Annotated in this window: 40 protein-coding genes, 2 tRNA genes, 2 rRNA genes and 1 pseudogene (2 of these 45 only partly in view); 21 read left to right on the top strand and 24 right to left on the bottom strand. The window is 62.8% G+C overall.

The features are described from left to right. The 4 genes from K3148_RS08605 to K3148_RS08620 form a co-directional block, all read left to right on the top strand. Positions 1-2,601: ribosomal RNA gene (locus K3148_RS08605) — 23S ribosomal RNA — on the top strand (it extends 189 nt beyond the left edge of the window). Positions 2,602-2,718: 117 nt separating this feature from the next. Beyond that, positions 2,719-2,833 (top strand): 5S ribosomal RNA (gene rrf, locus K3148_RS08610). A 249-nt stretch (positions 2,834-3,082) separates the two neighbouring features. Beyond that, positions 3,083-3,159: transfer RNA gene (locus K3148_RS08615), tRNA-Met, on the top strand. Positions 3,160-3,284: 125 nt separating this feature from the next. Next, positions 3,285-4,178: an HpcH/HpaI aldolase/citrate lyase family protein gene (locus K3148_RS08620; RefSeq protein ID WP_282099563.1), complete on the top strand. Its 894-nt coding sequence runs from the start codon at positions 3,285-3,287 to the stop codon at positions 4,176-4,178. Here the strand turns inward: K3148_RS08620 and K3148_RS08625 are convergent. The 6 genes from K3148_RS08625 to K3148_RS08650 form a co-directional block, all read right to left on the bottom strand. Continuing rightward, positions 4,175-4,909: a 3'(2'),5'-bisphosphate nucleotidase CysQ gene (locus tag K3148_RS08625; RefSeq protein ID WP_221424423.1), complete on the bottom strand. Its 735-nt coding sequence runs from the start codon at positions 4,907-4,909 to the stop codon at positions 4,175-4,177. The two genes, K3148_RS08620 and K3148_RS08625, sit on opposite strands and share 4 nt — an antisense overlap. A 93-nt stretch (positions 4,910-5,002) precedes the next feature. After that, positions 5,003-6,424, bottom strand: a complete 1,422-nt coding sequence (locus tag K3148_RS08630; protein WP_221424424.1) for a sugar MFS transporter — start codon at positions 6,422-6,424, stop codon at positions 5,003-5,005. Positions 6,425-6,531: 107 nt separating this feature from the next. Continuing rightward, positions 6,532-8,907, bottom strand: a complete 2,376-nt coding sequence (locus K3148_RS08635; RefSeq protein WP_221424425.1) for a glycoside hydrolase family 3 protein — start codon at positions 8,905-8,907, stop codon at positions 6,532-6,534. 84 nt (positions 8,908-8,991) lie between these two features. Continuing rightward, positions 8,992-10,203 (bottom strand): MFS transporter, encoded by a 1,212-nt coding sequence (locus K3148_RS08640; RefSeq protein WP_221424426.1) that lies wholly within the window; start codon positions 10,201-10,203, stop codon positions 8,992-8,994. After that, positions 10,190-11,251, bottom strand: coding sequence for a LacI family DNA-binding transcriptional regulator (locus tag K3148_RS08645; RefSeq protein ID WP_221424427.1), 1,062 nt, complete (start codon positions 11,249-11,251; stop codon positions 10,190-10,192). Before K3148_RS08645 ends, K3148_RS08640 begins: the two co-directional genes overlap by 14 nt. A gap of 161 nt (positions 11,252-11,412) precedes the next feature. After that, positions 11,413-14,757, bottom strand: a complete 3,345-nt coding sequence (locus K3148_RS08650; RefSeq protein ID WP_221424428.1) for a TonB-dependent receptor — start codon at positions 14,755-14,757, stop codon at positions 11,413-11,415. Positions 14,758-14,905: 148 nt separating this feature from the next. On the opposite strand from K3148_RS08650, the gene K3148_RS08655 reads away from it, so the two are divergent. From K3148_RS08655 to K3148_RS08680, 6 genes are all read left to right on the top strand, one after another. Beyond that, positions 14,906-16,423 (top strand): tryptophan halogenase family protein, encoded by a 1,518-nt coding sequence (locus K3148_RS08655; RefSeq protein ID WP_221424429.1) that lies wholly within the window; start codon positions 14,906-14,908, stop codon positions 16,421-16,423. 41 nt (positions 16,424-16,464) lie between these two features. Then, positions 16,465-17,055 carry a flavin reductase family protein gene (locus K3148_RS08660; protein ID WP_221424430.1) on the top strand — a complete coding sequence of 197 codons (591 nt, stop codon included), beginning with the start codon at positions 16,465-16,467 and terminating at the stop codon, positions 17,053-17,055. A 57-nt stretch (positions 17,056-17,112) separates the two neighbouring features. Next, positions 17,113-18,090, top strand: coding sequence for an NAD(P)H-dependent flavin oxidoreductase (locus K3148_RS08665; protein ID WP_282099565.1), 978 nt, complete (start codon positions 17,113-17,115; stop codon positions 18,088-18,090). Then, entirely contained in the window at positions 18,087-18,818 is a 732-nt protein-coding gene (locus K3148_RS08670; RefSeq protein WP_221424432.1) for an SDR family NAD(P)-dependent oxidoreductase, read from the top strand. The genes K3148_RS08665 and K3148_RS08670 overlap by 4 nt, the downstream gene beginning before the upstream one ends. A gap of 6 nt (positions 18,819-18,824) precedes the next feature. Beyond that, entirely contained in the window at positions 18,825-19,847 is a 1,023-nt protein-coding gene (locus tag K3148_RS08675; RefSeq protein ID WP_221424433.1) for an aldo/keto reductase, read from the top strand. A gap of 96 nt (positions 19,848-19,943) precedes the next feature. Further along, positions 19,944-20,618, top strand: a complete 675-nt coding sequence (locus tag K3148_RS08680) for a response regulator transcription factor (protein ID WP_221424434.1) — start codon at positions 19,944-19,946, stop codon at positions 20,616-20,618. A gap of 74 nt (positions 20,619-20,692) precedes the next feature. Here K3148_RS08680 and K3148_RS08685 read toward each other — a convergent pair whose 3' ends face one another. Together K3148_RS08685 and K3148_RS08690 are read right to left on the bottom strand one after the other, a co-directional pair. Next, positions 20,693-23,443, bottom strand: a complete 2,751-nt coding sequence (locus K3148_RS08685) for a TonB-dependent receptor domain-containing protein (protein WP_221424435.1) — start codon at positions 23,441-23,443, stop codon at positions 20,693-20,695. Positions 23,444-23,539: 96 nt separating this feature from the next. Next, positions 23,540-25,108, bottom strand: coding sequence for a hypothetical protein (locus tag K3148_RS08690; RefSeq protein WP_221424436.1), 1,569 nt, complete (start codon positions 25,106-25,108; stop codon positions 23,540-23,542). 241 nt (positions 25,109-25,349) lie between these two features. Here K3148_RS08690 and K3148_RS08695 point away from each other — a divergent pair, with 241 nt between their 5' ends. The 10 genes from K3148_RS08695 to K3148_RS08740 all read left to right on the top strand — a co-directional run bounded on the left by K3148_RS08695 (position 25,350) and on the right by K3148_RS08740 (position 36,803). Then, entirely contained in the window at positions 25,350-25,733 is a 384-nt protein-coding gene (locus K3148_RS08695) for a hypothetical protein (RefSeq protein ID WP_221424437.1), read from the top strand. A gap of 140 nt (positions 25,734-25,873) precedes the next feature. After that, positions 25,874-26,506, top strand: a complete 633-nt coding sequence (locus tag K3148_RS08700; protein ID WP_221424438.1) for a lytic transglycosylase domain-containing protein — start codon at positions 25,874-25,876, stop codon at positions 26,504-26,506. Positions 26,507-26,512: 6 nt separating this feature from the next. Then, complete coding sequence (locus K3148_RS08705; protein WP_221424439.1) at positions 26,513-26,818, top strand: TrbC/VirB2 family protein; 306 nt, start codon at positions 26,513-26,515, stop codon at positions 26,816-26,818. Between the two features lies 1 nt (position 26,819). Further along, entirely contained in the window at positions 26,820-27,104 is a 285-nt protein-coding gene (locus K3148_RS08710) for a VirB3 family type IV secretion system protein (protein ID WP_221424440.1), read from the top strand. Continuing rightward, entirely contained in the window at positions 27,094-29,526 is a 2,433-nt protein-coding gene (locus K3148_RS08715; protein WP_221424441.1) for a VirB4 family type IV secretion/conjugal transfer ATPase, read from the top strand. Before K3148_RS08710 ends, K3148_RS08715 begins: the two co-directional genes overlap by 11 nt. Continuing rightward, positions 29,523-30,692, top strand: coding sequence for a TrbL/VirB6 family protein (locus K3148_RS08720; RefSeq protein ID WP_221424442.1), 1,170 nt, complete (start codon positions 29,523-29,525; stop codon positions 30,690-30,692). The genes K3148_RS08715 and K3148_RS08720 overlap by 4 nt, the downstream gene beginning before the upstream one ends. Continuing rightward, positions 30,689-31,456 carry a TrbG/VirB9 family P-type conjugative transfer protein gene (locus K3148_RS08725; protein ID WP_221424443.1) on the top strand — a complete coding sequence of 256 codons (768 nt, stop codon included), beginning with the start codon at positions 30,689-30,691 and terminating at the stop codon, positions 31,454-31,456. Before K3148_RS08720 ends, K3148_RS08725 begins: the two co-directional genes overlap by 4 nt. Then, complete coding sequence (locus K3148_RS08730; RefSeq protein ID WP_221424444.1) at positions 31,456-32,568, top strand: TrbI/VirB10 family protein; 1,113 nt, start codon at positions 31,456-31,458, stop codon at positions 32,566-32,568. The genes K3148_RS08725 and K3148_RS08730 overlap by 1 nt, the downstream gene beginning before the upstream one ends. A gap of 12 nt (positions 32,569-32,580) precedes the next feature. Continuing rightward, positions 32,581-33,606, top strand: a complete 1,026-nt coding sequence (gene virB11 / locus K3148_RS08735) for a P-type DNA transfer ATPase VirB11 (protein ID WP_221424445.1) — start codon at positions 32,581-32,583, stop codon at positions 33,604-33,606. Positions 33,607-33,815: 209 nt separating this feature from the next. After that, on the top strand, positions 33,816-36,803 hold the full coding sequence (locus tag K3148_RS08740) for a TonB-dependent receptor (RefSeq protein WP_221424446.1): 2,988 nt from the start codon (positions 33,816-33,818) through the stop codon (positions 36,801-36,803). Between the two features lie 62 nt (positions 36,804-36,865). Here K3148_RS08740 and K3148_RS08745 read toward each other — a convergent pair whose 3' ends face one another. Continuing rightward, complete coding sequence (locus K3148_RS08745) at positions 36,866-37,612, bottom strand: queuosine precursor transporter (protein WP_221424447.1); 747 nt, start codon at positions 37,610-37,612, stop codon at positions 36,866-36,868. A 60-nt stretch (positions 37,613-37,672) separates the two neighbouring features. Here K3148_RS08745 and K3148_RS08750 point away from each other — a divergent pair. Next, positions 37,673-37,749, top strand: a tRNA-Arg gene (locus K3148_RS08750). A 352-nt stretch (positions 37,750-38,101) separates the two neighbouring features. Here K3148_RS08750 and K3148_RS08755 read toward each other — a convergent pair. From K3148_RS08755 to K3148_RS08825, 15 genes and pseudogenes are all read right to left on the bottom strand, one after another. Continuing rightward, positions 38,102-40,294 (bottom strand): DUF11 domain-containing protein, encoded by a 2,193-nt coding sequence (locus K3148_RS08755; RefSeq protein ID WP_221424448.1) that lies wholly within the window; start codon positions 40,292-40,294, stop codon positions 38,102-38,104. Then, positions 40,291-45,279: a DUF11 domain-containing protein gene (locus K3148_RS08760; protein ID WP_221424449.1), complete on the bottom strand. Its 4,989-nt coding sequence runs from the start codon at positions 45,277-45,279 to the stop codon at positions 40,291-40,293. Before K3148_RS08760 ends, K3148_RS08755 begins: the two co-directional genes overlap by 4 nt. A 70-nt stretch (positions 45,280-45,349) precedes the next feature. Next, positions 45,350-46,405 carry a DUF11 domain-containing protein gene (locus tag K3148_RS08765; RefSeq protein ID WP_221424450.1) on the bottom strand — a complete coding sequence of 352 codons (1,056 nt, stop codon included), beginning with the start codon at positions 46,403-46,405 and terminating at the stop codon, positions 45,350-45,352. Positions 46,406-46,476: 71 nt separating this feature from the next. Then, positions 46,477-46,962: a hypothetical protein gene (locus tag K3148_RS08770; protein ID WP_221424451.1), complete on the bottom strand. Its 486-nt coding sequence runs from the start codon at positions 46,960-46,962 to the stop codon at positions 46,477-46,479. Positions 46,963-46,991: 29 nt separating this feature from the next. Next, positions 46,992-47,933: a hypothetical protein gene (locus tag K3148_RS08775; protein ID WP_247711530.1), complete on the bottom strand. Its 942-nt coding sequence runs from the start codon at positions 47,931-47,933 to the stop codon at positions 46,992-46,994. 368 nt (positions 47,934-48,301) lie between these two features. Then, positions 48,302-49,958 (bottom strand): annotated as a pseudogene (locus K3148_RS14035) (DUF885 domain-containing protein). A gap of 645 nt (positions 49,959-50,603) precedes the next feature. Next, positions 50,604-50,963 (bottom strand): adenosylmethionine decarboxylase, encoded by a 360-nt coding sequence (gene speD, locus K3148_RS08785; protein WP_221424453.1) that lies wholly within the window; start codon positions 50,961-50,963, stop codon positions 50,604-50,606. Then, the gene (locus K3148_RS08790) at positions 50,953-52,530 is read right to left on the bottom strand and encodes a polyamine aminopropyltransferase (protein ID WP_221424454.1); all 1,578 of its coding nucleotides are present in this window, start codon (positions 52,528-52,530) and stop codon (positions 50,953-50,955) included. The genes speD and K3148_RS08790 overlap by 11 nt, the downstream gene beginning before the upstream one ends. Continuing rightward, positions 52,523-52,732, bottom strand: a complete 210-nt coding sequence (locus K3148_RS08795; RefSeq protein WP_221424455.1) for a DUF350 domain-containing protein — start codon at positions 52,730-52,732, stop codon at positions 52,523-52,525. The genes K3148_RS08790 and K3148_RS08795 overlap by 8 nt, the downstream gene beginning before the upstream one ends. Before the next feature lie 61 nt (positions 52,733-52,793). Further along, positions 52,794-52,937, bottom strand: a complete 144-nt coding sequence (locus tag K3148_RS08800; RefSeq protein ID WP_221424456.1) for a hypothetical protein — start codon at positions 52,935-52,937, stop codon at positions 52,794-52,796. 39 nt (positions 52,938-52,976) lie between these two features. After that, the gene (locus K3148_RS08805; RefSeq protein WP_221424457.1) at positions 52,977-54,263 is read right to left on the bottom strand and encodes a DUF4178 domain-containing protein; all 1,287 of its coding nucleotides are present in this window, start codon (positions 54,261-54,263) and stop codon (positions 52,977-52,979) included. Continuing rightward, complete coding sequence (locus K3148_RS08810) at positions 54,260-54,931, bottom strand: DUF4178 domain-containing protein (RefSeq protein ID WP_221424458.1); 672 nt, start codon at positions 54,929-54,931, stop codon at positions 54,260-54,262. The genes K3148_RS08805 and K3148_RS08810 overlap by 4 nt, the downstream gene beginning before the upstream one ends. Before the next feature lie 11 nt (positions 54,932-54,942). Continuing rightward, the gene (locus tag K3148_RS08815) at positions 54,943-55,947 is read right to left on the bottom strand and encodes an SPFH domain-containing protein (protein WP_221424459.1); all 1,005 of its coding nucleotides are present in this window, start codon (positions 55,945-55,947) and stop codon (positions 54,943-54,945) included. A gap of 106 nt (positions 55,948-56,053) precedes the next feature. Next, positions 56,054-57,364: an NAD(P)-binding domain-containing protein gene (locus tag K3148_RS08820; protein ID WP_221424460.1), complete on the bottom strand. Its 1,311-nt coding sequence runs from the start codon at positions 57,362-57,364 to the stop codon at positions 56,054-56,056. 5 nt (positions 57,365-57,369) lie between these two features. Beyond that, on the bottom strand, positions 57,370-57,671 hold the final stretch of the coding sequence (locus K3148_RS08825) for a TPR domain-containing protein (protein WP_221424461.1). The gene runs 754 nt beyond the window's last position; 302 of the gene's 1,056 nt are visible here — the last part of the coding sequence; its start codon lies beyond the right edge, outside the window — the gene reads right to left on this strand; its stop codon occupies positions 57,370-57,372.

Here is a 57,671-nt window from a genome sequence, read left to right on the forward strand (position 1 = left end):
ACCAGACTGAATACATAGGTTTGGTGAAGCGAACCCGGGGAACTGAAACATCTCAGTACCCGGAGGAAAAGACATCAACAGAGATTCCCGTAGTAGTGGCGAGCGAACCGGGACCAGGCCAATGCTTCTTCGTTAATTAGCAAAACACTTTGGAAAGAGTGGCCATAGTGGGTGACAGCCCCGTATGCGAAAATGACCGAAGAAGATTCGAGTAGGGCGGGACACGTGAAATCCTGTCTGAACATGGGGGGACCACCCTCCAAGCCTAAATACTCGCACATGACCGATAGCGAACACAGTACCGTGAGGGAAAGGTGAAAAGCACCCCGATTAGGGGAGTGAAACAGTACCTGAAACCGGATGCTTACAAGCAGTTGGAGCCCCATAGGGGGTGACAGCGTACCTCTTGCATAATGGGTCAGTGACTTAATCTACCATGCAAGCTTAAGCCGTTAGGTGTAGGCGCAGCGAAAGCGAGTCTGAATAGGGCGACAGAGTATGATGGATTAGACCCGAACCCCGGCGATCTAGGCATGGCCAGGTTGAAGGTGCGGTAACACGCACTGGAGGACCGAACCGGTGAATGTTGAAAAATTCTCGGATGAGCTGTGTTTAGGGGTGAAAGGCCAATCAAGCCGGGAAATAGCTGGTTCTCCGCGAAATCTATTGAGGTAGAGCGTCGGATGTATGCCGATGGGGGTAGAGCACTGGATGGGCTAGGGCTGCGCGAGCGGTACCAAACCTAACCAAACTCCGAATACCATCGAGTCTTATCCGGCAGACAGACGGCGGGTGCTAAGGTCCGTCGTCAAAAGGGAAACAGCCCTAACCTACAGCTAAGGTCCCCAAGTCATATCTAAGTGGGAAAGCATGTGGGAATCCCAAAACAACCAGGAGGTTGGCTTAGAAGCAGCCATCCTTTAAAGAAAGCGTAACAGCTCACTGGTCTAAATAAGGGTTCCTGCGGCGAAGATGTAACGGGGCTAAAGATATGCACCGAAGCTTAGGGTTGCAGTTTACTGCAGCGGTAGCGGAGCGTTCCGTAAGCGAGTGAAGGCGAAGGGTAACCGACGCTGGACGTATCGGAAGTGCGAATGCTGACATGAGTAGCGACAAAGAGGGTGAGATGCCCTCTCGCCGAAAGACCAAGGGTTCCTGCGCAACGCTAATCGGCGCAGGGTTAGCCGGCCCCTAAGACGAGCCCGAAGGGGGTAGTCGATGGGAACCACGTAAATATTCGTGGGCCTGAAGATGTGTGACGGATGGCGGAAGTCGTTCTCTCTTATTGGATTGAGAGGGCGGCCAAGTTGTTCCAGGAAATAGCCTCTTCACTATAGACCGTACCCGAAACCGACACAGGTGGTCAGGTAGAGTATACCAAGGCGCTTGAGAGAAGTATCCTGAAGGAACTCGGCAAATTGCCTCCGTACCTTCGGAAGAAGGAGGCCCTGGATCGAGGCAACTCTTTTCAGGGGGCACAGGCCAGGGGGTAGCGACTGTTTAGCAAAAACACAGCACTCTGCTAAGTCGGCTTCAAGACGACGTATAGGGTGTGACGCCTGCCCGGTGCTCGAAGGTTAAGAGGAGGAGTGCAAGCTCCGAATTGAAGCCCGAGTAAACGGCGGCCGTAACTATAACGGTCCTAAGGTAGCGAAATTCCTTGTCGGGTAAGTTCCGACCTGCACGAATGGCGTAACGACTTCCCCACTGTCTCCAGGATATGCTCAGCGAAATTGAATTCTCCGTGAAGATGCGGAGTACCCGCGGTTAGACGGAAAGACCCCGTGCACCTTTACTGCAGCTTCAGAGTGGCATTAGGAAAGAGTTGTGTAGCATAGGTGGGAGGCTTTGAAGCGAGAGCGCCAGTTCTCGTGGAGCCATAGGTGAAATACCACCCTGCTGTTTTCTGATGTCTAACCAGCTACCGTTATCCGGTAGTGGGACCCTCTGTGGCGGGTAGTTTGACTGGGGCGGTCGCCTCCTAAAGAGTAACGGAGGCGCGCGATGGTAGGCTCAGGACGGTTGGAAACCGTCTGCAAGAGTGCAATGGCATAAGCCTGCCTGACTGCGAGACTGACGAGTCGAGCAGAGACGAAAGTCGGTCATAGTGATCCGGTGGTCCCTCGTGGAAGGGCCATCGCTCAACGGATAAAAGGTACGCCGGGGATAACAGGCTGATGATTCCCAAGAGCTCATATCGACGGAATCGTTTGGCACCTCGATGTCGGCTCATCACATCCTGGGGCTGGAGCAGGTCCCAAGGGTTTGGCTGTTCGCCAATTAAAGTGGTACGTGAGCTGGGTTCAGAACGTCGCGAGACAGTTTGGTCCCTATCTGCCGTGGGCGTCGATACTTGAAAGGAGTTGCCCCTAGTACGAGAGGACCGGGGTGAACGTACCTCTGGTGTACCTGTCATCCTGCCAAGGGTGCCGCAGGGTAGCTATGTACGGACGGGATAACCGCTGAAAGCATCTAAGCGGGAAGCCTCCCTTAAGATAAGGTATCTTCGAACCGTCGTAGACCACGACGTTGATAGGCCGGGTGTGGAAGCGCAGTAATGTGTGGAGCTAACCGGTCCTAATAGTTCTTTTCGCGCTTGTAGGATCCATACCATCAACGACAGCTCTGATGCTGTCCGCGAGGTGGAGGAAACTCTAGCCGGATAAGCCCAACAAAGCTCAAAGCATCGATTTAAACCCATGTCCGCCAGCTCTATTGCTTGGTGACCTTAGCGTCTGTGACCCACCCGATCCCATCTCGAACTCGGCCGTGAAACCGGACAGCGCCGATGGTACTAGTGCTCAAGCACTGGAAGAGTAGGTCGTCGCCAGGCATTAAAGCCGGCGGGCATGCGGGAAACAAACCCATTCACAGTTTCAAAAAAGCCGCTGCCGGGCAAACCCGAGCGGCGGCTTTTTCGTCTCTGGCCTCTCCAAGCCGGTGACGAAGGCGCCATCGAAGTGCGCAGCACTTCGCAAGGCCGACCGGCCGTCCGCAGCGACGCGACCTTCAGGTCGCATGAGCGAGGATAGCCAAGCCGACGGAGGTCGGCGCCGGCGCTTGAGGCGAAACAAAAAATTACCGCGGGGTGGAGCAGTCCGGTAGCTCGTCAGGCTCATAACCTGAAGGTCGTTGGTTCAAATCCAACCCCCGCAACCAAATCAAACACAGCCCGCCAAACATGGCGGGCTTTTTTGTGCGCGAAACCCGCCCGCATCGCGCTGTCCCTTGACCACGCGCCCTCTCTTTGGCTCTACACCCGCCAGAGATTGGAGACGCATCACGTGACCACTGCAGTCCGCCTTCCCGCCCGCCATCGCTCTTGGCTTTTCGCGCCAGGGGACAGTGAAAAGAAGATGACCAAGGCGGCGCAAGGCGAGGCCGACATTGTTATCTTCGATCTCGAGGACGCGGTGTCTGAAGGCGAAAGGCCGGCTGCGCGTGACCTGATCAGGGGATTCCTGGAAGCCCAGTCGGAGGATCAGCGCGGACGCCTCTGGGTGCGCGTGAACCCGCTCGACGGGTCGCATACGGCAGACGATCTGGCAGCGGTACTGCCCGCCCGCCCGGGGGGGATCATGCTGCCCAAATCGCGTGGTCGGCACGACGTGGAGGAGCTCGATCGCCTGCTGACCGCTCTGGAGCTGGAAAGCGGCCTGCCCGCAGGAAGCACCCCGGTCATTGCTCTCGTCACCGAGGTGGCCGCAGCCATGTTCACTACGGGGAATTATGCCGGTGCACCGCGCCTTGTGGCCATGACCTGGGGGGCGGAAGATCTCGCCGATTCCATCGGAGCGCTCTCGAACCGCGGGTCGGATGGCCAGTACAGCTTCACTTACGAGCTGGCGCGAAGCCTGACGTTGCTGGGCGCGGCGGCGGCCTCTGTCCCGGCCATCGAGACGATCGACGGTGACTTTCGCAATCTCGAGGGCCTGAAGGCCCGTGCGGAGCAGGTTCGACGCGATGGCTATCGCGGGATGCTGGCGATCCACCCGGCGCAGGTACCGGTAATCAACGCAGCCTTTACGCCGAGCGAGGAAGAGATCGCCGAGGCGCGCGAGATCGTCGCCCTGTTCGAGGCCAATCCCGACCTCGGCACGATCGGCCACAAGGGCAAGATGCTCGATCGCCCGCACCTCAGCCGGGCGCGGCAGCTCCTCGCTCAGGTCGAGGCCTAGGCGGAAAGCTTCGCGACTTCGGCCAGCACCCGCTCAGCCCATTCCGGGCGGCAGATGAGCAGGTCGGGCATGTAGGTGTCCGCCTGGTTGTAGGTGAGTGGGCTGCCGTCAATGCGGCTTGCGTGCATGCCGTGGGCGAGCGCCACGGCGGCAGGGGCCGCGCTGTCCCATTCGTACTGGCCGCCCGTGTGGAGGTATATTTCCGCCTCGCCGCGCACCACCGCCATGGCCTTCGCCCCGGCCGATCCCATCGGCACGAGCTCTGCGCCGATGGCTTCGGCCACGGCAACGGCTTCCTTGGCCGGACGGGTGCGGCTGACGACCATGCGGGGGGTTTGGGCGGCTGCGGGCACGTCGATAGGCGCATCGGTGCGCAAGACCGTGTCGAGGCCGGGCAACGCGACTGCACCTGTTTCGGGCTTGCCGTCGACGCACAGCGCCACGTGGACGGCCCAGTCCGAACGGGCCTCGCCATATTCGCGCGTGCCGTCGACCGGGTCGACGATCCACACGCGGCTCTTGCCAAGACGCTCTTCGGTGTCCTTGCTTTCTTCCGACAGCAGGCCGTCTTCGGGGCGCTGCTGGGTGATCGCGTGGCAGAGGAATTGGTTCGCCGTCTCGTCGCCCGCCTTGCCCAGCGCCTTGCCCTCGAACATGCCGCTCTCCCGAACCTGGATCAGGATCTTGCCTGCGACTTCGGCAAGGTGGGCGGCGAGTTCGGCGTCGGTCATGGGGCGTCCCTGTAGGTACAAAAGATTTCGGGGGCCGCATGGCAGACCGAAGCCGCCTTGCGAACCCCCGAAAGGTCTTTGTGGTTTCGAATTCTAGGCTGCGGCAGGGCGCCGTGCGAAGAGCCCGAAGCCCGCGATGATCGCGTAGCAGGCGATCGGCAGGATCATGGCGAAGGCGAGGCTGCCGCTGGCATCCGCGAGGACGCCGTAGAGCAGCGGAACCACCGCGCCACCGAAAATGGCGACGTTGATGATGCCCGACCCGTCAGCTGCCCGCGGACCGAGCTTCTCGCAAGCGAGCGAGAAGATGGTCGGGAACATGATCGAGTTCATCAGGCCGACGGCGAGCAGGCTGTAGGCCGCGACTTCGCCGGTCGACATGATGCTGATCAGGATCAGGATGATCGAGCCCGTCGCGTTGAAGGCGAGAATCTTGCCCGGCGAGAAGATGCGCAGGAAGTAAGAGCCGATGAAACGGCCAACCATGGCGCCGCCCCAGTAAAGGCCGATCATCCAGCCGATCACGCTTTCCGGTTCGCCAAGGACACGGTCCTGCGCGAGGTAGTTGATGATGATCGAGCCGATCGAGACCTCGGCACCCACGTAGAGGAAGATGCAGAGCGCGCCAAAGCTGAAACGGCTGCGGCGCAGCAGGTCGTTGTCGTACAGCCAGGTGAGCGGCGCTGCGACGATCAGCAGCACGCCGAGCCAGGCGTTGACGTTGATCGCGAGCAGCGCGCCGACGACGATGATCGCAAGGCCGACAAGGTAGCGGCCATTCGACACGAACTCGTTCTCGCCCATCATTTTCGCATCATGCGGCAGGCGATTGCGGAACAGCCACACGGCAAGGGCCACGATAGCGATCAGGGCGGCGACGCCGAGATAGCCCTGCCAGATGGCTTCGCTTTCGGCCTGACGATAGGCGGTGAGCTCCGCTCCGGAGAGCTGGTCTGCGGTCACATTCGCAAGACTGCCGAGGATCACCGCAGCGCCCACGATCGGGAAGACGGTGGTGCCGAGCGAGTTGAACGCCTGTGCGAAGGTGAGGCGGCTGTGCGCCGTCTTTTGCGGGCCGAGCAGGGAGATGAGCGGGTTGGCCACCACCTGCACGATCACCACGCCGCTGGCGAGAATGAACAGGGCGAAGAGGAAGATCTCGTAGGTCGCCGTCTGGCTCGCCGGGATGAACAGCAGGCAGCCGACCATCATGGTCAGCAGGCCGGCCACTGCGCCGCGCATATAGCCGAGCTTCTTGACCAGCTTCGCGCCCGGAATACCGATCACGAGGTAGGCGAAGAAGAAGCAGAACTGCACCAGCATCGCTTCGGTGTAGTTGAGCGTGAAGAGTTCCTTCAGCTTTGGGATGATCACATCGTTGAGCGAGGTGATGCCGCCGAAGATGAAGAACAGGCCGAAGACGAAGTAGTTGAGGCCGGGCGCCTGGATGCCGGCGCCCTCTTCCTCGATCGGGTTCGGATCCGTGCTCGACGAAACGTCGGGTGCGAGTGCCATTTCAAGTGTCCTCCCAAGTCCCGGTGCGACCCAACGTAGCCCGGGTTTTGTTGCTGCGCTTTGTGTGCCAGCCTTTCGCCGTCACACAAAGCGAATACGATTGCGGCTCAGAAAGAGCAGTCGGTGCCTTCTGCGAATTCCTCGCGCACCACCGAGCCGATGTTGATCTTGAACGGTCCCTGCGAGGTGATCGTCAGCGACGGACCGAGGTCGGCCATGCAGGCATCGGTCAGGATCATCTCGCGATAGCCCTTGCCTTCCGCAACCGAGAGTTCCTGCGTGACGTCCAGCGGCTCGCTTGCGCCGACCTTCAGGTACACGGCTGCGGACGGGCGCGTCTGGACTTCGTAGGTGACGCGGTAGCCATAGCCACTGTCGCCGCCCGCCTGCACCAGTTCGAGGAATGCGCCCGGGCCGAAGCTGATCGCGCGCGCGTCTTCCTGCGCGTTGCGGTCGAGGCCGATGGCGAAGATACCGCCGGCTTCACCGCGCAGATTGTCGAGCTTGCCGGTCGCCGTGTTGGCGAGAACGCCATCGGCGAGGCGGCCGCTGACATACCAGTCCTTCGCCGCACCCTGCATCAGCGGGGCGCAGTTTTCGTCAAGCACGGGCGCCGGCGAGGTGTCGGTGAGCGAACGGCCGTATCCGACTTGGAAAAGCGCGCCATCGGGGCCGTTCAGGGGACCGAAATCGCAGGTTGCGGGCCAGCTGAAGCCCAGCTTGCCGGTGGCCGGCATCGCGCCGGTCAGGACGTCGGCGATGCCGGCACCTTCGCCGCCGGGCAGCCACGACGCCACGAAGGCATCGGCAGCGTTCATCTCGCGGTTCATCCACAAGGGGCGGCCCGAAAGGAAGACGGCCACGGTGGGTACGCCCTCGGCCTTGAATTTGCGCAGGAGCTCGAGGCCTTCCTCGTCAGTGAAGCCGAGGTGCTTACGGTCGCCTGCGAATTCCGCGTAAGGCTCCTCGCCGAAGACGACGATCGCCACATCGGGCTTGGCGTCATAGCTGCCGTCAGCCGAAAGAGTAGCGCTGCCGCCGCTCGCTTCGATGGCGGTTTCCAGCCCGCTCCAGATCGAGGTGGCGCCGGGGAAATAGCTGTTGTCGAGATCGCCGCCGCCCTGCCAGGTCAGCGTCCAACCGCCTGCGGCCTGCGCGATGTCGTCGGCAGCCGTACCGGCGACGAGGACGTTGGCGCCTTCCTTGAGCGGCAGGACGCCGTTGTTCTTGAGGATGACCTGCGATTTGGCCACCGCCTCGCGCGCGATGGCGCGGTGTTCGGGCGAACCGATCAGTTCGTACTGGCCCGCGTTGGGGCGGTCCGAGGGTTTCACGAATCCGTCGAGCAGGCCCGCGCGCAGCTTCATGCGCAGGACGCGGCCGACAGCTTCGTCGAGCCGGGCCATGGGGATGGTGCCATCCTCGACCTGCGCGATGAGGTTATCCATCAAGCCCTTCCAGTCGTCGGGGACCATGTAGATATCGAGCCCGGCCAGCAGCGATTGCGGGCAATCGGTGTTGGTGCAGCCGGCGACCTGTCCGTGGCCGTTCCAGTCGCCCACGACCAGCCCGTCGAAACCGAGTTCGCCGCGCAGGACGTCGGTCAACATCGCTTCGTTGCCGTGCATCTTCCGGCCGTTGATGGAATTGAAACTGGCCATGATCGTCTCAACACCCGCCGCGATAGTGGCGGGGTAGGGCGCGGCGTGGATTTTCTTCAGCTCCTCGATATCGCCGTTCACATCGCCCTGGTCGACGCCCTGGTCGGTGCCGCCGTCGCCGAAGAAGTGCTTGGCGGTGGCAATGACATGGCCCGCGCCGAGGCGGTCGGGATCGCCCTTGCGGCCCTGCAGGCCCTCGACCAGCGCGGCGCCCAGCGGGGCGACGATGGCGGGATCTTCGGAATAGCTTTCATAGGTGCGGCCCCAGCGATCGTCACGCGCGACGGCGACGGTGGGGGAGAAGTTCCAGTCGATGCCCGTGACTTCGATCTCGACCGCAGTCGCCTCGCCGATGCGGCGCAGCAGGTCGGCGTCGCGGGTTGCGCCAAGGCCGATGTTGTGCGGGAAGATGGTCGCCTTAACGACATTGGTGTGGCCGTGGACCGCGTCGGTGCCCCAGATGGTGGGGATGACCGGCTCGCCGTTCGGCATGGGCGCGACCGAGGCGAGGTACATCTCGTCGGCGTAACGCAGCCATTCGCTGGCCGGGGCGTATTCGTCGCCATAGGGGCCGCCGTTGCCGCCGTTGAGGTAGCTGCCGAAGCGATAGCGCTCCATGTCTTCGGGCGTGAAGCTGTTGATCTGGGGCTGGATGAGCTGGGCGACCTTGCGCTCCAGGCTCATGCGGGAAAGAATGTCCGCAACGCGGGCGTCCTCGTCCGACATGGGGGCGCTTGCTGCCGGGGTCTCGACATCTGCGGGCAGCGTGCTGCAACCACCAAGGGCCACAGCAGCGGCGGTGGCCATCCAAAAGGCTTTCATATTCCTCATCCCTCCGCGTCCTCTCCCAATTGAGAACGTTATCAAAGGCGAGAAATGCCATGCGTGAAGGGCAAAATCAAGCCGCTAGTTGGAGGGGGCGGGAGACTTCGGCATGGTCAGCAGCAGGACGGTCGCCAGCGCCGCCAAACCGGCGAGCAGGAAGAACAGGCCCGAGAAGCCGAACAGCGGAACGAGCGCGAGCGTCAGCCACGGCATGATGAGGCTGGGCACGGTGTTGGTGAGATTGAAAAGCCCGAGATCGCGCCCGCGGGTCGCCGGCTTGGGCAGGACGCGCAGGGTCTGGCTGGAATGGAGCGCGAGGAACACGCTCGTCGAGAGACCGAAGACGAGATAGCCCCCAATGGCGCCCTCGATACCCTGCGCCAGCGCCATAATGACCAGCCCCAGCGCGCCCACGCCCGCGCCCCAGGCGAGCGGCAGGATAGGTCGGTCGCGGCGGTCGGACCAGCGCCCGGCGAAAAGGGCGAGAGGGACTGAAAGGCCGAGAACCAATGCGAAGATTCGCGCGGTGTCGCTGTCGGTGAAGCTTGCGTCGATGCCGGTCAGCCAGATGAGGAGATAGGCGAAGAGCGCCGCCTCGGCGATCTGGACCAGCAGGCGTGCCAGCCACATCCGCGCGACCGCGCCGCGCGGGAAGCGGGGAGGGGTGTTTTTAAGCCGCGTCACCGGCTCGGTGAGGTCCGGCATGGGGATGGGCCTGCCGAAGAGGATGACCGGTAACACCATCCCAGCCACCAGCGCCGCGACGAGGACCAGCCGCTCGTCCGGCCCCGCCAGACCGGGCAGGGTGACCAGCGCGCCCGAGGCCGCTCCCAGCGCAGGCGCGAAGGAAAGCAGGCCTCCGAGGAACCCCTTCTGCCGGTCGGGCACCACATCGCCCGCCCAGGCGGCGAGCGGGGCAAGCATCATGTTGAGGGCGACCTGCCAGACCACCACGAGGCCGATGAGCTCGGAAGGGTTGGAGGTCGTCCGAACGCTGACGAGCAGGACACAGGAAAGGACCAGGCCCGCCACGATCCACGGGCGCCGCGTACCTGTGGCATCGCTCAGCCAGCCGAAACCGATGTTGGCGAGGCTGGCGGTGATCGCTCCGGCAAAGGCAATATAGGCGAGCAGGTCGATATTGCCGTCACCCACCATTTCGGTCGCCCGGACCGGCAGCAAGAGGGTGAGGAAGGGGACGTAGGATACGGCGCCACCGGCAGCGGCCAGCGCGTAGAGCCACAGGAAGCGCAGCGTCTGCCGCTGCTCGGCCGCAGGCTCAGCTGTCGCCACGGCGTCCGGGCCCGGCGGTCGAGCCGCGCACGACGAGTTCGCCGTGGACGGAGACCGGCTCCTTCGGCGGCGCCTTCTTGCGCGCTTCGATCAGCAGCTCGACCGCGCGCGCAATAGTCGCGGAAATAGGCTGGTCGACCGCGGTCAGGGGTGGCTGCGTGAAGCGGACGATCGGCGAATTGTCGAAGCTCACCAGCGAGAGGTCTCGTGGGATATCGAGCCCGCGCTTGCGCGCCACCTCGATGGTTGCGAGCGCCATCTGGTCGCTGCTGGCGATGATCGCGGTCGGTGGCTCGGCGGCATCGAGAAGGTTCGAGGCCGCAAGGATCCCACTTTCGAACCCGAAGTCGCCGCGCTCGCACAGGCCATCAGTGGGGAGCCCGGCGTCGGCCATCGTTTTCTCCCACCCCTCGATACGCCAGCCGGCAAGGCTGAATTCCTTGGGCCCAGCAATGAAGCCGATGCGCTCGTGCCCCAGCTCGATCAGGTGATCGGTGGCGAGCTGCGCGTTATGCGTGTCGCCCATCGTCATCGCGATGCCGGGGCCATCCTGCTTCGAGCCGATGCGCGCAAAGGGTATGCCGCGTTCGGCGAGCAGCCCCGTGATGAGCGGGTTTTCCGAATGCGGCGGGGTGAGGATCACGCCATCGGGCTGGAGCGCTGCCAGCGCCGCGCCCAGTTCGCGCTCGACATGGTCGGAATGCGTGTCGACCAGCTCGATCAGCATGCGATAGCCATGCTCGGCGCAGGTCAGCATCCCGCCAAGCAGCATCTGGTCGACCCAGTCGCGCCCTTCGCGCGCGCGCCAGTCGGCGATCGTGAGGTCACGGTCGTTGATGGCGAGAATGAGATAGGAGCGCGAGCCGCTCATCCGCTGCGCAGCGATCGAGGGCACATATCCCAGCTTGTCGATGCTCGCCTGCACCCGCTCCTTCATCGCGGGGCGGACATTGGGTTCGTTGTTGATGACGCGGCTGACCGTCTGCAGGGAAACCCCCGCATCCGCAGCCACATGCTTGATCGTTACCGACTGGCGCCGCCGAGCCATGTCACAAAACCCCTGAATTTCCCGTCTTCCGGCTTCGCAATACTACTCGCGCGACGCGTTCATCGCCAATCGCGAACCTCACAAAGTCGGGCATACATACGAATACGGGCCCCGGTTGCTACAACCGAGGCCCGTGAAATTTACCGGTTCCCCCGGCCCACTCAGAAGTTGAAGCGGGCGATGAAGGTGTAGCGGCGATCGTTGCGGAATGCCGCGCTGATCGGGCGCGTGCCATCGTAATCGACCTTGGTCGACAACTTGGTCACCTCATCGAGCAGGTTAACGCCCTGAACGCCGAGTTTGAGGTTCTCGTTGACGGTGTAGAAGATCGAACCGTCAAGCTGGCCGCCGGCTTCCTGGAAGATGGGCGAGAACGGGAAGAGATCGTCCCGCGTCGTAATCAGGAAGTCGCTACGCCAGTTGTACGCAGCACGCGCCGAGAACGGACCACGCTCGTAGAACACCGTCGCGTTGATCGTGTGCTCGGACACACCCTGAAGCGGAGTGCCAGCCACGAACGGACCATTGTTCACCGGGCCGCCGGCCGAATTGACCGAGGGCGAACCGATGCCCGAGATATTCGGGTTCGGGAAGTCACCGGCGTCGACATAGGTGTAGGAGACCTGCGTGCCCAGACCATCGAGGAAGCCCGGGAGGAAGTCGTAGACCTGCTGATGAGCAATCTCGAAGCCCTTGAGCGTGCCCGAGATGTCGTTCGCCGGGCCACGGATGATCACGTCCTGCGAACCGGCGTCCGGTGCCGAATAGTTCGCGAGGCCGATGCCGTTCTGCACAATGCCGTCGATATCCTTCAGGAAGAAGGCTGCGGTAAGCGACCCCACCTCGGCAAAGTACCATTCGAGGCTGAGGTCATAGTTCCACGATTCGACCGGGCGCAGGTTGCGGTTCCCGGTAGTCAGCTGGAGCAGCGGACCCGAGTCGACGTTGCCGCTGAATGCGAGCGCGCCGCCGGCGTTGAACAGGTTCAGGTCGGGACGCGAGATCCCCTTCGAAACGGCGCCGCGGATGACGATACCGTTATTGTTGTCGAACCGAACGTTCAGCGACGGAAGCCAGTGATCGAAGACGATGTCGCGCCTGTCCGAAATCAGCTCGCCCGTGTAGAGCGATGCGAACTCGGCCAAGCGAGCGCCTGTGAGATCACAATATTCCGGCCTGCCTTCGCTGTCGACGGGAATGAGACCACACGGAGTTGAGATTTCCGACGGCTGGACAACCCCATCGCCATTGCCGCCGTTGTCCACGTCATCGAATTGTGCCGGGTCGGGGAAGGCGATGGTCGAATCGTTGCTGACGTTGGTCTCGACATAGCGGACACCGATGTTGCCCGACATGGTCCAGCTTCCGAAATCGGTGCCGAAATCGGCGCGGGCGTAAGCCGCGTTGGTGATTTCGGTCACGTCGGAAATTTCGCCCGGGCAGAACGGATCGCATTGCACGACTGTGCCATCAAGCAGGGTACGGCTGCGATTGTTCACGCCATAGGTGGCGACGCCGAAGGGAGCGGATCCGCTGAAGGCGTTGATGAGTGCGACCTGTTCATCGGTCGTTCCCGCGAGATATTCACCGAGGAAATCATCGCCGCCGAAGAAGAACGCCGAACCGCCTTCGATCGGAGTCGATGCCTCGCCGCGCTGGAAGTTGTCCGCAAAAGGCGAACGCAGCTGCGAGAAGCCCGGGAATTCGTCCGTATAGGCACCGCCACCGATGGCGCCTTCCTGACCCGGCAGGCCAGTGAAGAAACGGCCCGGCTCATAGGTGCACGGCTCGAAGGTCGACGGGTTCTGGCCCCAGGGCAGACAGCCTGCACGGCCGGTCCATGGCGCCGAAAGGTTGCCCCAGGTGCTGAAGTTCGTGTTGCGGTTAACGCGGTCGCGTGCCGCCCAACGTGCACCGAAGCGCGCCTGCTTGAGGAAGCCCTCGTCGCTGATATCGTATTCGAAATCCCCCGAGATGCTGAACAGGTTGCCATCATTGCGTTCGCGGCTATCGAGGGCGAACCAATAGTAGGTGTAATATCCGCTGCCGAAATAATCCTGCGGGACATCGGCGGGGAGAGCTCCGGACGGCTGCAGGAACTGGATATCCGGCGTTTCGCCGCTGAGGTCGATTGCGATATCGGCCCAGCTGCTGGTTGCCCCGAAAACGGAATCGCGGGTCAGTTCGGACGAGACGTGCTGCGCCTCGAACTTGCCGCGGAAACGGTCGGTGAATTCGGCCTCGACATCGAACGAATAATCCTCGGTGGTGCTGTCGGTGCCACGAAGGAACCGCAGCGCATCCATCGGGATACCGCCGATACCGAAGGGGTTTGCGTAAGCGTCGCCGTTATTCTGGGACAGAGTGCCGCTCACGAAGTTGCCGTTGGCATCGAACTCATAGCTCGTACCGGGGCGCGGTTCATTGGTCGCCACACCATCGTCGATACGACCAAGAAGTGCGAATTCTTCGGTGAAGAAGCTGGTATCCGAACGCAGATATTCTGCGGTCATCAGCAGGCGGCCGTCGAGCGTTTCGAACTGACCGACGACCGAGTAGGCCTGGCGGTCACGATCGAGCGTGGTCGAACGGACGTTGGCAAACTGCGGCACCAGAACGCTGTCAGCCGGCGGGAACTCGTCGGGCCCCAGCAGCACATCACCCTGAATGCCGCCCGAGTCGACCGCCTGGGCGCGAATGCAGCCGCTGCTGAGGTCAGCCGGGCGGTAGCAGTAATCGACCAGCTGCGAGGCGTCGGTACGGCTCTTGAGGGCCGAGTTCGAGTAGCTCAGCTGAAGGCCAAAGGTGCCAGCCGCGGAATCGAAGGTGTCGGACGCCAAGATGTTGAAAGTCGGCGACCATTCCTGGCGCAAATCGCCATAGTTGGCTTCGATCGAACCCGCGATATTCAGCCCGGGGTTGTCGAGCGGCTTGCGGGTGACGAGATTGACGAGGCCCGAAATCTGGCCCTCGATCATGTCGGCCGTGGTGTTCTTGAACACTTCGACACGGCCAACCAGTTCCGGCGAAACATCCTCAAAGCTCAGCGCGATACCGCCATTGGCCGAGAAGATGTCGCGTCCGTTCAGTTCCGAGCGCACATAGGGAAGACCGCGGATGATGACGCCGGTACCTTCGACCGAGAAACGGGTCGGGTCAGAGGTCTTTTCGAAACGACCGATGTTCACACCGGGCACGCGCTGCAGCGTTTCTGCGACAGAACGGTCGGGCAGGGCGCCGATATCTTCCGCGGTTATCACGTCGACGACCGTGTCGGCGCGCTCCTTGATGCTTTGCGCGGTTTTCAGCGACTGGGCAAAGCCAGTAACGATGATGATGTTCTCGTCATCAAGCTCTTCCGGAGTGCCGCCAGCCGATTCTTCGATGAGGTCACCATCGGTGTCCTGCGCGAGCGCAGGATGCGCCGCGACAAGTGCCAGACCCGATGCGGTGGTGAGTGCGGCGGTGCGCGAGAATGCGGCGACGCCAGTCGTTTTGCGAGACATGTATCCTCCCTGGTCCCAAGCGATTCTTCAGGACGAGTCCTGCGATCACTTTGTCATATATCGCTACTTGTTAGCGTTCACAACAATCAATATGAACGTTCACAAGCACCGTGGCGCACTGGCAACAGTGCCGCTTTGATGGCAAGGGATGGGCATGGCTATCGAACATATCGTAATCGTCGGCGGCGGGACGGCAGGATGGATGGCGGCGGCCGCGCTGTCGCGCATTCGTGACGGCCGCGATCTCAAGATCACCTTGGTCGAATCCGAACAGATTGGCACGGTCGGCGTAGGTGAGGCGACGATCCCGCCCTTCGTCGAATTCCAGAACGCGCTCGATATCGACGAGCGCGAGATGATGGCGGCGGTGCAGGGCACCTTCAAGCTGGGCATCCAGTTCGCCAATTGGGGCCAGGTCGGCGAGAGCTATATCCACCCCTTTGGTGACTATGGTTACGAGCTTGGCGGCATCAGTTTTCACCAGGTCTGGCACGCCATGCGCGAGCGCGGTGACAGGCGGCCGCTGCAGGTTTTCAACCTCGAGACGATGGCAGCCCATTTCGGCAAGTTCATGCGCTCGCAGGACTATGGCCGCGACGATTTGCCGCCGATGAACTACGCCTACCACATCGATGCGACCGCCTATGCCCGCTTCCTGCGCGGCTATGCGGAAAAGCGCGGCGTGGTGCGGCGCGAAGGGCTGGTGAAGAATGTCGCGCTGCATCCCGAAACAGGTTTCGTGACCGGCATCACGCTCGACGATGGCGAAGAGATCGAAGGCGATTTCTTCGTCGATTGCTCGGGCTTTCGCGGACTGCTGATCGAACAGGCACTGGAGACAGGCTATGAGGAATGGACCAAGTTCCTCCCCTGCGACCGCGCCGTGGCGCTGCCTTGCAACCGCGACGACGGTTCGCCGCCGCCGCCCTTCACCAAGGCCACCGCGCACAAGGCCGGCTGGCAGTGGCAGGTTCCCTTGCAGACCCGCAACGGCAATGGTCATGTCTATTGCAGCGAGTTCATGGAAGCGGACGAGGCGCACGACATCCTTACCCAGAACCTCGCCGGCAAGCCGACCGCCGATCCCAACCACCTGCGGTTCGTAACGGGACGCCGCAAGAAGTTCTGGAACAAGAACGTGGTCGCCCTCGGCCTTGCCTCGGGCTTCATGGAGCCGCTGGAATCGACCTCGATCCACCTCATCAACACCGGCGTGAACAAGCTCATCGCCACGCTCTCGCTCGACGGGGTGACCGAAGCGCAGGCGAGCACCTACAATCGCCTCACCAACAAGGAATACGAGCGCATCCGCGATTTCCTCGTGCTGCATTACAAGGTCACGCGGCGCGACGATTCCGAATTCTGGAACTATGTCCGCACGATGGACGTGCCCGATACGCTCACCGAGAAGATCGAGATCTTCAAGGCTAACGGGCAGGTCTTCCGGGAAGAGGACGAGCTTTTCACCACCACCAGTTGGGCGGCAGTCATGCTGGGGCAGGGCATCACGATGGACGGCACCAGCCCAATGGCGGCCGGGGTGATCGACGGCGTGGCGAAGGAGGTCGACGAGATGGAGCGCTCGATCAAGTGGCTGGTCCAGCAGATGCCGGGCCACGACCAGTATCTCCAGCGCTATTGCCCGACGACGGTGAAAGCCGCCTGACGCTTGCCCTCGCCGAGCGCTCGCTCTAGCGCTGCCTTCGCATGTTCGATCCCAAGGCCTTTCGCAGCGCGCTCGGCAGTTTTGCCACCGGCGTGACCATCGTCACCGCGCGCGATGCCTCCGGCGCGCCCGTGGGGCTGACGGCGAACAGCTTCAACTCGGTCAGCCTCGACCCGCCGATGGTACTGTGGAGCCTTTCGCTTCATTCGGGCAGCCTGCCGGTATTCCGCGATGCGGAGAACTGGGCGGTCCATGTGCTGGCGGCCGACCAGCAGGCGATGTCCGACCGCTTCGCCACCCCTGCCATCGACAAGTTCGAAGGCCTCTCGCTCGGCGATGGCCCCGAAGGCGCGCCGCTGATCGAAGGCTGCGCCGCGCGTTTCGGCTGCCGGGCGCGGTTCGAATATGAGGGCGGGGACCACGCGATCTTCCTCGGCGAAGTGGTCGATTTTGACCGGCGCGAGGCCGAGCCCCTGATCTATCACGGCGGGCAATACGGCCGGATCATGCGCGCGCCCACCGGCGCGGATCTGGAACGCGAGGGGCTGGCCGAGGACACGGTCGCGGGCCTTTCCCTTACGGATCGCGGCCGCGACTTGCTGCGTGCGCTGGAACGGGTCGCGAAGCGCTAGACTCAGGTTCCTCCCGCCGATACCGGTTGCAAAACGCAACACGAAGGGAGAATGCCCGTGAAGACCCGCATCACCGAAATGTTCGGTATCCAGCATCCGATCATCCAGGGCGGCATGCACTATGTCGGCTTTGCGGAAATGGCGGCGGCGGTCTCCAACGCAGGCGGCCTCGGCATCATCACCGGCCTGACGCAGGGCACGCCCGAAAAGCTCGCCAACGAGATCGCGCGCTGCAAGGACATGACCGACAAGCCCTTCGGCGTGAACCTTACCTTCCTGCCGACCGTGAACGCGCCCGACTATCCGGGCCTCGTGCGGACCATCATCGAAGGCGGGGTTAAGATCGTCGAGACGGCCGGCAACAACCCGGCGCAGGTCCTGCCCTTCTTCAAGGATGCGGGCATCAAGGTGATCCACAAGTGCACCAGCGTGCGCCACAGCCTGAAAGCCCAGTCGATCGGCTGCGATGCGGTTTCGGTCGACGGCTTCGAATGCGGCGGCCATCCGGGCGAGGACGATATTCCGAACATGATCCTGCTCCCGCGCGCGGCGGACGAGCTGGAAATTCCCTTCGTCGCCAGCGGCGGCATGGCCGACGGCCGCAGCCTTGTCGCCGCGCTCGCCATGGGAGCGGACGGCATGAATATGGGCACGCGCTTCATCGCCACCAAGGAAGCGCCGGTGCACGAAAACGTGAAGGCGGCCATCGTCGCGGCTAGCGAACTCGACACCCGCCTCGTCATGCGCCCGCTTCGGAATACCGAGCGTGTAATGACCAATGACGCGGTCGAGGAACTGCTCAAGATCGAGAAGGAAAAGGGTGCAGACCTCAAGTTCGAGGACATTATCGAACAGGTCGCTGGCGTCTATCCGCGGATCATGACCGAAGGCGACATGGACGCCGGTGCATGGTCCTGCGGCATGGTCGCCGGCCTCATCAACGACATTCCGACCTGCCAGGAGCTGATCGACAACATCATGGCCGAGGCGGACGCGATCATCACCCAGCGCCTCGCAGGGTTCCAAGCGGCATGACCGACCCGCTCGACTATTCCGGTAAGATCGTCCTCGTCGTTGGCGGCACCAGCGGCATCGGCAACGGCATCGCGCAGGGTTTCCGCGAGCGCGGCGCGACGGTCCATGTGACCGGCACGCGCGCTTCGGCGGAGGACTATCCTGACAGCGAAATGGAGGGCCTCGCCTTCCATTCGCTCGATGTCGCGGACCGCGAGGCGGTGGACGCGTTCGGCTGGCCCGACACGCTCGATGTCGTCGTGCTGTGTCAGGGCATTGCGCGCTATGGGCGCGAGGAATTCACCCGCGAGGGATGGGATGCGGTGATGTCCGTAAACCTCGACAGCTTGCTCGATTGCGCCAACGCGGTTCGGCAGAAGCTGGCCGACACGGGCGGCTCGCTGCTGATCGTGAGCTCCATCGGCGGCTATCGCGGCCTCGTCGGCAATCCCGCCTATGGCGCGAGCAAGGCGGGCGCGATCAGTATGGTGAAATCGCTGGGCGTGGCCTTTGCAGGCGACGGCATCCGGGTGAACGGCATCGCGCCGGGTTATGTCCACACCAAGATCAACGACGCCTTCCTCAAGGACGAGAATACCCAGAAGCACATCATTTCCGAAACGCCGCGAGGACGGCTGGGTCTGCCCGAGGACATGGCGGGCGTGGCGCTGTTCCTCGCCTCGCCCCTGGCGGATTACGTGGTCGGACAGACGATCAGCGTCGATGGCGGGATGAGCGTGGGGGGCTGAGCGGGAATGGAATACACCAACCTCGGACCCAGCGGCCTCAAGGTCTCGCGCCTGTGCCTCGGCTGCATGAGCTATGGCGACACGACCAGGGGCTGGCACGGCGACTGGGTGCTGGGTGAAGAGGAAAGCCGCCCCTTCTTCCGCGAGGCTGTGGAGGCGGGGATCAACTTCTTCGACACGGCCAACATGTATTCCAAGGGCGCGTCGGAAGAACTGGTCGGCAAGCTGCTGCCCGAGTTCACCCATCGCGACGAAATTGTCGTGGCGACCAAGGCTTTCCTGCCCTGGCGCAACACGCCCAACGCGGGCGGCCTTTCGCGCAAGAGCCTGTTTCAAGCTATCGACGACAGCCTGCGCCGTCTGGACATGGACTATGTCGACCTCTTCCAGATCCACCGCTGGGACGAGACCACGCCGATCGAAGAGACGATGGAAGCGCTGCACGACATCGTGAAGGCAGGCAAGGCGGGCTATATCGGCGCGTCCTCGATGCAGGCGTGGCAATTCGCCAAGGCGCAGGAGGTCGCGCGCCGCCGTGGGTGGACGACCTTCATCTCGATGCAGAACCATGTGAACCTGCTCTACCGCGAGGAAGAGCGCGAGATGATCCCGCTCTGCCGGGACCAGGGCGTCAGCCTCATCCCCTGGTCGCCGCTGGCGCGCGGACGCCTGGCGCGGGGCTGGGACGAGGCCACCGTGCGCAGCGAGACCGACGGCTTCGGCAAGATGCTCTACACGCAGAATATCGAGGCCGACCGCGCCGTGATCGAGGCGGTAGGCACGATTGCCGAGGAACGCGGCGTCTCGCGCGCCACCGTGGCGCTCGGCTGGCATTTCGCCAAGGGCATCACCGCGCCGATCATCGGGGCCACCAAGCCGGGGCACATCGGCGCCGCGGTCGATGCCATGACGCTCGACCTGACCGCAAAAGAGGTCGAGCGGCTGGAGAAACCATACCTGCCGAAAATGCCGGTCGGTGTTGCCTCGACCGCGCCTTCCTTCGGGCCCCTCACCCTGCGCGAAAGCTGAAATTTACGACTGTTACAACCATGCTCGCCGGGGTCACAAACCGGTCACATCCATGCGCCATCGCTGGCCCACTATCAGGGGGCAAGGGACGCGTTCGTGGCCGTCATCAATATTCTCATGACCGACCCGCAGGTCGAACGATACGACAATTTCGACAATGGCGAGACGGCCTATGTTTTCGACCGTCTCGCGTCGAATGGGCCGCGGCGGTTGCTCGAAGGCCCGGTATGCGTGTTCGTCGACTGGGTGCTGGAAGATCTCTCCGGCCTCGAAATGTGCCGTCGCCTGCGCGCCGACCCGCGCACCGCCGATGCCCATGTGACCATGGTGCTGGAAAGCTGCGATGCGGAAGACAAGCGCCGCGCGCTCGCCGCGGGCGCGGACGATTACATGGTTGGGCCGGTGGATCGCACCGGCATCCTCGACCGCGTCCTGGCGCTCGGCGGGGGACGCATGGCGCAGGTCAGCAACCGGCCGTTCCAGCTCGGCGATCTCGAGATCGACATGACCGCGCTGCAGGCACGCTGGCAGGACACACCCATCCCCTTGCGCCCCAACGAGTTTCGCCTGCTGCGCTTCTTCGCCGAGAACGCCGACCGCGTCCTTGGCCGGAGCGAGCTGATCGACGGGCTGGGCAAGCAGGAACCGCCGATCGATGAGCGAACCGTCGATGTCTGGATCGGCCGCCTGCGCCGCGCGCTGCGGCAGGTCGGGGCGGGCGATCCCATCCGCACAGTGCGCTCGCTCGGCTACGTTTACGACAGCCACTGACTTTCCACGACACCGGATAAAAAAAGGGCCGCTCCTGAAGAGCGGCCCTTTCAGTTTGATCCGAGGGGGAGGCCTCAGAACTTGACCGAGGCGCCGAGGCTGAAGCTGCGGCCTACGTTGTAGCTGTTGATCTCGATCCGGTTGGTCCCGTTGGTCTGGAATTCCTCGTGGTCGCTGCCGGTAAGGTTGCGCGCCTCGAACTTCATCTCGACCTCGGTCCCGGCAAGCTCGAAGCCCTGGCGGACGACGAAATCCAGTTGGAAACCCGGTTCTTCGATGATGTCCGGAAGCGGCCCCGCACCGCGGCTGGTCACCCGCTCGCTGGCGTACTTCACCAGCAGGGTGAACTGGCTCAGCCTGTCGAGGTCCTCGAGGCCCAGTTGCAGGTTCACGAGATGGTCGGACTGGCCGGTCAGCGGCACGCCATCGTCGAAGAAGTTGCTGGCTGGCTGGTCCGCGAAGGGGAAGACCTGCGCGAAATCGCCGTCGCCGACGCTGATCTCGGACTGGGTGTAGGTGTAGTTCGCGATCGCCACCAGCTGCTGGCTATCGAACCAGCCGCCCAGATCGAACAGGTCGAAATTGTACTGCACCTCGGCTTCGGCGCCATAGAGCTGGGCCTGCGGTGCGTTGGCGAAGCCGCTGATGATCTCGTTGTCGGAGAAGCTGGTAAAGACCTCGATCGGGTTCTCGATGTCCTTGTAGAAGCCCGCCACGCTCGCGCGGCTGCCGCCGCCCATGTAATATTCGAGGCGCGCTTCGTAATTGGTCAGCTCGCTGTCGACGAGACGCGGATTGCCGTTGAACTGACGGTTGGTTTCCGGATCGAAATAGGTCTGGAAGATCAGCTCGCGGAACTGCGGGCGCGCGATCGTCTTCGATGCGCTGGCGCGGAACTGGAGGGCGTCGGTCAGCTCCCAAGTCAGCGTGCCGCCGGGCAGCCAGTAGTCGTTCTCGATCAGCGTGCCGCTGCTAGACCCCAGGGGTTCGGCAAAGACTTCGACCGCATCGACCGACTGCGTGGCGCTTTCGTAGCGCACGCCGGCATCCAGCGAGAGGCGATCGGTCGGGCGCAGGTTCACCTTGGCGTAACCGGCATGGATTTCCAGCGCCGCGGCAAATGCCGGGTCGGACTGGGTCGTTTCGAAGATGGTGATTTCGTAAGGCCCGATACCGCCCGCGATCTGGGCGTCACGGTCGAAAGCGAGATCGATCAGGGCATCGCCGAGAAGGTTGTCGGGACGGAAAGCACCGAGACCCTCGGGGAAGCCGGAGCTTGCGCGGATGTCGAACTCGCGCCGGGTCGAGAAGCGATTGGTGTCCGTATAGGCGTAGCCGACCGTGGCGTTGAGCCAGTCGTTGAAAATGTAGCCGACGTCGATCCCGCCGTACCACAGGTCTTCCCTGAGGTCGGAGAAGGAAACGACCGCGCCGCCGCGCTGCGGATCGAGCGTGTTGAGGTAGATATCGCCAAAGGGATCGTTCGGATTGTTCGTGCGGACATATTCGAAGGTCCATTCGAACGGCGCCTCGCGCTTGGTCTGCGCGTAGCCGCCGCGAAGATCGACCGACAGATCGCCGAATTCGAACTCGCCGACGAACTGGCTGTTGAGCAGCTGGCGTTCGAACCACGCGGTGTCCTGGATCAGCGCATCATCGCCATCCTGGAAATCGGTGCCTTCCTCCAGCGAGGCGCGCTTGAGCGTGTCGTGGATGAAGAGGTTGGTGAAGCGCAGCTTGTGCTCGCCGATTTCGAGGCCGAAGCCGAGCATGGCGTTGACAAGCATGCGGTTGTCGGTCGAGAATTCGCGGAAGTCGGTGTCGAGTTCCAGCTCCTCATTCACCGCCGTCTGCTTGGTGATGAGGCGGTTGCGCCACTTATTGCTGATCGAGCCGGTGGCGATGATGCCGAACTGCCCGTCGGAGAAGACATCGAAGGATGTGCCTGCGGTCAGGCCGGCGGAGAAATTGGCCGGCAGGTCGCCGATCTTCTGGACGAGGTAGAGGTTGGGATCGTTGATGTCCTGCAGGATGGCGCGCGTGTCGACGCCTTCATCGTTGATCCGCGCACCGCTGTCGAAGAAGCCCTGGAGGGCGCCGTAGTTTTCGACATCGCGGCGGCCCTGGTCGAAGCCGGTCCAGTCGTAGTCGCCGCCGAAATAGGTGTAGCCGGGGCCGAAGGTGGTTTCGCTGTCGCCGGAGAGCGAGCCGCTCACCGTAAGGAAGCTTTCGGTCGGTATGGCGCGGGTGGTGAGGTTTACCACGCCGCCGCCGAATTCGCCCGGGAAGTTGGCCGAATAGGTCTTCTGCACGAGGCTCGAGGCGACCACGCTGGTCGGGAAGATGTCGAGCGGGACCACGCGGCTGAGCGGCTGCGGCGAGGGCAGCGGTAGGCCGTTGAGCAGCGCCAGCGAATAGCGATCGCCAAGGCCGCGGACATAGACGAGGCCGCCCTGCTGCGAAAGGCCGGTAGTGCGGCCGAGCGCGCCGGCAATGTCGCCTTCGCCCGTACGCGCGATTGTCGCCGTGTCGAGCACGGTGACGACCTGCGGCGAGGCGCGCGTCACATCGCGGTTGCGGCGACCGGTGACGACGATGGTGCCGCCGGGAATGGAAATATCGGGTTCGGCCTGTTCTTCCTCGGCGATATCGCCGGGGACGGTGTCGTTCGCATCCTCGACATCCTGCGTCAGTTCCTCGTCGGGAACTTCCTCTTCAGTCGGCGGCGGGCCTTCGGCACCCGTGCTCTGCGCAAGCGCGGCAGCGGGGAAGGTCAGGGCGGTGGAGAGCAGGAGCAGGGCGGAGAGCTGCTTGCCGGATGACATGGGATTGACCCCCTCAGATCAGGTCGGGAATTTAGGGTAAGTGCAAGGCGGGCGGAGGCGCGCTTTCGCAGCGCCCCCGCCCGCTCGTGATGGCGATCAGTTGTAGACCGGCAGGCTGGTGCAAGCGGACGTGTTGGCGTCGAAGGTCACCGTGCTGGACTTGCAGGTCCAGCCGTTCACCCAGTCTGCATTCTCCGTGTAGACGGCGCCGATGCGGGCCGGCAGTTCGAAGAAGCTGTTCCAGGCGGTCACGTCGAAGACCGGCACGCCGTCTTCGTTGCTGCCGTTGAGGAACAGCGAGGTCAGCGTGTTGGTGAAGGCCGAGTTGGTGTTCGTACCGGCATCGAAGACGCCCTGGACTTCGGCTGCGGTTGCGCCCGAACCATCGCGGAACGGCGTGTCGCAATCGAGCACGAGGCTGTCGAAGGCGACCGGACCGGCTTCGTCCGCGCCGGTGGTGCGGAAGAGCTCTTCCTGACCGTCGACACGCAGGCATGCGGTGCCCTGGTTCGAGACAATCACCGAGTTGGCGATACGGTAGTCTGCGAAACCGCGGATGCGGACGACCTGGTCGTCGGCCTTCTGGTGGACGAAGGTCGCGTTCGAGATACGCGTGTCCTGGCGCGGCGTGCTGTCGTTGAAGGCGTTGTCGCTGTCGGCCTCGATGATGGTGTCGCCGGCGCCGGGGCGCTGGATGGCGATGACATACTGGAGGTTGGCTTTGACGCCGGTGTCGGTGTCGATGCTGTCGTCTTCGGCGCCGACTACGATCAGGTTCTTCACATTGACGCGGCCGCCGAAGAATTCGACGCCGTCATCCGAGCTGTTGTAGCTCATGATGTGGTTGAGCGTGGTGCCCGAACCCGTGCCGCCGGTGGTCAGCGACTGGAGTTCGCTGTCGCCCGAAAGGACGAAGCCCGAATAGCGGATCTGGACGTAGCTCATGCTGCCCGAGCTGTCGCCCGGAGTAGCGCCGCCGAAGATGGCGGGCTGGGCCGCGCCTTCGACCTGGCGTTCGCAGTTGACGCTGCCCGGGGTCGCGCCGCTGGCGATGCAGTCGGTGACCGGCGCGCGGCCCGAGAGGACGACGCCGCCCCACTGGCCCGACGAGCTGTCGGTGTTGAGGCCCTGCACGTTGTCGCGGCTGGTGAAGATGATCGGGCGGGCAGCGGTGCCGTTGGCCTGGATGGTGTTGCCGCGGTTGACGTTGAGGAAGCTCGAACCCGAGGCGTAGACGATGACACCCGGCTCGATGGTCAGTTCGACATCGGTGTCGTCGAGGCCATCGCTGTTGTCCGGGGCGGGGCCGCCGTCTTCACCCACGTCGACGCGGCCGTTCATGCGGTACACGAGACCGGCGATGTAGGGCAGGGTGGAGCTGGCGGTGAAGCGTGCGGGCATGGTGCAGACGCGGTATTCGCCGGTCGGGCCCGAAATGGTGCCGCTGTCGGTCAGGCCGACGGGATCGCTGATGGTCGGGCAGCCGGCTGCCGGCGTCACGAGCGTTCCGGACGTCGGGGTCGGCGTGGGCGTGCCGCCGCCTCCACCGCCGTTGTTGATGGTGACGTTGCCGCCGGTGCCAGGCGAAACGATTTCGTCGGCGCCGCAAGCCGAGAGGGCGATTGCGGACGCGCCGAGGATAAGCGAGCGATGAAGATTGGTCACGGGTACGGTCCCCTCAAAAAACCGGATTGAGTCGAAATTCGAAGTGCGAATTCGTTGATCGCGACTCGCCAGCTAGGGGCGTCGTGTGACAGTTTGTGTCGGTTCGTGACCGTTATGTTGCAGTATCAACAGCTTTCCGGCCCGACCCGCGCACATTTCAGAAATATGACAATGTTACGGTTTTGTTGCAGAGGCCGTAACATTGCGGCATCCCAGCCTCACAAGTCTGGGAGAATAAGAGATGTCGTTTATCGCTGCCGCCGCGCTTCTGGTCGCCGCCGACGGTCCCGTCATGATCGTTTCGGCGCCCGAAGCGGATTGCACCATCGGATATGAGGAACTGCTCTCGGGAGAGGGGCGTGAAGCGCTCCAGGCGATCGAGGGATGCGCTGCCGAAGCGCCGCGTGATCCGGCGCTCCAGATCAATCACGGCGTCGCTCTCGCGCGCGTGGGCGATTATGAAGCGGCTCGCGAAAGCTTCCATGCTGCGGCCCGCAACGCCGAACGTTTCGAACTCGAAACCGCGAGTGGGGACTGGGTCGATTCGCGTGTCCTTGCGCGCCGCGGCCTCGCCATGATCGAGAACGGCGAATTTCGCGGCTACGAGGCGCTCGCCGTGCGGTAAATTTCCCTCAACGGGTATCTCGACTGGGCCCGCCTCCCTTGCCGGAGAGCGGGCCTTTTGTTGAAAAACAGGCATTCAGCTTCCTGTCACCCCAGTGTCATGTAGTATGGCCATTGGGGTCGCACGGAGGGTGTCCGACCATGATTCGCGCACACTTGGCGCTTGTTGCAGGATGGTCCTGCATCGCGCTGACCGCCTTCCCGGCGAAGGCGGATGTCTTGGAGATCGACGCGGACGGCGCGCGCTGGAAAGCCGGCGGGCAGGCCGCGATGGCCCCTGCGCAGGCGGTCGAGCTTGGCGCGGGCGAAGCGCTTGCCGAAGTGCCGGCCGAGATCGACGTGCCCGAAAATATAGTGGGCGACCCGGCCGATCACGCAGCTGCGGTCCCGCAGGCTTACAAGGCGAAAGTCGCCGAACTCGCCGCGCGTTACGACCTCAGCCCTTCGCTGATTGAGGCGATGGTCTGGCAGGAAAGCCGCTGGCGGCATGACGCCGTATCGCCGGCGGGCGCGCAGGGCCTCGCCCAGCTGATGCCGGGAACCGCGCGCGACTTGGGTGTCGATCCGCGCGATCCCTTCGCCAACCTCGAAGGCGGGGCGCGCTACCTTCGCGCCCAGCTCGACCGGTTCGACGGCGACCTCGAAAAGGCGCTCGCCGCCTATAACGCCGGCCCGGGCCGGGTGGAACGCGCAGGAGGCATTCCGCGCATCCGCGAAACGCAGAATTACGTGGCCTCGATCATGGGCCGCCTTGCCGATCACTCACGGGAGTAGAGTAACTTGAAATCGCTTATCGCCAGGCTTGCGGTCCTCGCCGCGCTTCTCAACCCTTCGGCTGCCTTTGCGCAGGCCGTGCAGCAGGACCCGGCGGGCTCCGGCCCCGTGGTCAACGCGCTGGCCTGGCTGCAGGGCACGCTGCTCGGCAATGTCGCGACCGCAGTGGCCGTGATGGCGGTGGCTGCCGTCGGCTTCATGATGCTCACCGGTCGCCTCAACTGGCGTTTCGGAGCGACCGTGATCATCGGAGTTTTCATCCTCTTCGGTGCGGCCAGCATCGTCGCGGGCATCCAGCAGGTGGCCGCGTAAGATGACCGCGCTCGTCCGCCACCCCGTCCACAGAGCGCTCACCCGCCCGCAGATGTTTGCGGGCGTGACGCTCAACTATTTCGTGATCAACGGGGTCGTGACGACCGAAGTCTTCCTCATCACCGGCAGCTTCTGGGCGCTGCTCGCCGCGCTTGTCATGCACGGTGTCGGCTATTTCGCCTGCCTGCGCGAACCGCGCATTTTCGACCTCTGGATCACCAAGGTTTCGAAGTGCCCGCGCGTTGCAAACTACAAGCGCTGGGGGTGCAATTCCTATGCCGCGTAAGACCAAATGGATCGGCCCCGCCGCCTGGAGCGAGAAGGAAGCCCGCGCGGGCGACCGCCTGCCCTATGCAAGGCTGGTGGACGAGAACACCGTGCTGCTGCGCGACGGCAGCGTGATGACCGCGATCCAGGTCCCCGGGCTCCTGTTCGAGACCGAGGATAGCGAGGCGCTCAACGCCCATGCGGCGACGCGCGAGGTGATGCTGCGCTCGATGCTCGACGCGCGCTTCGTCATGTATCACCACGTCATCCGCCGCCGCGTGTCGGTGGAACTGGATGCGGAATTCCCCGATCCGATCAGCCGCCACATCGATGCGCGATGGAAGGAACGGCTGGGCTCGGGCCAGCTGTTCGTGAACGACCAGTTCATCACCCTCATCCGCCGCCCCGCACGCGGCAAGGCGGGCCTTGTCGAGCGGATTTCGAAAAAGGCGAAGGGCCGCAAGCACCAGCTTGAAGCGGACCCCAAGGATCTGCGCGGACTTCGCGCGGCGGCGCAGGGGCTTGTGGCTTCGCTCACCGCTTACGGTGCGACCGTCCTCGGCGATTATGTCGGGCCGCAGGGCAATGTGAATTCCGAGATGCTGGAGCTGCTCTCGGCGCTGTATAATGGCGAAATGCGCCCGGTGCGCAAACCGTCGGACGATGTCGACCTCGGCATGATGCTGCCCTATCGCCGCGTCAGCTTCGGGCTCGACGCGCTGGAGATGCGCGGTTCGGGCTCGCCCGATTTCGGCGCCATGCTCGGCCTCAAGGATTATCCCGAAGCGACCAGCCCGGGGCTGCTCGACGGGCTGCTGCGCCTGCCGTTCGAGATGGTCGTCTCGGAAAGCTATGCACCCGCCGAACGCCAGACGGCGCGCGAACGCATGGACCTTGCCATCCGCCGCCTGAAAAGCGCGGATGAGGAAGCCGTGGCCGAGCGCGCCGACATGATGGCCGCGCGCGATGCGCTGGGGAATGGCGCGGTCGGGTTCGGCGACCACCACCTCACCGTGATGGTCAAGGAAACGAGCCTTGCCCGCCTCGACGATGCGACCGCCGCCTGCGCCGCCGCGCTGGGCGATACCGGCGCGATTGCCGTGCGCGAGGACACCAATCTCGAACCCGCTTTCTGGGGCCAGTTCCCCGGGAATGAGGGCTATCTTGTTCGCCGTGCGCTGATCTCCAGCGCCAATATGGCGAGCTTTGGTTCGCTGCACGGCTTTGCGCTGGGGCAGGCGCAGGGCAATCACTGGGGCGAGGCGGTGACGCTGCTGGAGACCACCAGCGCGACGCCTTTCTTCTTCAACTTCCACCACGGCGACCTCGGCAATTTCTCGGTCATCGGGCCGTCGGGTTCGGGCAAGACCGTGGTGATGAACTTCCTCGCCGCGCAGGCGCAGAAGTTCGCGCCCCGCACCATCCTGTTCGACAAGGACCGCGGCGCGGAACTCTTCGTGCGCGGGATCGGCGGGCGCTACGACAGCATCCGCGCAGGGGAGCCGACCGGCTTCAACCCGATGGCGCTGCCCGATACGCCGGGCAACCGCGCCTTCCTGCGCGACTGGCTGGGTGTGCTGCTGAAGGCCGAGGGGCCGGAAGAACAGACGACCATCGCGGCGGCTGTGGATGCGGCCTATGCCAACGACGCAAGCTTGCGCCGCCTGCGCCATTTCCGGGAATTGCTCTCCGGCACGCGCCGTCCGCAACCGGGCGATCTGGCCGACCGTCTTGGCGCATGGATCAATTCGGGCGAGAACGCATGGCTGTTCGATAATGAGGACGACCAGCTCGACCTCACCGCCCGCGTGCTCGGCTTCGACATGACCGCGCTCTTGGAAAACCCCAAGCTGCGCACGCCGACCATGATGTACCTCTTCCACCGGATCGAGGAGCGCCTTGATGGCAAGCCAACGATGATCCTGATCGACGAGGGCTGGAAGGCGCTCGACGACGAGGTCTTCGCCGCGCGGATCCGCGACTGGCTGAAGACTTTGCGCAAGCGCAACGCACTGGTCGGTTTCGCCACCCAGTCGGCGCGCGATGCCCTGGAAAGCCGTATTTCCACCGCATTGGTCGAGCAGACCGCGACCATGGTCTTCATGCCCAACAGCCGCGCCCGCGCGGAGGATTATTGCGATGGCTTCGGGCTCACCAGCCACGAGCTCGCGCTCATCCGCACGCTGCCGGCGCACAGCCGCTGCTTCCTGGTGCGTCAGCCCGATGCGAGCGTGGTGGTGCGCCTCGACCTCTCGGGCGCGCCCGAAGTGCTCACGCTGCTTTCGGGCCGCGAAAGCTCGGTCCGCCGTCTCGACCTGCTGCGCGAAGCGATGGGCGATGCACCCGCCGACTGGTTCCCCGCGCTCACCGGCACCGCATGGCCGGGCGGCCCGGACCACGCCCATGGTGACGAGCCGGTGATCGGATTGGCGGCGGAATGACCAGCGCCACCTGCCAGCAGGCCGCCGAACAGGTAGGCAACGGGGTAGCCGCCGCGCTGCGCGGCGTCGACTGCATGGCAGGCGAAGCGAGCGCGGCCGCGTTCGGCAAGCTTTTCGCTTCGGGCGGCGCGCTCAGCTATGCGCTGACGGCGCTGCTCACCATCTACATCGCGGTTTTTGGCTTCCTGCTGCTGACGGGCCGCACCAATATCGGCGTGCGCAGCCTTGTGCCGCGCATGATGACGCTGGGCCTCGTGCTGACCTTTGCGACCAGCTGGGTCGCCTACCAGAGCGTAGTGTGGAACATCTTCGTCTTCACGCCGGACTGGCTGGCGGGTGTCCTCACCGGCGTGCAGGGCTCGGCTACCGACGTCTTTGCGCAGAAGATCGACGTGGTCTTCATCGCCATCCAGGAGGCGAGCGGCAGCGAGAGCGATTTTTCGGCCTTTTCGCCCAAGGGGATGATGTGGCTGGGCGCCATGCTTTTCATGCTCGGCACGGTCGGCCTGCTGGTGACGGCCAAGATCGCGCTCGGCATACTCGTCGCGCTGGGTCCGGTCTTCGTAGTTCTGGCGCTGTTCAACGGCACGCGCGGACTCTTTACGGGGTGGCTCAAGGGGCTGGTGATGTGCGCTCTCGCGCCGCTGTTCGCGGTGCTGGGCGGGTCGATCATGCTCGAACTCTCGGTCCCGATCCTTTCCGCGCTGACGGCCAATCCCGGCTCCGTCCCGGCGCAGGCGGGCATGGCCTTCTTCATGATCGGCGCGGTGCATGTCGCGCTGATGGTGATGGTGTTCAAGGTCGCCTCGGCCATGGTCTCGGGCTGGAGCGTGTTCGGCCTCGTGCCCTCCGCCGAGACCGCGTCCGCCGCTCCGGCGGCGCCCCCGGCACCCGCGCCGCAGCTTGTCCAGCCGCTTGCGCAGGCGCAGGCGGCAACTCAGGCGAGCGAGCAGGCGCGGCGGATCGATGTCTCGGCCGTTGCGACCGGCGCCGCCGCAAACGACAGCGCGGGCACCGTCTCGCGCACCACCAAGGATTACGCCACCGCTTCAGGCGGCGCTCAAACGGGTCCTGTCAGTCAGGGTCCAAGCCGCACGACGGGGATCGGCAGCCGGTTCAAGGCTGCCCCGCCGCGCAGTCTCGGTTCTACGGAGAAAAGCTCATGAAACGCGTCGCTCTCGCCGCGCTCTCCCTCTCGCTCCTCGCCACCCCGGCGCTGGCCGATCCGCGCCTGCAGGAGGTGATGTACGACGAATACGAGGTCTTCACCCTGCCGGGCCGCGTGAACGTGCAGGCCAGCATCATCTTCGGTGAGGACGAGACGATCGAAAACGTCGCCATCGGCAATTCGCAAAGCTGGCAGGTCACGCCGAACAAGCGCGCCAATATCCTTTTCGTGAAGCCGCTCGAACCGCGCGCCGCGACCAATCTGACGGTGGTCACGACCAAGCGGACCTATCTCTTCGACCTCGTCGCCAGCCCGGCGGCAAAGCCGCTCTACGTGCTGCGCTTCGATTATCCGGTCGACCCGGAAGAAGAGGCGCGCAAGGCTCGCATGGCCGAGGCTGCCGCGACGCAGGCGGCGCCGGCTGATCCTTTTTCCGCGGTCGATCCGGCCGAATTGAATTTCGCCTGGAACGGCGAGGGTGCATCGACGCTGCTGCCCGAACGCGCGTTCGACGATGGCGAGGCGACCTTCCTCACCTGGCCGACCGGACGCGAGGTGCCGGCCATCCTCGTCACCAATTCCAAGGGTGTCGAAGGACCGGTCAATTACAGCGTGCGCGGCGAAACCGTCGTGATCGACGGCGTGCCGCGCTCGATCATCTTGCGCGCGGGCGAAGAGAGCGCGACGCTGGTCAACACCGGGCCCGAGCGCGCCTCCGTGCCGCTTGGCGAAACGGGCCTAGCCCGCAAGGGAGACAATTGATGCGTCTTGCAAACCGAATTCCCGAGACCGGCAAGGTCGCCAACGACACTGATCCGCGTGACGACACCGACGCCGAAGTCATCGACCTTGCGCAGCGCAACGCCTTTCCCGCCGTGGCGCGTCCGGGCGGCAAGGGCGATGCCATGGGCATGGTTGCCGGCATCGCCATCGTGGCGGGTCTTGGCGCGGTGACGCTCTGGAGCATGAGCGCCTCGCGCCTGCCCGAACAGCCGAGCGTCGGCGGCCAGCAGCCGGTCGAAGCGCCCGTGGCGCAAGTTGCCGCGCCGGCTCCTGCGGTGGTCACGCCTGCCGCTCCGGTGCAGCAGCCTTCGGGCTACGCGCCGGTTGCCGAGCCGCAGGTTGCTCCGCAGCCGCAAGCGCAAGCCTATGCCAATCCCTACAACACGCCGACTGTCGTCTTCGATGCGGGTTCGACGGTAGCTGGCGCGCCTGCTGCAGTGGGCGCGGAAGGCGTCGAGGGAACTGCGACCGCCTCTTCAGGCTCCGCCACAGATTTCGCCAGCCGCGTGGGCGGTGTCGGCGGCGCTCCCGCCCAGGCCAAGGCGATGGTCAACCCGGCGACCACCGTCACGCAAGGCACGCTGATCCCCGCGATCCTCGAGACCGCCATCGACACCAACGTGCCGGGTTATGTCCGCGCCGTGGTCAGCCAGGACGTGCGCAGCTTCGACGGCAGCCAGGTGCTGGTGCCGCGTTCGAGCCGTCTCATCGGGCAATATCAGTCCGGCATGCAGAACGGGCAAAAGCGCGCCTATGTCATCTGGACGCGGCTTATCCGGCCCGACGGCGCCTCGGTCAATCTCGCCTCGCCCGCCATCGGGTTCGATGGCACCACGGGCCTCGAGGGCAAGGTTTCGGGTAACGGCTTCTTCAAGCGCTTCGGCTCGGCCATGCTGCTGTCGGTCGTCGGCGGCCTCGGCACTCTGGCAACGGGCGGTGCCGGCGCGGTCGTGCTGGGCGGCGGCGGGGCCTCGGCGGCCGCCTCTGCTGCCGAGCAGGACGGCAAGCGTTCGCCCACCGTGCGCGTGCGTCAGGGCGAGCCGATCCGCATCTTCACCGCGCGCGACCTCGATTTCTCGAAGGTCAGCTGAGGAACGGCCACAGTGACCGCCGACATCCACCCCTTCCTGCCGGACGAAAATCCGGATGAGGAGGCGCCGAACGTCGATCTGCATGACGAGCGCAGCGTCTATCTCGATGCCTATCTGAAGCCCTTCGCCGAATGGCTGGAGCGCGACACGGTCACCGAGATCCTCGTCAACCGGCCCGGTGAGGTCTGGATCGAAGACGCCGGTGCCGGCGGTATGCAGAAAGTCCTGCGGCCCGAGATCGACGACCGCCTGATCCAGCGCCTTGCCGAACAGGTGGCGCGTGTCAGCCACCAAGGCATCAACCGCGAACACCCGCTGCTCGGCGCCACGCTGCCCGACGGTGCGCGCGTCCAATTCTGCGGCCCCCCGGCCGCGCGCAAGCACTGGGCCATGGCGATCCGCCGCCACCGTCGGCTGGACCTGCCGCTCGACGCTTATGACACAGGTCCGCTCACCCCGGCCCAGCCCGGGCCCATGCCCGACCCGCAGGCCGAGCCCGTCGCGTTCCTGCGCGAGGCGATCCGCCAGCGCCGCACCATCCTCGTCTCGGGCGGCACAAGCACCGGCAAGACGACCTTCCTCAACGCCATGCTCGGCGAGATACCCGGGCACGAGCGCGTGGTGCTGGTCGAGGATACGCCGGAACTGAAACTGCCCGGCGAGAACGGTGTCGGGCTCGTTGCGGTGAAGGGCGAGTTGGGCGAGGCCAAGGTCACCGCCAACGAGTTGCTGCAGGCCGCGCTGCGCCTGCGCCCCGACCGCATCGTGCTGGGCGAATTGCGCGGGGCCGAAAGCGTTAGCTTTCTGCGCGCCATCAACACCGGCCATCCGGGCAGCTTCTCGACAATCCATGCCAATTCCCTGCGCGGCGCGCTTGAGCAGTTGTCGCTGATGGTGATGCAGACCGGCATCGGGCTGACGCGGTCGGACACCGTCGCTTATGCGGCGAGCGTCATCGACGTGGTGGTGCAATTATCCCGCGATTCGAACGGGCGTCGCGGGATCTCGCAGATCGCCCAAAGCCACGAGCTCGTCTGACCAAACCCGCAATGCCGTAAAGGAACCCGGCTGGCGTACCGCCATGCCGTAGCGTCAATTGCGTATCGTGAAATTGCTGCACTGCAACAACCGGTCGCAAAGCAGCGTTTTTGCGCAACATTCCTGCGCCAAACCTTGCGCGCATACGAATGTGTGTTAGCTTCGCGTCAGGCCGCCGTCATGAGCGGCCGGGGATGAGGAGAGGGTTTATGAGGATCAGGGCCACCCTGATGGCCGGCATTTGTGCCGGTGCAATCGCAGTTCCAGCCTACGCTCAGGACGTCACCGGCGACGACAGCGAATCCGGTATCGCCGAAACGACCGACAACGAACGCATCATCATCGTGACCGCGCAGCGCCAGGCGCAAAGCCTGCAGGAAGTGCCGATCGCGGTCAGCGCCTTCGACAGCGAAGCTCTCGAAGCGCAGCAGATCGAGAACGCGAGCGACCTTCAGCTGACGCTGCCCAACGTCTCCTTCACCAAGTCGAACTTCACGGCGTCCAGCTTCACCATCCGCGGGATCGGCGACCTGTGCGTCGGCGTCACCTGCGACGCGGCGACCGCGATCCATGTGAATGGATCGCCGCTGTTCGGGACCCGCCTGTTCGAGATCGAGTATTTCGACCTCGAACGCGTCGAGGTCCTGCGCGGCCCGCAAGGCACGCTGTTCGGACGCAACGCCACCTCCGGCGTGGTCAACGTGGTCACCGCCAAGCCTGATCTTTCGGGCTTCGGCGCGGCGGCCGAATTCGAATACGGCAATTACAACAGCATTCGCGCCAAGGGCATGGTCAACGTGCCGGTGGGCGATGCCATCGGCGTGCGCGTGGCGGGTTACTACCTCAACCGCGACGGCTATACCGAAAACCTCTACGACAATTCGGACATCGACGGGCGCGACATGTTCGCCGTGCGCGGCTCGATCCGCTTCGAGCCGACGGCCTCCACCACCATCGATTTGATGGGCTTCTATTTCGAGGAGGACGACGACCGCCTGCGTATCCAGAAGCAGACCTGCCAGCGCGATCCGACCGGGGTGTTGGGCTGCCTCGCCACACGTCGCGATTTCGACAGCACCAATGCGAACTCAACTCTCGCAAGCGTGCTGACATCGCGCGAACTGTTCAGCCTACAGGGGATCCCAGAGGCCTTTGCGCTCGGCAGCGTTTATGAAACCGATGCCTTCGCGAATTTCGACGAGCCGGACGATGTCCGTACCGTCAACACGCCCTTCACGCCGGAATATTATGCCGACGAGTTGCAGCTTCAGGCGCATCTCGATCAGGGTCTGGGCGACATGAACCTGTCGGTGACCGGCATTTATCAGGAGACGACGGTCGACTCGCGCCAGGACTACAACCTCGGCGTACAGAGCCGGGCCGGCTATGCGACCGGCCTGAACACGCTTCAATTCTTTGCCGATAACGGGCTTCCGATCACCGATCCCGACACCGGCGCGATACTTGGCTTCGTGCCCGGCACGAACGCTTACTTCGCGCCGATCGCCGAGGCTCTGATCCCCGGCGGTCCAAACGGCGTCCTCTGCACATCCGACAATGACGACGAGAACCGCGGGGCCTATGAGGGCAATTCAGTCTGCTCCGACGTGCCGCTCGCTTTCGACCGATCGGTCCAGTACCAGACCTCGTGGTCGGCAGAAGCGATCCTGTCGAGCGATTTCGATGGTCCGTTCAACTTCCTTGTAGGCGGGATCTACGCTGAAAGCGAAGTCGATGAGAACAGCTACTACGTGAACTCGTTCGGTCTCGATTACGCGACCGGCATCCTCGGGACGTTCAGCGCTTTGGCTAACGGGCTTCCGCCCTCCTATCTCGCGACCTCGATGTACCGCAACAACACGACCGACTTCAAACTGGAAAGCTTCGGCATTTTCGGCGAGGTCTATTTCGATATCACCGACCGGCTCAGCCTGACGGCGGGCCTGCGCTACAATGATGACAAGAAAACGGTGTCGGCCCGTACCACGCTGGCAAGTTTCCTCAACCCGTTCAGCAATGACGATCCCTTCGCCTCGCCGTTCGTCGGCGGCTACGACGCCGATCCGGGGACTGACGGTGTTCAAGATTTGCAGGTGCGCGAGGTGTCCTTCAACGAGATCACCGGTCGTGCGGTCATCGACTACGAGATTTCACCCGACAATAACGTCTATTTCTCTTATTCGAGGGGATACAAGTCGGGCGGTATCAACCCGCCGCTGTCACCGATTTTCGATGTCCAGGAGAGCTTCGGTTCCGAAAGCATCGATGCGTTCGAAATCGGTTCGAAGAACACCTTCGGCAACGGTGCGGCGCAGATCAATTTGACCGGTTTTTACTACAAATACAGCGATCTGCAGCTCAGCCGCATCGTCGCGCGCACTTCGGTCAACGATACGATCGATGCCGATATCTGGGGTATCGAACTCGAGACGATCTTGTCGCCAAGCTACAACTGGCTGATCAACATGAATGTCAGCTACCTCAACGCCGAGGTCGCAGGTGACCAGTTCTTCTCCAATCCGCGCGATCCAGGCGGGGGCGATCCGGATGCCGTGATCATCAAGGATCTCGGCAACGGTTCGCTGTGCGCGATTACGGGCGCAGGTGCGGATGGCTTCGTCAATTTCCTGAACCCTATCCTCGGACTTCAGGGCACGAGCGAATTCCCGGCAGATGGCGGTATCGCCTCGTCGGGCGCTTTCGGCATCTGCGATATCTATGCGGCAGCCGCAGCCGGAGCGATCGGAGCCGTCAATCCCGATCTAGCGCCGTTGCAGCCCTTCATCGACGGTTTCGGTCCGCTCGCGGTTTTGAGCCCCGGGGTCGAGGTCAATCTGCTCGGCAACAAGCTGCCGCAAGCGCCAGAACTCAAGGCGTCGATCGGTGTCCAGTACACCGCCGAGTTCGGCAGCGGGTGGACGCTCGTCCCGCGCGTCGACGTCGCCATGACCGGAGAGCAGTACGGCAATGTGTTCAACGGCAACGTGAACCGTATCGAGCCTTTCGTTCAGGCGAACGCGCAGATGCAGCTCAACTCGCCCGACCAGCGGTTCTATGTCCGCGGCTTTGTCCAGAACGTGTTCGATTCCGACTCGGTCACTGGGCTTTATCTGACCGACGCATCGTCGGGCAATTTCACCAATATCTTCACCCTCGACCCGCGGCGCTACGGCATCGCGGTGGGCGCGAAGTTCTAGCAAAACCCCGAGGTCTTCTGGGGTATCTGGGGGCGGCTCCTTTGCGGGAGCCGCCCCTTTTTTCATCGCGCCTTCGCAGAGCTGGCGAAGGGCGAGAAGTCGGTGTCCTTGTCGAAGATCTCGACCCCCTCGGCGCGCTTCAGCTTGCCAACCACCAGATAGGTCACTGGCGTGAGCAGCGCCTCCCACAGTGTCTTGATCAGCCATTGCGACAGGACCACTTGCCACAGCAATTCCACCGGCCACCCGGCAAGGCCCCAGAAGGCCAGCGGATAGAAAATCAGGCTGTCGAGACCCTGTCCCACCACGGTCGAACCGATGGTGCGCATCCACAAGTGTCGTCCCTCGGTCCAGACCTTCATCTTGGCGAGCACGAAGCTGTTGGCGAACTCGCCCGCCCAGAAAGCCACGATCGAGGCTAGCACGATGCGCCAGCTGTTGCCGAAGACGAATTCGTAGGATGCCTGCCCCGGCCAGCCTTCCGCCGGCGGCAGTTGCACCACCACCCAGGCCATGAAGGCCATGAACAGCAGTGCCGCAAAACCCGTCCAGATCACCCGTCGCGCGCGGGCGTAACCGTATACCTCGGTCAGGATGTCGCCGATGAGGTAGCTCACCGGGAAGAACAGCACGCCCGCGCCGAAGGACCATTGGCCTACCCACGGCAAGGTGACGTAGCTGGGCTTGGAGGCCCCGATCAGGTTCGACAGCAGCAAGATCGTGACGAAGGCCGCCATCACGAGATCGTAATAGCGAAAGCGCGGCGGCGGCGTCTGCGACGGGGGCGCGGTGTCCGGGGTCTTATCCATAGCGCGCTGACTATCGCCGATTGGCGCTGACGCAAAGCCGCGTTATGGGGATGGCAGCGCGCGCCCGTAGCTCATCTGGATAGAGCGCGAGACTTCTAATCTTGAGGCAGCAGGTTCGAGTCCTGCCGGGCGCGCCAGTTCCCCATGGTTTGAAAAGTTACCTTAGCTTTGCGAGGTGATGTATAGGTAACTTGGTGATTGATTGGTTCATATTGGGCCTCAATTGTCAGCGCTATAGCAGCAATGGGTAGGTACTCTGTCGCCAAGGCAACACCGAAAACCGCTGCGAAATCCGCCTAAGAACTTCGCACCCAATCGGACGGGCGGGAAGAGCGTTAAAGGTTGCGGATCAAAGTTCTCATTTTCCTCAAAGAGCTTATCCTTAGAAGCAATGGCTTCGGACACAGGCGGGCGGTCGACGACAATGTGCGAGGCAAAAAAGGAAGATTTCACCTGCGCGACGCCAGGTTGGAAGATATTCCCGCAGCGTTATTCAATGACGAAGCGGACGCGCAGGCTGAATGTTGCAGATGCGGCGAATGAACCACCGGGTTTCACGCGGAAGTTACTGATGTTCGCATCGCAGCCGTCGCTGTCCGGCGACGGGACATAGCTCCAGCTCGCCCCTCCATCAGAGGAAAATTCCAAGTCGTCACCAGCGCTGTCGAGTGCAAGGTAGCTGTATGAAAGACCGGAGGATGGCGTACCTGCGTTAAACATGATCGGCCCGCTTCCTCCGCCGAAGGTCGACAGGCACATCTTGGCATCGGCAGGCGCATCATCGGTTACCGAAACGCTATCGGCATCGGCGGCTTCCGCGCCGGTGTTGGTCACGCTAATCAGATATTCCACTACGGCTCCCGGAATAGCCTTGGGATTGGTCGAGCCGTTTACCGGATCCGATACCACGCTGCTCACCTTGGTGACAGATACCGTGGTGTAGGGGAGGCACATCTCAATGTCGTGGAGACCGATCCCCTGGTTGCCAGGGTCAGCGGGCGCGGTCGTGTGATTGCCGTAGCTGATCGTGACGGTGTCGATCTTGTGAGTGAATGTGACGGTCAGATTTCCCCGCCCGGAATCGCTGTCCGAAGCCGCGTCACCGATCGCGACATTGCCGCTCACGTAATTCGAGTTGCCGTTTGTAAGGACGGGCGTCACCGAACTGCCGGACAAACTGCCGGTTACGGTCACTCGGTCCGCAAACTGTCCGGAGGCGAAATCGACGTCGAAAATCGTGAACTGCAACCCTTCGAAACCGCGGGGAAGACTGATTGTGATTGTCGCCGAACCGCCTTGCGACGTCTGGTTTGTGATGACGGCCAGGTTGCGTTCGGTTGGAGACAGCCCTCCGGTGAAGGTCGACTGGAGCGTCGGCGATGTGCCGCCGAACTCCACCGCAGTGACATAGGTGCCCGTGTTGGAGATCGCGAACCCGATATTGCCGAAACTGGCCAAGGCATAGCTGTTGTTCGTCGATCCGGCGGTCCAGCTCACCGACGGGGAATCCCAATCGAATATCGTCGAGCCATTGGGGCAGACGAGCTCAGGAGGCGTTCCTGCCACGCGACCGTTGGCCACGGTGAACGAAACGCTGGCAAAATCGTCTTCGGTTGTAACACCGTTATTGGGTATGGAATCCCGGTCGGTGACACTGCTCGCCGTTACCTCGGCTGTGTTTGTGACGCTGGTTCCCGATACCGACGAAACCGTGCCGGAAATATCGATGGAAACCGATGCGCCGGGAGCCAGGCTGGCGATAGACCAGGTGCCGGTCGCAGAATTGAACGTACCGCTACCGGAAGACGAATCGAAGGTGAATCCGGAAGGAAGATTATCCCTGACCGTAATGCCAGTTGCCGTTTCGAGCGAGGACGGGCTGTTGGTGAGCGTCAGGCGATAGGTTGCGGTTCCGCCCTGTACCGGAATGTCGCTGACAAGCGACTTCGTCAGCGACAAGTCCGCTCCGGGGGCGGAATAGGTAAAATCGGAAATTCCGGTGAACTGACCGCTCGGGTCCCCGGTTCCCGTATAGCTGAAATAGACGATCCTGATCCGCTTGACGCCGGTACTGCCGAAATTGAACTGCAGGTCACCATTGGTCGACAAGGTTTCGACATTGGCTGTGCCGCGCCAACCGTTGACCGTTGAATTGTTGGTCCGGGTCACTGCGCTTTCCGCCGCCCAGAACGAGGGGGTCGAAGCAGCGTTGACGAATACGCCCGAGCCATTGTCGTAATAGACTTCGATGGCGTCGGCGAACGCACCGTTATCGATGTCGGTGAGTGTGAAGCTCAGATTCCTGACCGTCTGACTTAGAGTGAAGGTAGCGGTGACCTTGTCGTTCGGATCGTATTGCGAATTGTCGAAATTGAGCAGGAGGGGCTGGGCGGCACTGCCGATTGTTCCGGTGTAATAGCTCAGGAAACCGCCGTAAGACGGCACGAAGGAGCCGGTACCGCTGACTACGGAGGAATAGGTCACAGTGGCGGTCGTGCGGTCCGAGCCGGTCACGACAGTTGGATTGGGCACCGCCGTCAGGTTGGTCACCCCCGCAGTAGCCCAGTCGATCGTTGCGGTTTGGGCCTGCGCCGCAGCAGCCCAAAAGAACAGCCCAAACCATAAGCCGAACAGGCCTGCCAGCTGCTTGAAAATGCGCGTCACTGCGATTGCTCCGCTCATCGGTTCAGCCCCAGGATCGAAAGACTGTCGCCATCGAGCTTCACGCGAGCCGTCGCATAAAGGCCCTGATCGGTCTGCCGGGCTGCCGAAAAATCCTCGTCGCGAAAGCCGTAGATGTTGTAACCGATGGTTAGCAAGGCACCGTCGACCGGAACGAAGCCGATATGAGGCCCCGCCGAAAAGCTCGCGGTGCCATCGCTAAGGCTAGTGCGCAGGGTCCCGCGTCCGCCGATCTCGAAGCGGTCCCCGATACCGATGCGGACATCGGTGCCGACGAGGAGAGCAGTGCCCGAAAGATCGTAATCCGCGATGCGGTCGAAATTGTAACGCGCTGCGAAGAAAAGGCCGTATTCGTCGCGGCGGAACAGATTGCCGTCCTCATCCACGCCATCGGGAGACCAATTGCCGGAGAAGCTTCCGATCAGGCGCCGGGAAAGCGCGTCGCCGTCGATGGTAAGGGCGGTGCGTCCGGCAGGTCCCGCTTCGCCTTCAACCGCATTCCAGATCTGATCGCTGCGGTATTCGAGCTTGCCAAGGAAGGCGAACTCGGACTGGTCGGGGCGGTGCGCAAGAGCAATTGCTGCATCGAGAATTTCACTGGCCGTACCATTCTCGCCTTCGGCGTGGGTCCAGGTCAGGCCCGAACCGACGATCGAGCCTTCGCCGAGCTGGCGGATGGCTCCGATGGTGGCGCCCTTGCGATCTGCGAATTCGCCGTCACGATACTCGGCGCGGCCTGTCACACTCCAACGGTCGCGACGGTAGGCCGCACCGAATGTTGCTGCCGTGAAGCTCTCGAGCAACGTGCCCTGCTGACCCAGCTGACCGCCGCTTGAAAGAGGATGCTGCGGGTTCACGATGTCGGCAATGGCCGGATCGCTATCCAAGGTCAGGTTACCATCCAGGGTCGCATCAATGGTAAGTTCGGGAGTGAGCGGCAGGGTTTGCGTCAGACCAAACGCAGCGAAGCTGCGTTCACCGCGCTCGTCGATCCGCTGCTTGCCGATCGAGGTTACTGCCTGCGCACCCTGCCACGGGGTGATTTCGAGACCGCCCTTGATGGTGCGGGCGTCCACAGTTTCGCCGTCCGCAATCTCGTAAAGGCCGACAACGCGCACATTCTCGGTCAGCGAGTACCGGGCACCGATGCGGTGACGCGTCGGAAGGTCGGTAGACTCCGCCTGGTCCAAGGCGACGCTGGTGGATGCACTTACTTCCAGCTTGTTGTCCAGCATCCGCCGGGTGGCGCCGCCTTCAACCACGGTCGAGGTGTTGTAGGACCCGTCTGCCACGCGATCGTTGAAGTGGGCGATGCCAAGACGGTAATCGTTCTGTTCGTTCGTGTAACCCAACTCGATCTGTGCTGCGCGACGCTGGCTCTCGTTATCGAGGCTGTCGTCGTGCCAGACGCTGCCCAGAACCGACAGGTGCTCGTCGATCTTCACGCGCGCATCGACACCGACCTTGGTGCGCCCGAGCTCGGCGCCGTTCTGCTGGCCGACTCCGAATTCGCTTTCCACCGAACGAGCGTAGGCAAGCACGTCGAGGTTGCCGGTCTGGTGCTGCGCCTCGATGAGCCAGCCGGTCGCCATCTCGCCGCCGCTTTCGCTGATTGCGAGTTCCGCGTGCACGGTGGTCGACGGATCGAGCTCGGCGCGCATGTCGAGCGCGGCGATCGTCGTGCGCGCATCGTCGGCCTTGTCGGTGATGGCGCTGGCACCGATGCGCACGGTGTCGGTCTTGTCGATCCACTCCGCACGGACGCCGGCATTGAGCTCCCCGCCATCGCGACCATCGGTTTCATAGGTGACGACAATGAACTGCGGGTTGAGGTCGAAATCGCGGCTGAGAACCGGTTGCTTGAACGTGATCGTGCCCGAGAGCATGTCGACATCGTAGTCGACGAAGCGTTCCAGCTTGCGGCTTGCCACGATCAGCTCCGAACGGAAGCGGTCACGCACTTCCAGGGTCACCTGTTCCGAGTTGGCGACGATCGAGCGGGTGGAAAGGCGATAGGGCCCCGAGATGCCCTGACCCTGGATCTCATCACGACGGAAGCCGGTGGAAATGTCCGCAGCGAAAGCTTCGACCTGGATTTCGCCAATCCGGGCCTCACCCTTCACCCCCGTGGCAGTGCGGTTGTAGCGCGCCAGCCGGGTCCGGTCGAAGCCGGTCTCGAAATCGCCATAGATCGCATAGAACATGGCGGTTTCGATGCGGAGATAAAGCTTCTCCCTCGAAGCAGCGTAGAACTGGCGGCTCGAAGCATCACCGAAGACGGTGTAATAGGCGTTGGGATCCAGCGTGCCGAGCAGCCGCTGGTCGTCTTCCTGCTTGGCGCTGTCATAAGCAAGCGTGACGAGGTATTTCCCGAGCACGCGGCCTTTCGCATAAAGCGCGACGCGCGCGTCATCTCCAAGATCACTGTCGAACCGACCCGTCCGTTCCATATTGTCAGCTACGGAGCGGGCACCGATGGAACCTTCGGCGAGGCCGATGACGGTCCATTCGATATCGCCTGGCTCGATCCATGTCTTCACCACCTGTTCGCGCATGATTTCGCCATCATCGAAGCGAAAACCGAGATCGAGCGACCCGCTGACCATCGTGGGCGCAAGTTCGATGAGCGCAACCCCGTCATTCCCCTCGATTGTCCAGCGTGCCGAAGAGACTCCGAGCCCGGTCAGCTGGTTCAGCTGCATACGTTCGAGCTGTTCGGCGCTCTGATAGGGGGCGTTCACCGTGAATTCGCCCGAGACACCAGCGCGCAAGGGTCGGTTGTTGCGGTCAAGGATGCGCACGGCGATGGTCGGCGAGGTCCGTCCGTCGGCCACGAGGTTGGACCGTTCCTCGACGAGTTCCGCCTTCGCCGGGACGCTTGTGAAGTAGACGTCCCGTTCAATCGTTTCGTTGATGCCGCCGAAAGTATTGATTATGTCGGCGCTCAACCGCGTCCGTTCCTGCCGCAGCGGGATACCGCGCCAGGCGCTGATCGCATATTTGCCTTCCTCGGCATTGCGCGTTCCTTCGAACAGGAGAGGATCGACGTCTTTGCCGTCTACGCGCAGAGCAATCTTCTGGCCCTTGCGATGACGGATCACGGCGCGGATAGCCGGCGCGCGCGGGTTGTGATCGAGGGTCGGCACGAGCCAGCCATCGGGGCCATCGCCCAGTGCAAGCCAGTCAGTTTCGGCCTGCTCGGCAGGAGTGTCGGCGCTGGCCGCTGCGTCGACACCGCCTGCGCTGAATTCATTCTCAACCATCGCGCCTTCCGGCAGGACGGCATGGAAATCGGCGACAACCAGTGAGCCGCCCTGACCGATGGCGAAGCGGGAAATCGCGCTGCCGGCCGAACGCGTGTCGCGATGGCAATCCAGGAATTCGCCGCCATCGGGAAGGGTCATGCGCGAAACTTGGACGACATGCGTGCCGGGGAGCACGCCTTCGAAATGATAGCGACCGTCCGCGTCGGTTACGGAGAAACTGCCGTCCTCCAGCATGACGCGCACGCCTGCAATTCCTGCACGGCCTTCGGTCAGGCTGCATTCGCCGGCAGTAACCCGACCGATAATTGTCATGCGTCCGGCGATTGTCTCGCGTTCGATCCTGATCGCATTGCCGCCCACGGTTTCCCGTCCGAGCAGATCATTCACAATTACGCGGTTTTCCGCCTCGCCCGGAGGTGCATCGGCACTTACGGTCATGGCATAGGTAATGCGGACAGTCTGGCCCGGATTAAGGGTGCCAATATCGAAATCGATACGGGAAGCGTCGTCTGAAATAGCGACCCTCGTGCCGGCTGCCTCTCCGTCGATGCGGATCGAATCCCTGCGCAGTCGCAACCACCGCGACGGCACATCGGTGACAGTCACATCTCGCCTCGGGCGAGACGTGTCCTGATTCGTGATGCTGATCGTATAGAGCACGACATCGCCAGGCTGCGCGATCTGGCGCGAAGCCGTCTTCGTCACGCCGACCGCGAGGCCGGGACGGTCGAGAGGAATGTCGAGGCGAAGGCTGCCCGGTACGGCTACGTCGGTTGTGCCGCCGAAGGATGCATCGACGATTACGAATGGCTCGCCATTGCTTCCGGTCAGGCTCGCAAGCAGCGCAGGTGACGCTTGCGACGGCGCCGTGTAGGGCGAAGGAGGCTCCACAAGGAGGCGATAGGTGCCTTCGGGTACAACCGGAAACCAGAACTGGCCGGGCCCCATTGGAACGACATCGCCCGCCGCCGTCGTGATAGGTTGGCCGGTCACGACGGTGGCAGGCCAGACAGTGATACCATCTTCACTGTAAACGAGGGCGGGCTGGCCCGTCGCGACATCAACCAGCGTAACGCGCGCACCCGTGACGGCCTCGCCTGTCTCGCTGTCGAAGACCGTGTTGAAAGACGGCGCGTCGACGTCGACCTCGGCCGTGACGATATAGGTGGTGGAGCCGACGGGAGAAACACCGATCTGGATGATTCCCTGATCGATCACGCCCAGGCGGCAATCTTCAGCAATAAAGTTCGGAGGAACCCTGTGCGTGGCAATCGAGCCTACGAAAACGCCGGTATTCTCACCGGTTTCGTAGACCGTAATCTGCTCCCGGTCGCCGGTGCTGCTGACAAGCGTCGCGTGAAGGATATCGACCGCAGAGGGATTGAGATTCGCGAGAGGCGCGGAGATCTCGAAGAAAAATTGGTTTCCAGCAGAAATTTCAGTCGTCCGCTGGACATTGGCCGTTTGGACCTCGTTCGTACCCGCACTCGTGCTGAATCCAGCCGAGCTACAACGGGACGACCGATAATCGAGCGTTTCACCGGTTCCGGAGATGGGGCGGTACACCGTGATGGCGACATCACTGGTCGCGATATCGATCGAAACGAGGTTGGATTCGGTTTCATAGGTAGTTCCGCCAAATACCCAGCTGGCATTGGCGGTGTTGTCGATGGACTGGGCGCGCGCCGCCCCTCCGAACACGGCGATAGGCAGCAGCACTGCAAGGAGTGCTGCTGCCAGTTGCCGAAGGGAGGGGCGGAAACGCACTGTAGGTCTTTCCCGCTTCGGATCAGTCGATCATTACGCGGAAATAGACCGAACGACTTGCATCAGCAGCAACATCGCTCAGTTCGGCATCGACTTCGGAGTCGGTGGTGTTGTACGAAGCCGTCTGCGGCGTCGCAGTGTCGCCGCGCGATCCGCTTGCGCAGGTACCGTCGCCATCGACGAAGATACCGAAGCTCGAGTCATAGGTGACGTCGGCGGGCAGTTCGTCGTTGACCGCGACATTCGTAGCGGTCGCAGCGCCCGACGCGTTCGATACCACGATGCAGTATTCGATTACCGCACCAGGGATCGCCTTGGGATCGGTCGTACCGTTGATCGGATCGCTAACGATGCTGCTCGTCTTCGCGACGGTCAGGCTCGCTCCCGACACCGTGTAGGTGCCGCGATCGGAGAAGTCGCCTTCTTCCGCATTGTCGCTGTCACCTGCGCCGTCGGCCAGAACCGTGTCTACACCCGAAGTGTTGGCGCCGACCGTGTTGGTCAGGGCCGCGCCCGGCGAACCTTCGTCGCCCGAAGCATCGCGTGCATCCGCCGTCAGGACGACGTCGAACTCGTTCGTGTTGACCGCACTCAGCGCGATATCGCCGACGACGAGGACCTGGCGGGTCTCGTCTTCAGCCATGTCGTCCAGATAGGTGATCGGACCAGCGGCGAGTTCACCGGCGTCGAGAACACCATCGCCGTCCGCGTCGTAATAGATGCGAATGTTCGACAGGCCTGCCGGATTGGCAGCATCGGCTACAGCGGAAAGCTGGTAGTCGACGGTGTCGTTCGACAGGTTGGTGATTTCGAATGCCAGAACGGCATTGGTCTGTCCCGGAGTTACCGAGACAGGAGTAGCATCCACCTGCACGGTGACGTTGACCTTGCGGTCGACCGTGAAGGTATCGCTGTCGGTCACTGCGGTCTGGGTCACCCCGCCAACGTCGAAACTAACCGAAACGTTGTTGGTAATGGTGTCCCCGGCCGAAGTGCCCTCGGCCAGCGCGGGGCTGGCACTGAGTGCGACCAGTGCTATTGCACTCGTGGCACCCAGCAATTGCTTGGTGCGTTTCATCGTACACTTCCTTTGGAGTTGCCTCGCGATTCGCCTGCCGCCCGCGAGACTTGGCGGTTATCTCCCGCTTCTCAGCGGATGATGGCTGGATATTCGAGGCGGCCCTTCGCGCCCGGCGCGACCGTGGCGAGGGTCCAGCGAATATGTGTCACGTCTGCTTGCTGGGCGGGCCTGCTGGTGCCATCCGCCTGCTCGACCGAAAGAGTTGCAAGTTCGCCCCAAGTCGCTCCGCCATCGACGGAGACGATCAGATTGGCAGGTGCTGCTGGTGCAAGGCGGACGGCACTCGGTACCGGGTTGGTGACGACGAAATTGGTCACCGTTTCCGTGCCGTTGTTACTGTATTCTGTTCCGAAGATCAGCTTGTCGCCAGGGACGATGGTATCGGGCTCGACGAGTTCGACCAAGGATTGGCCGCCGTCGTCGATCATTACTTTCTCAAGCTTTACGTCGCCCTTGAGGTCGATGGCCTGATCCTGAGCCAGCGCAGGTGCGTTTGCCATCATCGTGCCGGAAGCAAGGAGGATGGCTGCAGCGAATCTGGTAAAGTTCTTCATCGGTCGGACCCTTCTTTTTGGCGCTGAAATCAGTCGATGGTTACGTTGAAAGTGACGGAGTGGCTGGTGCCTCCGGCGACCGTTCCCAGGTTCACGGAAATTCCCGAAGCCGTAGCTTCGCCGGCGTCTGCATCGCTGGCGTCGGTCAGGCCTGCGGCATCGAGGGCGAGCGATCCGGCCCCGTAGGTTGTGCCGGAAGGGAAGGTATCGGTGACAACAAGGTCGGCAACCGATCCGCTTCCCGATACGGCAGCGGTGATCGTGTAGGTAACGACCGATCCGGGAACAGCACTCGAACCGCCAAACGGATCGCTTACACTGGCGGACTTGATCAATTCCACCGAGGTAATGCCGATAAGGATCGATCCGATTGCATTGTCGTCAGCGCCGCCGGCGCCAGCGATTGCGTCACCGCCGTCGACACCTCGTCCGGCGAAAACCGTTCCTGGCGCTCCGGTGCCGGTCACCGCCTCGGCAAGGAGATCGATATCGCTAGCCTCCCCATCGAGAACGTCGCCGGGCACCGACACGATAACGAAAACCGTCAGGTTCTCATCAGCGTCGAGAATGCGCGTCGTTGCAGGACCGGTCAGGACCTCGTCGACGCCTGGATCGTAAACACCATTGCCATTGCTATCGACCGCGATCGTGTCGACGGTCGTGTCGAAATCATTCCCGGCTACGGCAGGATTTGCGGTCAGCACGAAGGCCTCGGGTCCATTGCCGGTGTTCGTCACTTCGAATGTCAGAGCCGCCGTTCCGGATGTCGCTGCAACCGGTCCGGAATTGAGTGAAGTAACAGCCACATCGAGAAGTTCGTCGACTCGCAACGTAACGGTATTCGAAGGGACCGTGACCTGACCGTCACCAGCATCATAGGTTGCGGTCGCCGTGTTCTCGATCAAAGTACCCGCGCCCACGCCATCAGCATGGGCGGCGGTACCCGCCAGGAGGGTTAAAAGGACCAGCAAGCTGGCGGCGGTTCGAGGATAGTTAACGCCCATAGACGCCGAACTAAGGGTTAAACCTTACCAACCCGTTTAGCGTTCTTTGATTACCGCACTTTTGCGACCATTTTAATGATTAACAAGCGCTTTGCCCGGCTCTGTCGCTGAGTGTCGACGGATGCTGGCATGAAACGGGAATAGTCTGCTCTTGGCCTCGCCCTTCTCAGTTCCTCGAGGTAGGAGCATCACCACGGCCTCATCTCTCCGCTTCAAGCAGACAATCGGTCAACCACCCATGAAAAGCCGTAGGGCACACATTGTTAGATGTATGAAAGCGACCGGTCACGACGCGTTGAGCGCTGCAGCATTGGAGATCACGAGTTCTCGTAAGACTAATCGGAGTTAGCAGCTATCCACGTATCGACCCGCTGTTCTAGAATATCAAGCGGCACAGGGCCTGAAAGCAAGATAACATCGTGAAACTCGGCGTAGTCGAAACCTGACCCAAGGGCGGTACGAGCTCGCTCACGCAACTCCATAATTCTAAGCTTTCTTATCATGTAGGCGGTCGCCTGGCCCGGGTAGACGATGTAACCCTCGATCGCCTTGCGCACAACGCCTTCAGGATTTGGGGTATTGGTCTGCAACCAGCTAATTGCCTGCTCCCGACTCCAACGCTTATGAAGGATTCCAGTATCGACCACTAGCCGAGCTGCACGCCAGAGTTCCATCCCAAGTCGTCCGAAATCTGAGTAGGGATCTGTGTAGAACCCCATATCCTTGCCAAGTTCTTCGGAATAAAGACCCCAGCCCTCGGTGTAGGTCGTAACGCCGCCGAAACGACGGAACGGCGGCACTTCGCCAAGCTCCGTCTGCAATGCCCTTTGAAGGTGATGCCCCGGAACGCCTTCGTGATAAGCAAGGGCTTCCAGCTCGTTCTTGGACATGTCGCGCAGGTTATAAAGGTTTACGTGGTACGTGCCGGGGCGCGAGCCGTCCGGTGTTGGCGACTGATAGAAGGCCTTCCCAGCTGACTTCTCTCGAAACTCCTCAACCGGCTTCGCGCGAAGATCAGCCTTAGGGAGCATATTGAAATAACGTGGCAGCTCAGCTTCGATCGCCTTCATAACCCTATCGACTTCAGCTAAATAGGCTTCGCGAGTGCCATAGTAATACTGATCGCCTTCCCGCAGGTGGGTAAAAAACTCCTGCAAAGTGCCATCGAAGCCAACCTGCGCCATTATAGCCCGCATCTCGGTATGAATTCGGGCAACTTCTCGTATCCCCAAGTCGTGGATCTGATCAGCCGTTAGGTCGGTTGTAGTATAGTTTGCGAGGCGCTCGGAATAATATTCTGCCCCTCGGGGGCAGACGCCAGATGCCGTCGTCAATTGAAGGGACCGATTTCTGCCTCTCCATTTCAGCGAGCAAACGTCGATAAGCGGGAGCAAGATCCTCTATGATCGCAGCAGTGCCTTGGGCAACCAATGACCGCTTGTCCTCTTCAGGCAGATCAAGCGCGCGAACTTTTTCCTTTAGATCGGCAAGGATGGGCGAGTCTTTCCCTTCATCGAAGGGGGCGCCAGTAATAACATTTCGCGCATCGTTAATCATATAGGCGTAAACCCCGCGAGGCGGCATAACCCCAGCAGCAGCCCTCTCAGCGCTTTCGGCCAGCGCTTGATCGATAAAAGTGTCTGCGGTGCGCAGGCGTTCGACATAGGCCTCAGCCTCGCTTCGGTCGCGCACACGGTGAATGTTAATCAGAAAGCTTGGGACGAAGTTCTGCAGACCATTCATCTGGTCGAAGAGAAAATCGTTTTCGCGGAACTCATAGGCTGCAGTGCTGCGAGCAACCGTCGCTTCGAAAAGGTCGTAGGAAAGCTTGTCATCGGGCGCCAACGATGCACGATCGAACTGCACACGCATGTTCGCGAGGGTGGTTGCGCTTAACGCCTGCTGTTTCATCGCCGCGGCGTCATTAATATCGTCCCATCTCGCATAGTCCTCGTCAACGATACCGCGATAGGCTTTGCCAATCGGAGACATTGCCAATTGCGCTGCATCATATTCTTCGAAAAGCGCGGCTAAGGCGGTTGCTTTCGGCGGCCTCAACTCTGCCAACTTCGACGTTTTCCATCGTGCCCCCAACTGGCATCGCTGCACAAGCGGAAAGCAAGACTGTGTAGCAAGCAAGAATGATGCGGATAAGAAAAGCCCTTCTCTGACCGTGCGAAGAGTTCACAAATCAAGAGGGCGTTCTTCTATCATCCAGTTCTTTTCCATGCATCTTCATAGAAACTATGAAGCCCGCAGACGAACGAATGGCACGCAAGCAAATCGTAATAATTAAGGAAGGCCGCCCGAAGGCACTCAAGCCATCCTACAGCGATCCTTCAGTGGCTAGTTGGCGCTCTTGTCTGAGTCGTTGACCGACACGAATAAAAAGATGCCAATCCTGTTAGAAGTTCAATGGTACGTTGTCCGCTGCCAGCCTGCAAGCCCAAGCCCTCACGAGAAAGAGCGTTCGCTTGACCTAGCGCCGTTTCGTTCTGCTCCATGGCTTTGATGAGCGCAGTGGCTCGCTTTCGGTAGCCGCCAATCGCGACAAGGACGGGTCAGCCCAAATGGCGCTAGCGGTAAGGCCTGGCGATAATCGGCGACACTTCCACCAGGCTTTGTCGCCACTCCGCGTCAGCCTCGCGGCGTTCCGCGCGTTTCGCAGCGCAAATTGATATGACTACCGGCAAAGCTGTTCGCAATCGCTTCCACTGCAACCTGCGTCGATGCGGCGCCGCACATGAAGATGTCGAAAGCGGCGAAATCGCATTCGGGCCAGGTGTGGACCGAGATGTGCGATTCCGCGAGCAACAGGATGCCGGTCACCCCCTGCGCCTCGCCGAAATGGTGGAAGTGCGAGCCGATGATCGTCGCTCCCGCCGCATCGGCTGCCGCGCGCATCACCTCTTCCAGCCATGCCGGATCGTCGAGCCGCTTCGCCCCACCGATATCGATGAGCGCGTGTTCGCCGACGGGAGAATACTTACTCGCCATAGAGGCGCCATTCCTCGGTAAAGGTGCGCACGAGCGCCTGGTTGTCGAGCCGGTTCACCTCGCCGGCAGAGGCCAGCATATCAGGCGGAAATGAATAGATCGTCTCCTCCGCTTCCGCGTTGAGGAACCGCAGGTCTTCGGGGAAAGGCTGGACCGGATCGCCCTGCGCGGGCGCGCCGGCGAGGGTGAAGCCCCAGTCGCCGAAGCTGGGCACATAGACGTGGTAGGGCCGCGTCTCGAACCCGGCGGCGGCCAGCGTGTCGCCGACCATGGCGAAGGTCCGCGGGGCGATATAGGGTGCCGTGCTCTGGACCGCGACGATCCCTTGCGGGGCGACGATGCGCCTCAAGTACCGGTAGAAGCCGACCGAATAGAGCTTGCCGATCGAATAGTTGGTGGGGTCGGGGAAGTCGACCAGCACCACGTCGAATGTCTTGCGATTGTCGCGCACCCACACATAGGCGTCGGCGTTAATCGTGCGCACGCGCGGGTCGTCGAAAGCGTTCGCGTTCATGCGGGTGAGCGAGGGGACCGAGGCGAAAAGGCGAGTAATCTCCGGGTCGAGGTCGACCAGCGTGACCTGCTCGACGCTGGGCGCGCGCAGGACTTCGCGCAGGGCAAGCCCATCGCCGCCGCCGAGGATGAGCACCTTCTTCGGGTCCTCGACCCGCGCCATGGCGGGCCAGACCAAGGCCTCGTGATAGCGGTATTCGTCGCGCGAGGAGAACTGGAGGTTGCCGTTGAGGAAGAGACGCACGTCGCCGTTGCGGCGGGTGAAGGCGATGCGCTGGTACTGGCTCGAGGTCGCGAAAATGACGGGATCGTCGTAGAAACGGCTCTCGGAAAAGGACTGGAGCTTCTCGGAGAACACCGCGCCCGCCACCAATGTCGCCGCGACCAGCACCGCGGCAATCCGCTCCGGTCCCAGCATCCGGTCCCGGTGGAGGCGGAAAACGAGCAGCAGGGCGACCGAAATATTCACCAGCCCGATCACGAAGCCGCCACGCACCAGCCCGACATAGGGCACGATCACCAGCGGGAAGACTAGCGAGGCCGCCAGCGCGCCGATGTAATCATAGGTCAGGACGTTCGAGACGAGATCGCCGAAGCTGTAACGACCCTTCAATATCCTTATCAGCAGCGGTATTTCGAGGCCCACCAGGAAGCCGACCAGCAAGACCATCCCATAAAGGATCGGCCGGAAGTCCTGCACCACGGTGAAGAGCAGGAACAGGCTCGCCGCCGATGTGCCGCCGATCAGCGCGATCAGGATTTCGACCCGCACGAACCATTTGAGGTAATCCTGCTTCACATAGCGGGAGAACCAGCTGCCGACGCCCATTGCGAAGAGGTAGGTGCCGATAACGGTCGAGAACTGGGTGACGCTGTCGCCCAGGAGGTAGGTAGCGATCGTGCCCGCCAGCAGTTCGTAGACGAGGCCGCAGGTGGCGACCACGAAAACGGACAGCAGCAGGATGAGCGAGATGTCGGTCGGCTGGACCGCATCGTCGGCAAGCGCGCGCCCGCTAGCCGGCAGGCGCGGCTCGGCGGGCGGCGTGTCAGCCATGAATGGCGGCGGCGACGATGATAGCGATGGCAATGGCAACCGCCCCGGCCATGCTGGCAACGGCGCGGTTCTGTTTCTCGATCACTTCCTGCCACAGCTTTCCGGGCGTCAGCAGGTCGACGATGATGAAGGTGGCGACGAAGACCACGATCCCCATCAGCGAATAGGCCAGGCTGGCCAGAAAAACGTCGGTATTCAGCATAGTATGCTCCCTCGAGTGTCCTTTTGGGCCGCGTGCCTGAGTGCGCGCGCGGCGTATCCCGTTACTTGTGTCGCGGTCCCCCGCCGCGGCTGTAGGCGTCGCGTTCCTGCTTGCCGTCGCCGAAGGGCGAGTAGCCGGTCGTCGCGGCGGCCGAAAAGGCGACCAGCGTTCCGGCGGCATAGAGGAGGAAAAGCCGGCGTTTCATCGCGCGTCCTCCCGCTGGCGCGCGGCGGCGCGGGTCCGGTCAGTCGTCATCGTCATGTCCATAATCGTAATCCTCGCGCCGGGACGCTTCGAAACTCATCGCGTTCATCAGCACCCAGATCGGCGGAAGAAAGAGGGCCAGCAGCAGGATAAGGTAGTTCGACCAGAAGATGCCGCCGGGTCCGGCCGTGATGTCCACCGGCTTGGCGGAGTAATCCTCGAACCCGCGCGCGCCCCGCTCATCGGCCGGGCGAATGACTTCCGCCTCCAGCGAATAGCGGCCCGGCGGGATGGAGGAGAGCTTGATCGTGCCGTTGCGATCGTCCTCTTTCCAGTCGCGCCCGTAATAATACTGGATCGGCTGGTTGGCGATGTAGCTTTCGTCGGTGTCGAGATTGGTCAGCACATATTCGACATCGAGCCAGCTGTTGTCGCCCGGCTCGCCGCTCGTGCGGATGGTGAAGGGGCGCGAAGTGCCTTCGATCACGAAAGGCTGGATGACCGCTTGCCGGCTCGACGGCGCATCGCCGGCAAGCAGGCTGGCCGAACTGCGCGGCGTCGGCCCTTCGAAAATGAGAACGAAGATGAGCGCCATGGCCGCGACCGTGGCCGCAACGCCGAACATGAATTTGGCCAGCCCAGAGTGCGGATTGGGTTGGTGCGGCAGTGGGTGGTTTCCGGTCTTGGGGAACTGGCCGCTGTCGGCAATGCCGAAGGCTTCGGCGACTTCGGAAGAGGGGACAAAACCTTCGAGCGTCCACTCGTATTCGTCGTCGCTGATCTCGCAGGACAGCATCCGCTGGCCCGAGACGTAGCCGTTCGCATCGACCTGATCGCCACGCTTCACCTGCCAGTAAAACTCGCCCAGCACGTAATCGACCGTGTTGGTCGCTTCCTTGAAGCACTTGGAGAAATAGGTCCCGTCGAATTCCTGCGACAGGCTGCGCGGATTTCCCGGCTGGATCATCAGCGGAGTGCCGAGGCTCCAGCCCGAAGCCTGGTGGATCAGCCAGCGATAGCCTTCATAAGGGTTGAACAGCAGGTATTCGCCCCAGGCGGACCACCCATCGTTCCGCTCCAGATAGCCGATCACCGCCCAGTCCGTGCCGCGCAAGGTCCCGCGCGTGCCGATGGGCAGCAGCAGGTCCGCGCCCGCCTGCGCGTGTTCGGCAACGAGCCGCACTTCGGGATCGACGAGGTCGAGCTCGCTGCCGCAATAGAGGCAGACGATCAGCGTGGAGAAGCCCGAGGCCTGCAATTCCAGCGTGCCGCAGCACGAGGGGCAGGTGATTGGCTTTACGGCGGTTTCGACAGCACCCTCGCTCATGCCGCGTGTCCCCCTCGTGGCTGGGTCCAGCCCGCGAGCTGGCGCAGGTTCGAGGGATCAAGCTCGGCGAGGCGGTAATAGCGCCCCTCCCAGAGGCCGGTGGTGTTGGCATCGGATTGCCATGTCACCGCGCCGCCCGACCGGTCGCGCAGGTCGAGCGAGCGGCGCTTGAAGTGCGCGGGCACGGGCTTGGGCAGGTGTCCCTCGCTCGCCACGCAATGGATCTCCTTGATGTCGGAGACGGTGTATTTGCGTTTGTTTACCTGCACCGTGTCGCCCAACGCCACCTGACCGATCCGGCCCAGGTCGGCGAGGCGGCGCATGGTGTCGGCGCGCGGCGACGTCTCGCTCATCACCATGTAATAGCCCGCTTCCTCGGCTACCCAGGCATGGGTGCCGCCGCCGAAATCGAGCAGCCACTCGTTCCAGCTGCCCCGCTCCCACGCCCAGCGTTCGCGGCCCACGATCTCGCCGCGCTGGCCATCGACCGCGAGGCTGGTGCCGATCTGCAGCGGGCTGACGTCGAAGGGCATGACGCCGCTGTCGCCGACGCGGGTGAGCCCTTCGGCCTTTACCAGCAGCAGGGCGTTGCAGCTGGTGCAGGTGACCAGTGGCAGGCCGGGCAGGCCGCCTTGCGTCGGCGCGCCGCATTGGGGACAGGAAGCCACGACCGTGTCTCTCAGCCCAGGCGTGCCAGCAATTCGGCTTTCTTGGCGGCGAATTCCTCTTCGCTGAGCGCGCCGGCCACGTGGAGCTTGTGCAGCTTCTCGATCATTTCGAGCGGATCGGTGTCGCTCGCCGCCGCTGCCGCCGGGGTGGCGGGCGGGGCAATCGCAGGCTGGCCCATCAACCCGCCGCTCATCGTCTGGCCCAGCGCCATGGCCGCGGCGACGCCTGCGCCGGCACCCGCCACGCCGCCCGAAGCCTGCGCGGCCTCGTCCAGCGTGTCGGCAGCCTTGAAGCGCGCATATTGGCCCAGGTCGCCCAGCGCGCGCATGGAGGAGCCGCTGTCGATCGCATCCTGCACTGCATCGGGCAGCGAGAGGCTTTCCACGAACAGCGTCGGGATCTTAATGCCCCACTGGTCGGTCGCGTTGTCGGCGGCCTGCCGCAGGAGGTCGGACAGCTTCTGCTGGTCGGCGGCAAGGTCGAGGAAAGCGGTGTCCGCCGAACCCAGCACGGCGGCAAGGCTGGTCGAAATGATCGAGCGCATCTGCGGCTCGATATCGGTGATCCACAGTTCGGGCAGGTTGGCGAAGGTCGTGCGATAGAACTGGTCGACCTCCGCAATGCGGAAGGAATAGGTACCGAAAGCACGGATGCGGATCGCGCCGAATTCGGGATCGCGCACGGTGATCGGCTGCGCGGTGCCCCATTTGAGCCCGGTGATCTCGCGGGTGGAGAAGAAGGTGACGTCCGACTTGAAGGGGCTTTCGAAGCCCTTGGCCCAGTTTTCGAGGCTGGTGATGATCGGCAGATTCTGCGTGTCGAGCTCGAACAGGCCGGGGCCGAAGCTGTCGGCCAGCTTCCCGTTGTCGAGGAAGATCGCTTGCTGCCCGTCGCGCACGGTCAGGTTCGCGCCATACTGGATTTCGTTATCCTCTACCGGGAAGCGCCACGCCAGCTGGCCGGGCTTCTCCTCCCACTCGAGCACATCGATAAGTTGCTTGGAAAACCAGCCCATCTGCGTCCCTCCGTCTACCGCGCCATAGCCCGCGCCTTGCAGACCCTAACCAAGCGCCGGAGCGGAAACAATTGCTACCCGGCCCAAGACTGTCGAAATTCTCTGATTATGCGGTCCCGTACTTGGTTTCGACCTCGATCCCGGATTCCCTGAGGAACCCGGTGGGCAGGATCCCGCCTACGCAAATGATCACGTAATCGTTGGCAATGGTCTCCAAGCCGTCTTCGGTGGTGAGGTCGACCTCGTCTTCGCGGATTTCGGCGACCTGGCTCTTGAGCCGCTGTTCGATCACCCCTTTCTCGATGAGTTCGATGAAGCGGTTGCGGTTCTTCTTGCGGGCACGGGCAAAGGCGTCGGAGCGGTAGGAGAGCGTGACCTTGGTGTCGGGCTGCTCGGCAATCTGGATCGCGGCCTCCAGCGCGCTGTCGCCGCCGCCGACGACCAGCACCTTCGCGCCGACGTACTGCTCGGGATCGATCAGGCGATAGACGACCTTGGGCAGCTTTTCGCCGGGCACGTCCAGCGTGCGCGGCGTCCCCCTGCGGCCGATGGCGAGAAGGACGGTTTTGGCCTCGATGTCCCCCTTGCTTGTCTCGAGGCGGAAGCCGGTCGCGGTCTTGCGCACGGCTTCGACGTTGACTCCGGTGCGTATCTGGAGGCCGGTCTTTTCCACCACGCCCTGCCAGAAGGAAATCAGCTCTTCCTTCTGCACCTCGCCGAACTTCACCGTCCCGATGATCGGCAGTTCCGCGGGCGAGGTCATGACCATCTTCCCACGGGGGAATTGCGCCACCGTGCCGCCGAGGTCGGACTGGTCGAGCAGCACGTAGTCCAGCTTGCGTTCGATCGCGCCGAGCCCTGCGGAAATGCCCGCCGGTCCGCTGCCGACGATGGCGATGTCGTGATGGCCTGGCGCAGCGGGCAGGCTGGCGATCTTCTGGGCCGCAAAGCCGATCGCCTGGCGTCCCTGCTCGATGGCGTTCTTGACCAGCCCCATTCCGCCCAGCTCGCCGGCGATGAAGATGCCCGGCACGTTGGTTTCGAACTCCGGCGTGAGCGGGGGGATGTCGACGCCGCGTTCCTCGGTCCCGAAGACGAGGTCGATGGCATCGAAGGGGCAGGCGGCCTGGCACGCGCCGTGGCCGACGCAGGAGGTCGGTTCGACCAGCGCCGCCTTGCCGTCGATCAGCGCGAGGATTTTCTTCTCCGGGCAGGCGATGACGCAGGCCCCGCAGCCGAGGCACAGGTCGGGACTGATCAGTGGATGGAGCGAAGGGGGGTGAGCAAGCCCGGCTTGGAGATTGTCTTCCAGGATCGCCCGGGCCTTGGCCGATTTCCGGCGCCTGTAGAGGCTCCAGCCGAGCCAGATGAGGACCAGGGGGGCGAGATAGATGAGCTCGAGTTGCCAGGTCGGCATGGCGGTCAGGGCACTCCGGCCTCGCGCGCCGCGGCTTCGACGAGGGCGAGGCCTTGGGTGTTACCGGCCAGCGCCTTGCGCGCAGTGGCGAGGTCGGCCTTCGCCTGGTCTGCCTGTCCCCGCACCATGCGCGAACGGATCAGCCGCGCCCAGCCTTCCGGATTGTCGGGATCGGACTTGAGGCGCGTGGCGAGGCCTTCGACCATCTGCTCGATCATCGCCTCCTGCTCGGACGGCGGCAAGGCGTTCGCCGCGTTCACCGTCGCGGCATCGAGAGCGGGCGGGCGGCCCGACATGGCGGGCGGGG

Source organism: Qipengyuania aurantiaca (assembly GCF_019711375.1).
Lineage (GTDB): Bacteria > Pseudomonadota > Alphaproteobacteria > Sphingomonadales > Sphingomonadaceae > Qipengyuania > Qipengyuania aurantiaca.

Excerpts from the sequence above, each read along its gene's own strand:
- K3148_RS08745 (WP_221424447.1), bottom strand. The coding sequence starts at position 37,612 with ATGGATAAGACCCCGGACACCGCGCCCCCGTCGCAGACGCCGCCGCCG.
- K3148_RS08700 (WP_221424438.1), top strand. The coding sequence starts at position 25,874 with ATGATTCGCGCACACTTGGCGCTTGTTGCAGGATGGTCCTGCATCGCG.
- K3148_RS08795 (WP_221424455.1), bottom strand. The coding sequence starts at position 52,732 with ATGCTGAATACCGACGTTTTTCTGGCCAGCCTGGCCTATTCGCTGATG.
- K3148_RS08770 (WP_221424451.1), bottom strand. The coding sequence starts at position 46,962 with ATGAAGAACTTTACCAGATTCGCTGCAGCCATCCTCCTTGCTTCCGGC.
- K3148_RS08660 (WP_221424430.1), top strand. The coding sequence starts at position 16,465 with ATGTTCGATCCCAAGGCCTTTCGCAGCGCGCTCGGCAGTTTTGCCACC.
- K3148_RS08815 (WP_221424459.1), bottom strand. The coding sequence starts at position 55,947 with ATGGGCTGGTTTTCCAAGCAACTTATCGATGTGCTCGAGTGGGAGGAG.
- K3148_RS08630 (WP_221424424.1), bottom strand. The coding sequence starts at position 6,424 with ATGGCACTCGCACCCGACGTTTCGTCGAGCACGGATCCGAACCCGATC.
- K3148_RS08710 (WP_221424440.1), top strand. The coding sequence starts at position 26,820 with ATGACCGCGCTCGTCCGCCACCCCGTCCACAGAGCGCTCACCCGCCCG.
- K3148_RS08695 (WP_221424437.1), top strand. The coding sequence starts at position 25,350 with ATGTCGTTTATCGCTGCCGCCGCGCTTCTGGTCGCCGCCGACGGTCCC.
- K3148_RS08755 (WP_221424448.1), bottom strand. The coding sequence starts at position 40,294 with ATGAGCGGAGCAATCGCAGTGACGCGCATTTTCAAGCAGCTGGCAGGC.
- K3148_RS08675 (WP_221424433.1), top strand. The coding sequence starts at position 18,825 with ATGGAATACACCAACCTCGGACCCAGCGGCCTCAAGGTCTCGCGCCTG.
- K3148_RS08720 (WP_221424442.1), top strand. The coding sequence starts at position 29,523 with ATGACCAGCGCCACCTGCCAGCAGGCCGCCGAACAGGTAGGCAACGGG.
- K3148_RS08625 (WP_221424423.1), bottom strand. The coding sequence starts at position 4,909 with ATGACCGACGCCGAACTCGCCGCCCACCTTGCCGAAGTCGCAGGCAAG.
- K3148_RS08790 (WP_221424454.1), bottom strand. The coding sequence starts at position 52,530 with ATGGCTGACACGCCGCCCGCCGAGCCGCGCCTGCCGGCTAGCGGGCGC.
- K3148_RS08670 (WP_221424432.1), top strand. The coding sequence starts at position 18,087 with ATGACCGACCCGCTCGACTATTCCGGTAAGATCGTCCTCGTCGTTGGC.
- K3148_RS08650 (WP_221424428.1), bottom strand. The coding sequence starts at position 14,757 with ATGTCTCGCAAAACGACTGGCGTCGCCGCATTCTCGCGCACCGCCGCA.
- K3148_RS08730 (WP_221424444.1), top strand. The coding sequence starts at position 31,456 with ATGCGTCTTGCAAACCGAATTCCCGAGACCGGCAAGGTCGCCAACGAC.
- K3148_RS08715 (WP_221424441.1), top strand. The coding sequence starts at position 27,094 with ATGCCGCGTAAGACCAAATGGATCGGCCCCGCCGCCTGGAGCGAGAAG.
- K3148_RS08765 (WP_221424450.1), bottom strand. The coding sequence starts at position 46,405 with ATGAAACGCACCAAGCAATTGCTGGGTGCCACGAGTGCAATAGCACTG.
- K3148_RS08645 (WP_221424427.1), bottom strand. The coding sequence starts at position 11,251 with ATGGCTCGGCGGCGCCAGTCGGTAACGATCAAGCATGTGGCTGCGGAT.
- K3148_RS08820 (WP_221424460.1), bottom strand. The coding sequence starts at position 57,364 with ATGCCGACCTGGCAACTCGAGCTCATCTATCTCGCCCCCCTGGTCCTC.
- K3148_RS08725 (WP_221424443.1), top strand. The coding sequence starts at position 30,689 with ATGAAACGCGTCGCTCTCGCCGCGCTCTCCCTCTCGCTCCTCGCCACC.
- K3148_RS08685 (WP_221424435.1), bottom strand. The coding sequence starts at position 23,443 with ATGTCATCCGGCAAGCAGCTCTCCGCCCTGCTCCTGCTCTCCACCGCC.
- K3148_RS08635 (WP_221424425.1), bottom strand. The coding sequence starts at position 8,907 with ATGAAAGCCTTTTGGATGGCCACCGCCGCTGCTGTGGCCCTTGGTGGT.
- K3148_RS08805 (WP_221424457.1), bottom strand. The coding sequence starts at position 54,263 with ATGAGCGAGGGTGCTGTCGAAACCGCCGTAAAGCCAATCACCTGCCCC.
- K3148_RS08740 (WP_221424446.1), top strand. The coding sequence starts at position 33,816 with ATGAGGATCAGGGCCACCCTGATGGCCGGCATTTGTGCCGGTGCAATC.
- speD (WP_221424453.1), bottom strand. The coding sequence starts at position 50,963 with ATGGCGAGTAAGTATTCTCCCGTCGGCGAACACGCGCTCATCGATATC.
- K3148_RS08655 (WP_221424429.1), top strand. The coding sequence starts at position 14,906 with ATGGGCATGGCTATCGAACATATCGTAATCGTCGGCGGCGGGACGGCA.
- K3148_RS08800 (WP_221424456.1), bottom strand. The coding sequence starts at position 52,937 with ATGAAACGCCGGCTTTTCCTCCTCTATGCCGCCGGAACGCTGGTCGCC.